General features: G+C 46.9%; 49 protein-coding genes (1 of these 49 running past the window's edge). 24 read left to right on the top strand and 25 right to left on the bottom strand.

Annotated features, from left to right (window positions below; all coding sequences use genetic code 11):
* Window positions 1-776, bottom strand: the 5' portion of a protein-coding gene (locus tag RIF36_RS13990) for a DNA/RNA non-specific endonuclease (protein ID WP_350122204.1). 259 nt of this gene lie to the left of the window's left edge; 776 of the gene's 1035 nt are visible here — the first part of the coding sequence; the start codon lies at window positions 774-776; its stop codon lies off the left edge, out of view.
* Between the two features lie 88 nt (window positions 777-864).
* On the opposite strand from RIF36_RS13990, the gene RIF36_RS13985 reads away from it, so the two are divergent.
* Window positions 865-2100, top strand: a complete 1236-nt coding sequence (locus RIF36_RS13985) for a BaiN/RdsA family NAD(P)/FAD-dependent oxidoreductase (RefSeq protein WP_350122202.1) — start codon at window positions 865-867, stop codon at window positions 2098-2100.
* A 108-nt stretch (window positions 2101-2208) separates the two neighbouring features.
* On the opposite strand, the gene RIF36_RS13980 is transcribed toward RIF36_RS13985, so the two are convergent.
* Both RIF36_RS13980 and treF read right to left on the bottom strand, forming a co-directional pair.
* Window positions 2209-3099, bottom strand: coding sequence for a 3-hydroxyacyl-CoA dehydrogenase family protein (locus tag RIF36_RS13980; protein ID WP_350122200.1), 891 nt, complete (start codon window positions 3097-3099; stop codon window positions 2209-2211).
* A 52-nt stretch (window positions 3100-3151) separates the two neighbouring features.
* Window positions 3152-4762, bottom strand: coding sequence for an alpha,alpha-trehalase TreF (gene treF / locus RIF36_RS13975; protein ID WP_350073893.1), 1611 nt, complete (start codon window positions 4760-4762; stop codon window positions 3152-3154).
* Between the two features lie 266 nt (window positions 4763-5028).
* On the opposite strand from treF, the gene RIF36_RS13970 reads away from it, so the two are divergent.
* A complete protein-coding gene (locus RIF36_RS13970) occupies window positions 5029-6159 on the top strand; it encodes a PQQ-dependent sugar dehydrogenase (protein ID WP_350122198.1) in 1131 nt (376 codons plus the stop codon).
* A 75-nt stretch (window positions 6160-6234) separates the two neighbouring features.
* Here RIF36_RS13970 and RIF36_RS13965 read toward each other — a convergent pair whose 3' ends face one another.
* A complete protein-coding gene (locus RIF36_RS13965) occupies window positions 6235-9132 on the bottom strand; it encodes a leucine--tRNA ligase (protein ID WP_350122196.1) in 2898 nt (965 codons plus the stop codon).
* Window positions 9133-9450: 318 nt separating this feature from the next.
* On the opposite strand from RIF36_RS13965, the gene RIF36_RS13960 reads away from it, so the two are divergent.
* On the top strand, window positions 9451-10251 hold the full coding sequence (locus RIF36_RS13960; protein WP_350093210.1) for a hypothetical protein: 801 nt from the start codon (window positions 9451-9453) through the stop codon (window positions 10249-10251).
* Between the two features lie 51 nt (window positions 10252-10302).
* Here the strand turns inward: RIF36_RS13960 and RIF36_RS13955 are convergent, their stop codons facing one another.
* Both RIF36_RS13955 and RIF36_RS13950 read right to left on the bottom strand, forming a co-directional pair.
* A complete protein-coding gene (locus RIF36_RS13955; RefSeq protein ID WP_350122194.1) occupies window positions 10303-11445 on the bottom strand; it encodes an amidohydrolase in 1143 nt (380 codons plus the stop codon).
* Entirely contained in the window at window positions 11442-11915 is a 474-nt protein-coding gene (locus RIF36_RS13950; protein WP_350088435.1) for a peroxiredoxin, read from the bottom strand. Before RIF36_RS13950 ends, RIF36_RS13955 begins: the two co-directional genes overlap by 4 nt.
* A gap of 73 nt (window positions 11916-11988) precedes the next feature.
* Here RIF36_RS13950 and RIF36_RS13945 point away from each other — a divergent pair, with 73 nt between their 5' ends.
* The 5 genes from RIF36_RS13945 (at window position 11989) to RIF36_RS13925 (ending at window position 17103) form a co-directional block, all read left to right on the top strand.
* A complete protein-coding gene (locus RIF36_RS13945; RefSeq protein WP_350088432.1) occupies window positions 11989-12531 on the top strand; it encodes a phosphoglycerate mutase family protein in 543 nt (180 codons plus the stop codon).
* Between the two features lie 68 nt (window positions 12532-12599).
* Window positions 12600-13505 carry a thymidylate synthase gene (gene thyA, locus RIF36_RS13940; protein WP_350122192.1) on the top strand — a complete coding sequence of 302 codons (906 nt, stop codon included), beginning with the start codon at window positions 12600-12602 and terminating at the stop codon, window positions 13503-13505.
* Window positions 13506-13560: 55 nt separating this feature from the next.
* Window positions 13561-14238, top strand: coding sequence for an L-serine ammonia-lyase, iron-sulfur-dependent subunit beta (gene sdaAB, locus RIF36_RS13935; RefSeq protein WP_350122190.1), 678 nt, complete (start codon window positions 13561-13563; stop codon window positions 14236-14238).
* A 15-nt stretch (window positions 14239-14253) separates the two neighbouring features.
* Complete coding sequence (locus RIF36_RS13930) at window positions 14254-15720, top strand: TolC family protein (protein ID WP_151996810.1); 1467 nt, start codon at window positions 14254-14256, stop codon at window positions 15718-15720.
* Between the two features lie 3 nt (window positions 15721-15723).
* Entirely contained in the window at window positions 15724-17103 is a 1380-nt protein-coding gene (locus tag RIF36_RS13925) for an efflux RND transporter periplasmic adaptor subunit (protein WP_350122188.1), read from the top strand.
* Between the two features lie 107 nt (window positions 17104-17210).
* Here RIF36_RS13925 and tyrS read toward each other — a convergent pair whose 3' ends face one another.
* Complete coding sequence (gene tyrS, locus RIF36_RS13920; RefSeq protein WP_350122186.1) at window positions 17211-18497, bottom strand: tyrosine--tRNA ligase; 1287 nt, start codon at window positions 18495-18497, stop codon at window positions 17211-17213.
* A gap of 149 nt (window positions 18498-18646) precedes the next feature.
* Between tyrS and RIF36_RS13915 the strand changes: the two genes are divergently transcribed.
* Window positions 18647-19687 (top strand): PA0069 family radical SAM protein, encoded by a 1041-nt coding sequence (locus tag RIF36_RS13915; protein ID WP_350122184.1) that lies wholly within the window; start codon window positions 18647-18649, stop codon window positions 19685-19687.
* A gap of 14 nt (window positions 19688-19701) precedes the next feature.
* Here the strand turns inward: RIF36_RS13915 and RIF36_RS13910 are convergent, their stop codons facing one another.
* The gene (locus tag RIF36_RS13910) at window positions 19702-20067 is read right to left on the bottom strand and encodes a methylglyoxal synthase (protein ID WP_350122182.1); all 366 of its coding nucleotides are present in this window, start codon (window positions 20065-20067) and stop codon (window positions 19702-19704) included.
* Between the two features lie 110 nt (window positions 20068-20177).
* Between RIF36_RS13910 and RIF36_RS13905 the strand changes: the two genes are divergently transcribed.
* The 4 genes from RIF36_RS13905 to RIF36_RS13890 are packed head-to-tail and all read left to right on the top strand — an operon-like array spanning window position 20178 to window position 24310.
* A complete protein-coding gene (locus RIF36_RS13905; RefSeq protein ID WP_317491948.1) occupies window positions 20178-20897 on the top strand; it encodes a C39 family peptidase in 720 nt (239 codons plus the stop codon).
* A complete protein-coding gene (locus RIF36_RS13900; RefSeq protein ID WP_151996805.1) occupies window positions 20894-22354 on the top strand; it encodes a RimK family ATP-grasp domain-containing protein in 1461 nt (486 codons plus the stop codon). Before RIF36_RS13905 ends, RIF36_RS13900 begins: the two co-directional genes overlap by 4 nt.
* A gap of 4 nt (window positions 22355-22358) precedes the next feature.
* Window positions 22359-23600 (top strand): carboxylate-amine ligase, encoded by a 1242-nt coding sequence (locus RIF36_RS13895; RefSeq protein WP_350122180.1) that lies wholly within the window; start codon window positions 22359-22361, stop codon window positions 23598-23600.
* Window positions 23597-24310, top strand: coding sequence for an N-formylglutamate amidohydrolase (locus RIF36_RS13890; protein ID WP_350122178.1), 714 nt, complete (start codon window positions 23597-23599; stop codon window positions 24308-24310). The genes RIF36_RS13895 and RIF36_RS13890 overlap by 4 nt, the downstream gene beginning before the upstream one ends.
* Window position 24311: 1 nt before the next feature.
* Here the strand turns inward: RIF36_RS13890 and RIF36_RS13885 are convergent, their stop codons facing one another.
* Window positions 24312-24968 carry an ankyrin repeat domain-containing protein gene (locus RIF36_RS13885; RefSeq protein WP_350122176.1) on the bottom strand — a complete coding sequence of 219 codons (657 nt, stop codon included), beginning with the start codon at window positions 24966-24968 and terminating at the stop codon, window positions 24312-24314.
* A 123-nt stretch (window positions 24969-25091) separates the two neighbouring features.
* On the opposite strand from RIF36_RS13885, the gene RIF36_RS13880 reads away from it, so the two are divergent.
* On the top strand, window positions 25092-25688 hold the full coding sequence (locus RIF36_RS13880; protein ID WP_350122174.1) for a YkgJ family cysteine cluster protein: 597 nt from the start codon (window positions 25092-25094) through the stop codon (window positions 25686-25688).
* Window positions 25689-25736: 48 nt separating this feature from the next.
* Here the strand turns inward: RIF36_RS13880 and RIF36_RS13875 are convergent, their stop codons facing one another.
* The gene (locus RIF36_RS13875; protein ID WP_350122172.1) at window positions 25737-25940 is read right to left on the bottom strand and encodes a hypothetical protein; all 204 of its coding nucleotides are present in this window, start codon (window positions 25938-25940) and stop codon (window positions 25737-25739) included.
* Window positions 25941-26014: 74 nt separating this feature from the next.
* Window positions 26015-26371: a hypothetical protein gene (locus RIF36_RS13870; protein ID WP_350122170.1), complete on the bottom strand. Its 357-nt coding sequence runs from the start codon at window positions 26369-26371 to the stop codon at window positions 26015-26017.
* Between the two features lie 130 nt (window positions 26372-26501).
* Here RIF36_RS13870 and RIF36_RS13865 point away from each other — a divergent pair, with 130 nt between their 5' ends.
* Together RIF36_RS13865 and RIF36_RS13860 are read left to right on the top strand one after the other, a co-directional pair.
* Window positions 26502-27539, top strand: a complete 1038-nt coding sequence (locus tag RIF36_RS13865) for a zinc-binding dehydrogenase (RefSeq protein WP_350122168.1) — start codon at window positions 26502-26504, stop codon at window positions 27537-27539.
* A complete protein-coding gene (locus RIF36_RS13860) occupies window positions 27539-28312 on the top strand; it encodes a type III pantothenate kinase (RefSeq protein WP_350122166.1) in 774 nt (257 codons plus the stop codon). The genes RIF36_RS13865 and RIF36_RS13860 overlap by 1 nt, the downstream gene beginning before the upstream one ends.
* Here RIF36_RS13860 and RIF36_RS13855 read toward each other — a convergent pair.
* The gene (locus tag RIF36_RS13855) at window positions 28309-29460 is read right to left on the bottom strand and encodes a tetratricopeptide repeat protein (protein ID WP_350122164.1); all 1152 of its coding nucleotides are present in this window, start codon (window positions 29458-29460) and stop codon (window positions 28309-28311) included. The two genes, RIF36_RS13860 and RIF36_RS13855, sit on opposite strands and share 4 nt — an antisense overlap.
* A 188-nt stretch (window positions 29461-29648) precedes the next feature.
* On the opposite strand from RIF36_RS13855, the gene RIF36_RS13850 reads away from it, so the two are divergent.
* Window positions 29649-30176 carry a hypothetical protein gene (locus tag RIF36_RS13850; protein ID WP_151996796.1) on the top strand — a complete coding sequence of 176 codons (528 nt, stop codon included), beginning with the start codon at window positions 29649-29651 and terminating at the stop codon, window positions 30174-30176.
* Between the two features lie 107 nt (window positions 30177-30283).
* On the opposite strand, the gene RIF36_RS13845 is transcribed toward RIF36_RS13850, so the two are convergent.
* Genes RIF36_RS13845 through RIF36_RS13825 form a run of 5 tightly spaced genes read right to left on the bottom strand, consistent with a single transcriptional unit; the run spans window position 30284 to window position 38405 of the window.
* Window positions 30284-32701, bottom strand: coding sequence for a M43 family zinc metalloprotease (locus RIF36_RS13845; protein ID WP_350122162.1), 2418 nt, complete (start codon window positions 32699-32701; stop codon window positions 30284-30286).
* A 6-nt stretch (window positions 32702-32707) separates the two neighbouring features.
* On the bottom strand, window positions 32708-33196 hold the full coding sequence (locus RIF36_RS13840) for a hypothetical protein (RefSeq protein ID WP_151996794.1): 489 nt from the start codon (window positions 33194-33196) through the stop codon (window positions 32708-32710).
* Between the two features lie 3 nt (window positions 33197-33199).
* Complete coding sequence (locus RIF36_RS13835) at window positions 33200-33997, bottom strand: hypothetical protein (RefSeq protein WP_350122160.1); 798 nt, start codon at window positions 33995-33997, stop codon at window positions 33200-33202.
* Between the two features lie 5 nt (window positions 33998-34002).
* Window positions 34003-35361: a RagB/SusD family nutrient uptake outer membrane protein gene (locus tag RIF36_RS13830; protein WP_350122158.1), complete on the bottom strand. Its 1359-nt coding sequence runs from the start codon at window positions 35359-35361 to the stop codon at window positions 34003-34005.
* 11 nt (window positions 35362-35372) lie between these two features.
* Window positions 35373-38405 carry a SusC/RagA family TonB-linked outer membrane protein gene (locus tag RIF36_RS13825; RefSeq protein WP_350122156.1) on the bottom strand — a complete coding sequence of 1011 codons (3033 nt, stop codon included), beginning with the start codon at window positions 38403-38405 and terminating at the stop codon, window positions 35373-35375.
* Between the two features lie 334 nt (window positions 38406-38739).
* Here RIF36_RS13825 and RIF36_RS13820 point away from each other — a divergent pair, with 334 nt between their 5' ends.
* The 4 genes from RIF36_RS13820 (at window position 38740) to RIF36_RS13805 (ending at window position 44285) form a co-directional block, all read left to right on the top strand.
* The gene (locus RIF36_RS13820; RefSeq protein WP_350122154.1) at window positions 38740-39186 is read left to right on the top strand and encodes a hypothetical protein; all 447 of its coding nucleotides are present in this window, start codon (window positions 38740-38742) and stop codon (window positions 39184-39186) included.
* Between the two features lie 86 nt (window positions 39187-39272).
* The gene (locus RIF36_RS13815) at window positions 39273-41678 is read left to right on the top strand and encodes a TonB-dependent receptor (protein WP_350122152.1); all 2406 of its coding nucleotides are present in this window, start codon (window positions 39273-39275) and stop codon (window positions 41676-41678) included.
* Between the two features lie 150 nt (window positions 41679-41828).
* Entirely contained in the window at window positions 41829-43532 is a 1704-nt protein-coding gene (locus RIF36_RS13810) for a glutamine--tRNA ligase/YqeY domain fusion protein (RefSeq protein WP_350122150.1), read from the top strand.
* A gap of 297 nt (window positions 43533-43829) precedes the next feature.
* Window positions 43830-44285 carry an Hsp20/alpha crystallin family protein gene (locus tag RIF36_RS13805; protein ID WP_350073834.1) on the top strand — a complete coding sequence of 152 codons (456 nt, stop codon included), beginning with the start codon at window positions 43830-43832 and terminating at the stop codon, window positions 44283-44285.
* A gap of 89 nt (window positions 44286-44374) precedes the next feature.
* On the opposite strand, the gene RIF36_RS13800 is transcribed toward RIF36_RS13805, so the two are convergent.
* From RIF36_RS13800 to mnmH, 8 genes are all read right to left on the bottom strand, one after another.
* A complete protein-coding gene (locus RIF36_RS13800) occupies window positions 44375-46753 on the bottom strand; it encodes a hypothetical protein (RefSeq protein WP_350122148.1) in 2379 nt (792 codons plus the stop codon).
* A 2-nt stretch (window positions 46754-46755) separates the two neighbouring features.
* Window positions 46756-47817, bottom strand: coding sequence for a DUF4249 domain-containing protein (locus RIF36_RS13795; RefSeq protein ID WP_350122146.1), 1062 nt, complete (start codon window positions 47815-47817; stop codon window positions 46756-46758).
* Window positions 47818-48879: a DUF4249 family protein gene (locus tag RIF36_RS13790; RefSeq protein WP_350122144.1), complete on the bottom strand. Its 1062-nt coding sequence runs from the start codon at window positions 48877-48879 to the stop codon at window positions 47818-47820.
* A 4-nt stretch (window positions 48880-48883) separates the two neighbouring features.
* Entirely contained in the window at window positions 48884-50026 is a 1143-nt protein-coding gene (locus tag RIF36_RS13785; RefSeq protein ID WP_350122142.1) for a DUF4249 domain-containing protein, read from the bottom strand.
* Window positions 49935-51029: a DUF4249 domain-containing protein gene (locus RIF36_RS13780; protein ID WP_350122140.1), complete on the bottom strand. Its 1095-nt coding sequence runs from the start codon at window positions 51027-51029 to the stop codon at window positions 49935-49937. Before RIF36_RS13780 ends, RIF36_RS13785 begins: the two co-directional genes overlap by 92 nt.
* 5 nt (window positions 51030-51034) lie before the next feature.
* Window positions 51035-53713, bottom strand: coding sequence for a TonB-dependent receptor (locus RIF36_RS13775; RefSeq protein WP_350122138.1), 2679 nt, complete (start codon window positions 53711-53713; stop codon window positions 51035-51037).
* 75 nt (window positions 53714-53788) lie between these two features.
* Window positions 53789-54823 (bottom strand): selenide, water dikinase SelD, encoded by a 1035-nt coding sequence (selD, locus tag RIF36_RS13770; RefSeq protein ID WP_350122136.1) that lies wholly within the window; start codon window positions 54821-54823, stop codon window positions 53789-53791.
* The gene (mnmH, locus tag RIF36_RS13765; RefSeq protein WP_350122134.1) at window positions 54816-55847 is read right to left on the bottom strand and encodes a tRNA 2-selenouridine(34) synthase MnmH; all 1032 of its coding nucleotides are present in this window, start codon (window positions 55845-55847) and stop codon (window positions 54816-54818) included. Before mnmH ends, selD begins: the two co-directional genes overlap by 8 nt.
* Window positions 55848-56054: 207 nt before the next feature.
* On the opposite strand from mnmH, the gene RIF36_RS13760 reads away from it, so the two are divergent.
* From RIF36_RS13760 to RIF36_RS13750, 3 genes are all read left to right on the top strand, one after another.
* On the top strand, window positions 56055-56282 hold the full coding sequence (locus RIF36_RS13760) for a hypothetical protein (protein WP_151996778.1): 228 nt from the start codon (window positions 56055-56057) through the stop codon (window positions 56280-56282).
* Between the two features lie 120 nt (window positions 56283-56402).
* Complete coding sequence (gene msrA, locus RIF36_RS13755) at window positions 56403-56942, top strand: peptide-methionine (S)-S-oxide reductase MsrA (RefSeq protein WP_350122132.1); 540 nt, start codon at window positions 56403-56405, stop codon at window positions 56940-56942.
* 127 nt (window positions 56943-57069) lie between these two features.
* Window positions 57070-57486, top strand: a complete 417-nt coding sequence (locus RIF36_RS13750; protein ID WP_350122130.1) for a hypothetical protein — start codon at window positions 57070-57072, stop codon at window positions 57484-57486.
* Window positions 57487-57671: the final 185 nt, after the last annotated feature.

The raw sequence follows: 57671 nt of genomic DNA, 5'->3' as shown, positions 1-57671 counted from the left end.
TCCACGATTGGGCCTACCACCACAAAAAGCTCTTTGTCTCTCATTCCCCAATCCCTGACCTTTTCCTCCAACTGTTTCCAAATTCCCCGATTGAACGAGGGATCCTGAGGACTCATGTTGCTCAGAAAGAAAGTGCCATCCATAGCCGACTGCGACCAGCTAAAATCGGCGGCTGGTGCCAGATGCCCCCTGTCATACCCAGACCCTTTATAGTCGGCTAAAGTTGCAGACTCAGTCCGAACATCATTATCTGATCTGAAATTGTCCTTTCTTTGGGCCGCATTCTTACTGATGTTTTCGGCTGTTAGCCGGTAGGCCACCCACTTAGGCTGCTCAATGTCCTCGTCGTAGGCCAGGGTGTAGCCCTCATGCTCCACGATAAGGTCGTCCTGGCTGTAAGCTGGCCAGGCAAAGTCGAAGGAGGTGGTGTAGTAGTAATGGTCGTAGTCTGTGGGTATTTCTACCTCTTCAGCAGGCTTGTCAGCTGATGACTTTCCAGTTTTAGGTTCCGTCTTAACAGGCTTTTGAGCTGACGACTTTTTGCCACTTTCTTTTTTTTCAACCTGATTCGAAGGTTTTTTAGAGGATTCTACAGTCTGTTCTTGCTTGCCCCCGGCCTGAAGAAAGTCTGGCAGGCCATCATTATTTTTCAGATACCATGCCAGTCCTATTACCAGGATCATCACAATTCCGAGTATGAGCCCCGAATTGCTTCCTGAGTCTTTAGACGATTTACGGGTACTTCTATTTTTTGCTGGTGCTTTTTTCTTAGCCATTGGTGCTTTTTGATCTCTAAAGACAAATCTAATTTATCTGTTTGAATGAATCCCGTATTTTCGTGCCTTCTTACAAGGAAATTTGCAAATGGCAGTCAGGTACGATCTGGTAGTAATAGGAGGAGGGGCAGCGGGGATTTTCGGTGCGGTGAACGCCTGTGTTCAAAACCCAGGCTTGAAGGTCGCAGTTGTGGAAAAGACCAGTAAGTGGCTCGGGAAGGTGAAAGTGTCGGGCGGCGGTCGCTGCAATGTGACACACGACTGCCAGTATGCCTCACAGCTTGTAAAGCACTATCCAAGAGGTGGTAACTTCCTTAAAAAGGTATTCGATCAGTTTGACGCCAGGGACACAGTGAAGTGGTTTGAAGAAAGGGGAGTACCATTGAAAGTGGAAGCAGACGGACGAATGTTTCCGGTGACCAATTCGTCGCAGACAGTTATTGATTGCCTGTTGAAGGAGGCTGAGAAGTACAATGTTGAGCTCATTCCTCATTTTGCTGTAAAAGAGCTGGAAAAGGCTCCTAACAGTTTTCTTGTGAAAAGTGAAACCATCGTTCTTGAGGCTGATAAAGTATTGGTCACCATAGGCGGGCAACCCAAAGAAGATGGGTTTAGCTGGGTCAAGGCACTTGGGCACACCATAGTTGCACCAGTACCATCGTTGTTCACCTTCAACGTGCCGGAAGGCGGACTTAAAGAATTGTCTGGCGTGTCAGTGCCATCGGCAGAAGTAAAAGTGGCTGGCCGTGGGCTGGCGGCAACAGGCCCGCTGCTGATCACGCACTGGGGCTTTAGTGGCCCGGCTGTATTGCGCCTTTCGGCATGGGGCGCCCGGGATTTGGCAGAAATTAGCTATAAGTCGGTGTTTCTGGTGAACTGGTTGGGCGATAAAAAGGAAGAAGCCTTGCGGGGTGAGATAGAATCACATGCAGCGCAAAGCCCCAAAAAGGTAGTTTTTGGAAATCCAATGTATGGCCTGCCTGGTCGCCTGTGGGAAAAAATAGTTGAAAGAGCAGGGGTTACGCCCGAAAGACGCTGGCTCGACCTATCCAAAAAAGACAAGAACAGACTATGCGAGATGCTGATTCGCTGCACATTCGATATGGATGGCAAAACAACTTTCAAAGAAGAATTTGTTACCTGTGGAGGTGTAAGCCTGAATGAAGTAAACCCCGCCACTATGGAGAGCAGAATTGTTCCCGGCCTCTATTTTGCAGGTGAAGTGCTTGATATTGACGGTATTACTGGCGGCTTTAATTTCCAGAATGCCTGGTCAGGGGCGTGGGTGGCTGCGAAGGCGATTAGCGGCAAGTCAGTTCAATGACTTATTTCGAACGATACTTTTTTAGGGTGGGGTTTTGCCACCACCCTTTTTTATCTCGCCCTTTCAGGGCTTGCCTGTTAATGGTTCGGGCGTCCGATTGCAGCGGCATCACTTCCTAAACCTTCCCGCCACCACCAATTTCTTCGACCCGGCAGTATACTGATAAAACCCTTCTCCGGCTTTGGCTCCCAGCTTGCCTGCAGTCACCATATTGACCAGCAAAGGGCAGGGGGCATACTTCTGATTACCGAAGCCATCGTACATTACTTTAAGGATGGAAAGACACACATCCAGTCCGATAAAGTCGGCCAACTGAAGCGGCCCCATCGGGTGCGCCATCCCCAGCTTCATTACCGTGTCTATTTCTTCTACGCCAGCCACACCTTCGTACAAAGAATAAATGGCCTCGTTGATCATGGGCATCAGAATGCGGTTAGCAACAAAGCCGGGGTAGTCATTTACCTCGGTCGGTATCTTGTCGAGGGTGCGGGACAGCTCCAGTACCTGCTTCGTCACTTCATCGCTGGTGGCATAGCCACGGATCACCTCTACCAGTTTCATTACAGGCACCGGGTTCATGAAATGCATACCTATCACTTTATCCGGTCTTGAAGTGACTGAAGCGATTTTGGTGATGGAAATAGAAGAGGTGTTGGAGGCAAGTATGCAGCCCGCTGGAGTCAGTTGATCCAGTTGACGGAAAATCTCCAGCTTGATGTCCATTTTCTCTGTTGCAGCTTCCACCACAAGGTCAGCTTGTGCGACGCCCTTGGCAGTTTCTGTGAAGGTCGTGATGTTGGAGAGGGCCGTTGCTTTGTCTGACTCACTGATAAGCTCTTTGCTTACCTGGCGGTCGAGGTTCTTTGCTATGGTGGCTTTCGCTTTCTCAAGCGCCGTCGCCGATACGTCGACAAGTGCCACTTTAAAGCCTTTCAATGCAAAAACATGGGCGATACCGTTGCCCATGGTGCCAGATCCAATCACTGCTATATTCTTCATTCGTTGTAGGGTTAATGCTTTGATGGCAAAGCTAAAAAGGATATTGGAAAGGCTACCTGTTGGTGTCGATTCTTTCGTCGTGCAGCAGGCGCAACACAACGCCGTTGCTCCATCCGAATCCATCCTGCGTGGGATATTCTCCGCCTCCGGCATCAAGACTCAGGTCAAGCACATTGTATTTCTCCATCATCTTGCCTGTTTTATCAAATACACGGGAGTTCAATGTAAGCCATCGCTCACTGATCTGATCTGCCAAAAGGTCGTTGCCATACCTGCGGAAACCGTATATAGCCATCCACTGCAAAGGAGCCCAGCCATTGGGGGCATCCCATTGCTGACCTGATATAATGTTGGTAGTGGTAATGCCGCCTGGTTTCAACAGGTTGCGTCTAACGGCTCCCTCAACCTTTTGAGCCTGGGCGTCGTCTGCCAGCCCGAAATAAAGGGGATACATCCCGGCGGGAGTGATGAAGTTTCTTTGCGCCGCAGACGGCCAGTGATAATCAACGAAGTAGTTTTTCTCGTCATTCCAAAAGTACTGTAGGATGAGCGACTTTCGGTCGCTGGCCAAATGATCAAACTCTGTAGCCCCCTCGTCATCACCTGAAAACTCTTTTAGTCGTGCAATGGTTGACTCCAGGTTATACATAAGGCTATTCAGGTCCACCGGAAGAATTTCTGTGGTAACGATAGTTTTGAAGTCACCGGCAATGGCAAACCACCGGGTGCTGAAATCCCAGCCGGACTCACAAGCGGCCCGCAGGTTGGTATAGAGCTCCATTTTCTGATTCTCGCTAAGCCCTTCGGCCAGCTCCACGTCTTCCCTGTACGATTCGGGTCTCGGCTCCGGTCTGTCATCAAAATAGCGATTCATTATGAGGCCGTTATCTACCATCACCACCCTGCGGTAGGCAGGGTTGCCCTGGTTCAGGGTCTCTTTGCCGTCCATCCAGAAAGCATACTCTTTCTCAAGTGCTGGCAGGTACTTCACTACGGCAGAGTCGCCTTTTGAGTCAGCCAGCAGGTTCACCATAGCTGCGAAAAAAGGTGGCTGAGAGCGGCTAAGAAAATAGGTACGGTTGCCATTCGGGATAAAACCGATGGAGTCGATGAGGTAGGCAAAGTTGTCCAGCATGTTCTCCATCAGGTCTTCACGGCCAGATACCTGCAAGCCGAGCATGGTGAAATAGCTGTCCCAATAGTAAATCTCACCGAAACGTCCGCCCGGCACCACATATTTGTAGGGCAGAGGAATTAATGAACTATAAGTTTTTTCATCTGGAGACCGGGTAAGATAATCCCACTTCTCGGTAAGTATTTCTGTAAAGCTCTTCGTCGTGTCGGGCACATAATCAGCACCCCTGGGCTTCGGGCCTCTGAAATTGGCGCTCACAAACTCCCCAAGACTAAAGCCAGGCTGATCTTTTTTCTCCATGTACTCAGCCACAATCTCACCGGCAGGTCGTAAAGGGTCGCTGTCCACAAATGTTTTTGAGTCAGAAAAAATCTGCGCCATTTGCACGTCGTGAAAAAGCATTCCCAAGTCTTCATTGGGGCTGTAGGAGGCATTGACGTCAACATTTGACGGCTGGTCGCTGGGCTGACAAGCAAAAAGAAGGGCTAAAAATAATAGCTGGGTGTACTTCCAAATGGAACGTTGCATAGGTTGGCTTTTGGTAAAAATAATGACGGTCATTTACTTCTCAAGGTGAAGTCTGTAGCTCATTTAAAATTGTCACAAAATGTAAAATTATCCAAAGCAGACCAATCTCAGCCAGAATTGTCCTATTTTTACAAAAGCTGACATTTCTTAGGAGTGCTGGCTCATGATCAGTCAAGAGATTTTTTTCATTGCCACCAGCCCTCCTGACTCCTGAAATGTAACAATTAAGTGCTTATCCCAGTTAAACTGCGAGACCTTTAATAAACATGAAGAAAAAAAATATCTACGCCCTTGCCTTCCTGGCATCACTACTAATTATCACTGGATTTAGCCGAAGGCTAAGCAACAGCGCTGAGACAAAAGACAAGGCACCTTTTGCCTTTGAAACAGAAGTATTTGCCAAAGGCTTCGAAAGTGCCTGGTCTATGGCCTGGCTGCCCAACGGCGATATGCTTGTGGCTGATAAGCCGGGCAAGCTTTGGAAGATTGCCAAGGGCAGCAAGGAAAAAACGGAGATCAAGGGCATCCCCACAGTGTCTACCAAGGGCCAGGGGGGGCTGTTCGATGTAGAGCTCCACCCTAACTATGCAAGTACGGGATGGATATACATCAGCTATGCAGGGCCTGGCGACGGCGGAGCCAACACCGTCATCATTAGAGGGAAGCTTTCAGGAAATGAACTAACAAGCCAGGAAACAATATTCAAGGCCGGCCCCTTGACTGAGAAAGGACAGCATTTTGGTGCACGTATGGCGTTTGACAAAGATGGTTATCTTTTCTTTTCAGTAGGAGAGAGAGGAGAGATGGAAAATGCCCAAACCCTGACGAATGATTGTGGTAAGATCCACAGAATTTTTGATGATGGCAGAGTGCCGGAAGACAATCCTTACGTGCGGATACCTGACGCCAGAACTACTATTTGGAGCTATGGACACAGAAACCCTCAGGGACTAAAGTTTCACCCAACCACAGGTGAACTGTTTGAGCACGAGCATGGCCCAAGGGGAGGCGACGAAGTAAACATCGTTCGCAAAGCTAAAAACTATGGCTGGCCAAGAATCACTTACGGTATCGACTATGATGGCAGCATCATTAGCAACGACAAGGCAAAAGACGGAATGGAGCAGCCCATTCACTACTGGGTGCCATCTATTGCTCCTTGTGGTATGGATTTCGTGACTAGCGACAAATACCCTGAATGGAAAGGCAACCTGTTTGTGGGTGCTTTGGCAGGGCAAACGCTGGCCAGACTTGAAGTAAAAGACGGCAAAGTGCTGAAAGAAGAGCGTCTCCTGAATGGTATGGGCCGCATCCGTGATGTAGCCCAGGGGCCTGATGGCTACCTTTATGTGTCAATGGAAGGGCCGGGACAGATTATCCGTTTGATGCCAAAATAAAGCAAAGAATTAGTAGCAGGAGAGTGGGAGAGTAAATTCAGTTTACTCTCCCATTCTTTTTTTACCTGGCTTTCTTTAAAGGACAATATTCACAATCCTCTTCGGCACCACAATTACTTTCTTCGGTGCCTTTCCCTCAGTCCATTTCTGCACATTTTCGTCGGCCAGCACCGCTTTTTCTACTTCAGCAGGTGAGGCATCGGCAGAGAAACTCATTTTGTGGCGCATTTTACCATTGATACTGATCGGGTATTCGAACGCATTTTCTTTGATGAACTCAGGATTGAATTCAGGGAACTTTGAATATGTAATGCTCTCTGTGTTACCCAACTTCTCCCAAAGTTCTTCGGCTATGTGCGGAGCATATGGCGCAATAATCTGCGTCAATGGCCCAAGGATTTCCTTCTTGTTGCACTTCAGGTCGGTGAGCTCATTCACGCAAATCATAAAGCTGCTCACACTGGTATTGAACGACAGCTTGTCGACATCATCCGCCATTTTCTTGATGGCCTTGTGAAGTACTTTCAGCTCATCCGCTGTTGGCATTTCAGTAGAGATGCTCAACTCGCCTTTGTCATCGTGGAATAGCCTCCAGGTCTTGCGAAGGAATTTGAAAACGCCGTCGATGCCGTGGGTGTTCCAGGGTTTGAATTGCTCCAGCGGCCCAAGGAACATCTCGTACAGGCGCAGGGTGTCAGCGCCGTACTTCTCGATCATGTCGTCGGGATTTACGACGTTGTACTTCGATTTGGACATTTTTTCGACTTCTGACTTTGTATAGAAGTTTTTGTCTTCGGTCTCTAGTTTGAAAAACTGACCCTCCTGCCAGTATCCGCCGGGAGCATGAAAGATTGCCTTCTTATATTCAATTGATGAAGAGGCAAATTCAGTGACATTGAGTACGTTGTTTTGCACAAAACGTATGTCAGCGTGGACAAGCAGGTAATTTTCTAATGGACCTGAAAGATTAGCTACTTCTTCTTTTGAATAAATGTTTAAACTGACAAACTCGAACTCAGGTGCCTCAGTCTGGATTTCCCCTTTTGAAGTGTAGAAACTAGTTTTCTTTGATTTTGACCTAATTATGAACTCAGATACCCCCTGTATCATTCCCTGGTTCACCAACTTAGTAGCATATTCGTCCACTGTTACCAGTCCCAGGTCGTAAAGGAACTTCGTCCAGAACCTTGAGTACAGCAAATGCCCGGTGGCATGCTCGGAGCCACCAATGTACAGGTCGACCGACTGCCAGTATTGCTGAGCTTCTTTGCTGCAAAACTCCTTGTCGTTGTGCGGATCCATATAGCGGAAGAAATACCAGCTTGATCCTGCCCAGCCAGGCATGGTAGTCAGCTCGTATGGGTAACCTTCCTTATTTTTAAAGTCTTTCGCCCTGCCAAGAGGTGGTTCGCCATCTTCGGTAGGAAGGAATTTATCGACATCAGGAAGCTCCAACGGCAATTCGTTATCTTCCAGCAGGTAGGGGATTCCATCCTTGAAATACACAGGTAAAGGCTCTCCCCAGTAGCGCTGACGACCGAAAATGGCATCACGCATCCGGAAGTTGACCTTGCGTACACCAATACCCTTTTCTTCGACGTATTGACCGGCTTTCTCAATCGCTTCCAGTGGAGACAAACCATCCAACATCCCTGAATTGACCATTTTACCCTGTTTGGTAGGGTCGGCTTCGGTATCTGTGATTTTTTGCTCGTCGATGATTTGGGTAATCGGCAAGCCGAAATGCTTTGCAAAGTTGAAGTCACGCTGGTCGCCGCTGGGAACGGCCATTACAGCGCCAGTGCCATAGCCGGCCAGTACGTAGTCGGCAATGTAGATAGGCACTTTTTCGCCCGAGAAAGGATTGATCACATAAGAACCCGTGAAAACGCCTGAAACAGTCTTTACATCGCTCATCCGGTCTCTTTCCGAACGATTTTTCGCCACTTCTACATATTGCTCAATTTCTGCTTTTTGAGCAGCAGTGGTAAGCTCCTTCACAATATCCGCCTCTGGTGCCAACACCATGAAAGTGACACCATAAATGGTGTCTATTCTGGTAGTAAACACCCGTATGTTCTTCTCTGAGTTTTCAATCTTGAAGTCAACCTCGGCACCAATGGACTTGCCAATCCAGTTGCGCTGCATTTCCTTGATGGGCTCCGGCCAGTCGATTCTGTCCAGGCCTTCCAGCAAACGCTCGGCATAGGCCGTGATGCGCATACTCCACTGTGGCATCTTCTTTTTGATCACAGGATGACCTCCTCTTTCGGAAAAGCCGTCTTTCACTTCATCGTTGGAAAGCACGGTGCCAAGTGCCTGGCACCAGTTCACGGTAGTTTCGCTAATGTATGTCAGCCGGTATTTGAGCAATGTCCTCTGCTGGTCGGCTTTCGACATGGCTTTCCAGTCTGTAGCCGTAAATAGCGCTGTATCATCATCGCAAACAGCGTTTACCTTGCCATTGCCTTCAGTTTCAAATTTAGCAATCAGCCCAGCAATGGGTTCCGCTTTGTCGGCGTCTCTGTTGTACCAGCTATTGAACAACTGCTTGAAAATCCATTGTGTCCACTTGTAGAACGATGGATCACTGGTGCGCACTTCTCTTTCCCAGTCATAGGAGAAACCGATATTTTCCAGTTGCTCCTTGTATCGTTTGATATTGGTGTCGGTAGTAATGGCAGGGTGCTGACCGGTCTGAATGGCATACTGCTCAGCGGGCAAGCCGAAAGAATCAAAACCCATGGGATGCAGTACATTGAAACCCAGCATCCTTTTGTAGCGGCTCACAATGTCGGAAGCTATATACCCCAGCGGGTGACCCACATGCAATCCGGCGCCAGAAGGATAGGGGAACATGTCGAGCGCATAGAATTTAGGTTTGGACGTGTCAGAGCCGGTTTTGAATACCTGCTTCTCTTTCCAGTTTTTCTGCCATTTCTGCTCAATCTCTCTGAAGTTGTACTCAGCCATTATCAGGGGTTTTTCAATTAGCTGGCAAAATTAATGATTACCGTTAGAAATGAGTGGATTTTGTGAAAGGAAAGGTGAGTTTAATTTGGGGAGTGGGATTCACGCAAAGTCGCAACGACCGCAAAGGAGGATACTATGCCTTTGCGACCTGATTTATCAGGCTGCGCCTTTGCATGATTTTCAACAAATAGCAATGGTTTCAAGAGTTGAAAAGAACTAGAATTGTAATCGGCGAAAAAAATCAAACAGATTTTTCAGCGAAGATGGAAACCTCTTTCACCAAGTCTCGTCCTTGCTTCAGAATTTAACTTATAGTCAATGAAACTGATCCTTTTTTTAAGCTTGCTTTCACTTTCGGCAGTCTTTGGTACGGTGACCCATGCACAAACCATTACTTACAAGGCAGATACGACAGTCAAAGCCGACACCATCCCTGCCACCCAACCTGAAGAGAAATCTGACAGCAACAGAACCATTAAGTATTACGAAACACTCCCGTCGGATCGTGACAATCATAATGAGCCGGAAAGGCACTATTATGTAAAGTCTCGTTCTCGCTCCAGAAGTGATATCAAAACACTTTCCGGGAGCTTGAATCATAGCGGTGGCTTCGGTGCTCTTTCTTTTCGTGCGACGGAATTCCGGGGACAGCCCATGGTGCTCGGCGGCGTAAGGGGTGGCTGGATTGTCAACCGGTCGCTGGGGATCGGATTTGAAGGTCATGGCATTGTGCCTACGGCAAAATTTGACGATATCGATCCCCAAAATACTGTAGTAGCTGTCGGCGGCTATGGTGGTTTTTTCCTTGAGCCGATTTTCTTTAGTAATCAGGTCGTGCACATTACTTTCCCAGTTTCGGCTGGTGCTGGCTGGCTAGGCTATGTGCTCGACTGGGAAGACTATGGTGGCACCAATAGAGGCCCTAACATCTCTCAGGACAATGATGTTTTCTGGTATGTAGAACCAGGTGTTGACCTGGAAGTAAACATCGCCAGGAATTTCAGGCTTGATCTTGGGGTTTCCAAGCGCTTCACTCAAGACCTTGATCTTGCCGAAACGACGGAGAAAGACTTCAATGGCATCAACTACTTCCTGACACTGAAGGTCGGAGGATTTTAAAAGTCAACAACTCGAAATGAAGAAGAAGGTGAGCGGACTGCTTACCTTTTTTTATGCCCACAATTCTTTGCCAAGTTCCAAAAACAACCCCGTACCAACTGGAATCAGCTCGTCGGGAAAGTCGTATGTATCGTGATGGAGCTCGGGAGAAGCCAGGCCTGCTCCAAGTCCAAAGAAACCAGTAGAGGTCACCTCACTAAAACGACCAAAGTCCTCCGACCAGGGGAAGGGTGTTTCTGCCACTTCAAAAGCCAGGCCTTGCGACACGGCGGCCCATTGAATTGCTTCAAATGTGTCAGGGTCGTTGATCACCGCTTTGAAGGGGTCGCTTTCTTCCATACTCAGACGCACCCCAGCTACATCACATTTGGCTTTAGCAAAGCTGACCAGCTCCGACCTAACACTCGCCAATTCTTCATTACTGTCTGACCGTAATGTAAAGGCAATCAAACCTTTGCCGGGGTTTACCCCAAAAGCCCTGCCACCCAAATCCATCATTACTGTGGTGATCTTTGTACGGTTTTGGTTTTGCCAGTGCTGGTCATGTAACTCCTGCGCTTTTAGCTGAATGGCTGCCATAACAGGTGCTGGGTTGTTTCCTTTTTCTGGCTGACCAGCATGGGATGTTTTGCCTTCCAGAGAAAATATCAACCCCTCGGAAGCCGGACAAGCAACGTCTTTTTTACAGATTACTGTGCCTGTTTCAAAACCAGGCACATTGTGCAGGGCAAAGAGTCGTTTGGGTAAAAAGTTTTCAAGCTTTGGGTCATTCAACATCGATTCGGCCCCATAGCCGGTTTCTTCCGCTGGCTGAAAAATGAGTGTTAACTTTCCCCGACGTACAGGGTTTTCCTTACAATGCAGCCCCACACCGGCTACTATAGCCATGTGCCCGTCGTGCCCGCATTTATGGCTAATACCCCCATTTTCAGACTTGTGGCCAAATGAATTTCTTTCGGCGATAGGCAATGCATCCAATTCACATCGAAACCCAATAGACGGGCCGGGGAGGCCGCTGTCGTACACGACTACCAGACCATTTCCACCTATGCCAGCATGAACAGCGGTCGGGTTGGTTGGCTTCAAAAAGGAGATGACCCGGCTGGCAGTTTCGACCTCTTCTCCTGACAGCTCCGGATGCCGATGCAATTCTTTTCGAAAGGATGTAAGCAGTTCTATTTCCTGTTCTTTCATTTTAACGATTTCACTATTCGAAGGGCTTCGTCCACATGCCTGGTTGCCTGCGTTTGAGAATGAAATACATGACGAATAACTCCCTTCTTGTCCACAACAAAAGTAACCCGACCAGTCATAAGTCCGAAAAGTGCCCTGGGCACTCCGAAAAGCCTTTCTACTTTCTTGCCTTTGTCGCTGAGTAAAATAAAGCCAAGCTGGTAGGACTTTGCAAAGGCGTTGTGTCGATTGGCTCCATCAGTGCTGATGCCTATTACCTCCGCATCGTGCTCCTTGAAAACTTCGTATTGGTCACGAAAGCTGCATGCTTCGGCTGTGCAGCCGGAGGTGTAGTCTTTGGGGTAAAAGTAGATGACGAGATTTTTGCTCCCAACAAGACTGTCGATATCGATAAGTTTGCCGCTTTGGTCAGGTAATTCAAAAGACGGTATTTTATCTCCTACCTTTAGCATCTCCTTGCTTTGTGGCATATTTTTTTATTTGGTTGTAATAATTCAAAATGTTTAACTACTAATGCAAAGAAACGGTTTAGCCCGAATCTTAATGAAGGAAATGAGAAGGTTTTTGGTTCTTTTTTTGGCAATCGGCTTTGTGTTTGCTGGTTGCCAGGCTCCGGTAGAGAAGGTAGCAGCCATTGAACCGACCACTATTGTGTTGGTAAGGCATGCCGAAAAAGCTGACGATGGCACGAAAGATCCATCTTTAGATAGCCTGGGTATAAGGAGAGCCATTGCTTTGATGCAGACGCTGTCCGATGTTCAGTTAACAGGCGTTTACAGCACACCTTACAAAAGAACAAATGAAACAGTCGATGCCATTGCCAGGGAAAACAACCTGGCAGTGACCGAGTATGATCCGGGGAACAAAGAGTTTCTGGCTGTGGAGGTGAACAAAAACAGAGGAGGCAGCCTGCTGGTTTCAGGGCACTCAAACACCGTTCCAGCTATGGTAAATCAGTTGGTTGGAAGTGACAGATTTGAAAACCTGGAAGATTGGCAGTACGACTTTCTTTATATCGTTAATATAGGTCAGGATACAACCTTTCAGGTACTTCACTATGGAGCACCTTCTGTAAGTCCCAAATAGATAAAAAACGTTAGCTCAATTACCTGTGGCTTAGTAGCTTTGAAGGATCAAAGAGACAAGAAAAAAATATGAAGCAATACCATGACCTTATGCGGTTGATCCGTGAAAAAGGAACCAAAAAGACAGACAGAACCGGCACTGGCACGATCAGTATTTTCGGCCATCAGATGCGGTTTGACTTGTCGGAGGGGTTTCCTCTGGTAACAACCAAAAAGGTGCATCTGAGGTCTATCATATATGAGCTGTTGTGGTTTTTGCAGGGCGATACAAATATTGAATACCTGGTGAAGAATGGCGTGGGAATCTGGAACGAATGGCCATTCCAAAGCTATCTGAAGCAAACGGGGCAAGAGGAAGCTTATCCAAAATACAGCGAGGAGTGGAAAGAAAAGCTAAAGGAGTTTGTTGAAACGATAAAAACGGACGCTGCATTCGCCAGGAAATATGGGGAGCTGGGGCCGGTATATGGCAAGCAGTGGAGGGACTTTGAAGGTGTGGATCAGATCACGGATGTGATTAACGACATCAAGAGCAAGCCCGACTCCAGAAGACTGATGGTGTCGGCCTGGAACCCGAAAGAGATTCCGGTGATGGCAAAATCTGGTTTGCCGCCATGCCATACTATTTTTCAGTTTTATGTGGCCGACGGCAAGTTAAGCTGCCAGCTCTACCAGCGCAGTGCCGATGTGTTTTTGGGTGTGCCGTTCAATATTGCGTCGTATGCGCTGCTTACCATGATGGTGGCACAGGTATGCGGGCTTGGTTATGGTGATTTTGTGCATACCCTTGGGGACGCTCATCTTTACTCCAACCATTTGGAACAGGCTGAGCTTCAGCTTTCACGGGAGCCGTTGCCATTGCCGACAATGGAATTGAACAAAAACGTGAAATCGATTTTTGATTTCGAATACGAAGACTTTAAACTGTTGAACTACGAGCCCTATCCAGGGATAAAGGCACCAGTTGCAGTATGATTTCGATCAGAAAATTGGGCGAGTTATAAAATTTTACTGAATCGAACATAAACAAATGGTAGAAAGAAGCAGTGTGTTTGACATGATAGGTCCTGTAATGATAGGCCCCTCCAGTTCGCACACAGCTGGCGTTGTACGCATAGGCCGTACGGCCAGAAAAATTTTAGGGAGGCAGCCGGAGGAAGTAACCATCACTTTCTTCAATTCGTTTGCCCGTACTTACGAAGGCCATGGCAGCGACCGGGCCATTGTGGCGGGGTTGCTCGACTATAAAACAGACGATAAGAGAATTAAGGAGGCATTTGAACATGCGGCCAAAGAGGGACTGAAATACAATTTCAGGTCGGTGGGTAACGCCCTGACACGACACCCAAATACAGTTAAACTTGACCTGAAAGCGGGAGAAAAAACGGTTCAGGTGATTGGAGAAAGCAGGGGAGGTGGTTTGATCAAAATCACCGAGGTGAACGGATTTTCATCCGGCTTCACAGCCAACCTTCACACGATCATAATCACAGCGTCTGACACAAAAGGAAGCATCGCTTATATAGCGAATATTCTTTCTCACGACGACTGCAATATTGCGACGATGACGGTTTCCCGAAAAGGAAAAAACGATTTGGCTTGCCTCATTATTGAGATGGACTCAGGTCTGAAAGCTATTTCTCTTGAATACCTGAGAAACCTCGACTGGGTAAAAGAAGTCATATACATACCAGATATTGATAAATAAATAAAAAGGTCAACAATGAGAAGATTACTTTTTTTAGGACTAATTATTACCTCTCATTTCCTTTATGGTCAATCGAATACACCTGCCATCGACGGAGGAAAGATGGTGTTGGATTTGCGACAGACGGTGGACATAGCCCTGGAGCGAAACCTGAATATTAAGAGGAGCGAATTGACGTTGAGAGGAGCGGAGGTGAATCTGACGCAGTCGAAAATGAACAGGCTTCCCAATGCCAACGTGGGCGTAGGAGCTGGCCGAAACTGGGGTAGATCAGTCGACCCTACAACCAATCAGTTCATCACGCTGCCGCTCTATTTTGCCGGTGTACAGGGTAGTAGTAACATGACGCTTTTTAATGGCATGCAGTTGCACAACACCGTGAGACGCAATGAGCTGACCAAAAACGCCAACGAATTTGACCTTGAAAAGTCGAAAAATGACGTGATCGTTACCGTGGTCACTTCCTACCTGAACGTCATTCTTAACCAGGAACTGGTGGAGACTGCCAGGCTTCAGGCGGAGTCCACACGGAATCAGTTGGAAAGAACCGTGAAGCTGGTTGATGCCGGGTCGCTACCAATCACGAATCAACTTGATCTGGAATCGCAGCTGGCGAGCAATGAGTTGGACCTTATCAATGCTGAAAACGACCTTGCTTTGTCGCAGCTTAGCCTGAAGCAGGCCTTGTTGCTGCCCAGCACGACGGAAGTTGAGCTGATTGTTCCTGAGGTGGACGTCCCCAATGAATTGAATCTTGACGATGATGTGGAAGGCATTTATAGAACGGCGTTAGAAGCTATGCCTGAGATAAAAAGTGCGGATCTGAACGTTCAGTCTGCTGAGGTGGGTTTGAGAGTAGCACAAGGCGGCATCATGCCTACTTTAAGTTTGGGTGCAAGTTTCAACACCAATTACTCCGAAATTGCCGACAGAGAGCGGGAAATATATGATGGGACAACTTTCGCTGAGTTTCCGATAGGCTTTCTTGAAAATGACAGGTCACAGCTTGTATACACTCGTCAACAAGTGCCCAATGTTGTCAGCACCGAGCCGGACTTTCCGGTTTTCGACCAATTCTCCGAATACCTGAGCAAGCAGATCAACCTGAATCTATCAGTTCCTATTTTCAATAGGTTTACAACTCGTTCCAATGTGCAGCGAGCCATTATCACTCAGAAAACTGCGGAGATATCAGCCCTTGAAACCAGAAACACTCTGAGGCAAAATATTGAAACAGCTTATAACAATGCAAATGCTGCTTTGAAGTCTTACAATGCTTCAGAAAGGCAGGTAAGCGCATTGGAACAGTCATTTAAAAACACTGAAAATCGCTACTCATTAGGTGCTGTCAACTTTGTTGAGTACCAGGTAGCCAGCAACAACCTGTTCAGGGCACGCTCTGGTTTGGTGAGAGCTAAATACACCTATTTGTTTCGTTTAAAAATTTTAGAATTCTATCAGGGAAAAGAATTAACCTTCTAAATCATGGCTAAGAAAAAGAAATCAAATAAGTTAATATACATTCTTCTCGGGGTTGTTGCTGTACTGATCGTGGTAGTGCTGGTTGGCAAATCGCAGGGCTGGATTGGTAAAAAGCAGTCGATGGAGGTGGAATTTAGTAATGCCGCCAGGAAAACAATCGTCGAAAAAGTCAGTGCTTCTGGGGCGATTCAGCCTGAGGTAGAGGTGAAGATGACCCCAGACGTTGCTGGTGAGATCATTGAACTGAACGTTGAGGAAGGTGACTCAGTGATGATTGGAGACCGCCTGATAAAGATACGTCCCGACAACTGGCAGTCAGCTGTAGACAGAACATTGGCCAACCTTAATCAGCAAAAAGCCAATGAGGCAGATGCAAGGGCGAGGCTGGAAAGGGCCAGGGCTAATTTTGACAGAGCGAAGCTGGAGTATACCCGCCAAAAGAAGCTGTACGAGGAAAAAGTAATTTCTGATGCAGACTGGGAGCTGGCCGACTCTAACTACAAGGTGGCGCAAACCGACCTCTCTTCCGCCGAAGAGAATGTAAATGCAGCCGAGTACATCGTGAAGAGCTCTCAGGCGTCAGTAAATGAGGCGAAAGAGAACCTTCGCCTGACAACGGTGTTGTCGCCTATGAATGGAACGGTATCTAAGCTCAGTGTGGAAAAAGGAGAGCGTGTGGTTGGTACCCAGCAGATGGCCGGCACAGAGATGCTTCGCATTGCCGACCTGAACAAAATGGAAGTAAGGGTGAATGTGAATGAAAATGACATCATAAGAATTGCCGTGGGTGACACCGCCCTTATTCAGGTAGACAGCTACACCTACCTTGAAAAGGAGTTTAAAGGTATTGTGACGCAGATTGCCAACACGGCCAACGATAAAGCATCTGCCGATGCAGTGACTGAATTTGAGGTGCGTATCAGAGTACTAAACAGCTCCTACAACGACTTGATCAATGAAAAGGGCATTAAGAACCCGCTTAGGCCGGGTATGACTGCCAGCGTTGACATTATCACGGAGAGAAAAGACAATGTGTTGTCTGTTCCGCTGGCGGCTGTTACTACCAGAAGCAGTAAAGATGAGAAAGCTGGCGAAGGCAAAGAGGGAGAGAGCGCTGAAGCGAGCACTCCAGCTCCTGGTGAGAAAGACGAAGTGCTACAGGTGGTATTCCTCAACGACAATGGCGTAGCCAAAATGGTGGAGGTTAAAACCGGCATTAGCGACTTTGAAAATATTGAAGTGCTGAGTGGTGTGAAAGAGGGAGACGAGATTATTTCAGGCCCCTTTCTTGCTGTTTCTAAAAGGCTGAAAGATGGAGAGGCAGTGCAAAAAATGGGAGGCGAGGACAAAGCAGTTGCCAGCAAAGAAGAAGAAGAAAAATAGTAAATAGCAATTAGGCTAAAAACAGAAAACCGTGGTGAGAGCCACGGTTTTTTTAGTCAAAAAGGAGGAAGTAAACGCCATGCAAGAAATTTGGCAATTACCGTTCCTTATGAGCCAACTTTGATCAAATAGTAATTCTTCTTTCCCTTCTGGCAAAGCAGGTATTTGCCCTGAAGCAGCCTGTAAGCTGGCTTTTCGTTGGGGTCAGTTGCCTTTAGTTTGTTGATGCTCACACCACCCTGCTGGATCATTTTGCGTGCCTCGCCTTTCGATGTAAAGATTTCGCTGCCGGTTTCCGTTGAGAGCAAATCCGTTATGGTAGCGGCGGTGTCCAGGGTTGTCCGGCTGATCTCTACCATCGGCACACCTTCAAACACTTGCAGCAAGGTTTTCTCATCTATTTCCTCCAACTCGGCCGTTACATCTTTGCCAAAAAGAATGCTTGAAGCCTTTACAGCCATATTGTAGTCAGCTTCTGAGTGCACCCTTATGGTTACGTCTTTGGCAATGGCCTGCTGCATAATTCTCAAATGCGGCGCTTCGGCATGCTCTTTCTCTAGTGTTTCTATTTCGCCCTTGCCAAGCAGCGTAAATACCCTGATCAGTCGGTGACTGTCGTCATCAGAGCAATTGAGCCAGAACTGGTAAAATTTGTAGGGGCTGGTCATCTCAGGATCGAGCCATACGTTGCCGCCTTCACTTTTGCCGAACTTGGTGCCGTCTGCCTTGGTCACCAGGGGGGTAGTCAGCGCATAAGCTTCTCCACTGGCTTTCCTGCGGATAAACTCTGTGCCGGTGGTGATATTACCCCACTGATCGCTGCCACCCATTTGCAGCTTTACCTGATGCTCGGTATACAAATGATAGAAGTCGTAGCCTTGCAGCAGCTGGTAGGAAAACTCAGTAAAGGAAAGGCCTGTTTCCAAACGGTTTTTCACCGAATCCTTGGCCATCATATAATTCACCGTGATGTGTTTGCCGGCATCTCTCAAAAATTCAAGGAAACCGAACTTTTTGAACCAGTCGTAATTGTTGACCATCACAGCCGCATTCTTCCCACTGTCAAAAGCTAGAAACTTTTCCAATTGTACTTTAATACCATCCTGGTTTTTGCGCAGCGTCCCTTCGTCCAGCAGATTTCGCTCTTCCGACTTACCCGACGGGTCGCCTATCATACCAGTGGCACCGCCTACGAGGGCATAAGGTTTGTGCCCGGCCCGTTGGAGGTGGACAAGCAGCATGATTGTAGCCAGATTGCCTATGTGGAGTGATGCTGCAGTTGGGTCAAAGCCGATATAAGCCGAAGTCATTTCTTTTTTCAGCTGGTCTTCTGTTCCGGGCATCATATCGTTCAACATGCCTCTCCACTTAAGCTCTTCTATAAAGTCGATCATACTGCTTTTTTGATTTCAGGGCTCAAAAATAAAGGACTCAGCTTAACCATTCTAACGCAAAGTAGTTTTTTCTTCAGTTGTAAAATATTTAGTAGTAGATGCCACTTTAACTTAAAATACTAATTATATTGGGCTAATAAAATTAGCAAATGAAAGGGAGAGGAACAGGTTTACAGCCGAACAACAGGTTTGCCAGCCAGGAGAGAGGTAATTACCACGAAGAGGGGATTGATGAACAGTTGCTTCAGGAAAGAGTGCCAACAGAATACATAGTTGAGCACCCTAAGACTGTGATGAGTAAAAACGACAGTCCTGATATTCCTTTCACCTATTCCATTAACCCGTACCAGGGGTGTGAGCATGGTTGTATCTACTGCTACGCCCGTAATTCACATGAATACTGGGGGTACAACATGGGTTTGGACTTCGAGCGGAAAATTGTAGTGAAGCCCGACGCTCCGAGGTTGCTGGAAAAATCTTTCCTGAGCCCTTCATGGAAGCCACAGGTAATAATGCTTTCAGGCAACACCGATTGCTATCAACCAGCCGAAAAGAAATACGGTATTACGAGAGAACTGCTGAAGGTCTTCCAAAAATATGGCAACCCGCTGGGAATTATTACCAAAAACGCACTGATCGAAAGGGATTTGGACGTGCTGTCGGATCTTGCTTCGGAGAACCTCGTCCATGTGATTTTCACCATAACCTCCCTAGATGAGGAATTGAGAAGAGTATTGGAGCCTAGAACTTCACATCCCTTGAAGAAACTAAAGGTGATGGAGAAGTTGACTCAGAGGGGGATTCCCTGCGGAGTGATGATGGGGCCAATCATACCAGGTCTCAACAATACTGAGATTCCAAGGATATTAAAACTCTCGTCAGAATATGGGGCGCTGACATCCACTTTTACCCTGGTCAGGCTCAATGGTCAGCTCGGAACTCTATTCAGAGAATGGCTGGAAACACATTTTCCTGACAGGGCCGCCAAGGTGTGGAATCAAATCTGTTCGATTCATGACGGTCAGGTGAATGACAGCGAGTTTGGCCGCAGAATGAGGGGAGAAGGGCCGCTGGCTGAAAGCATTCATGCGATGTTTTCAAAAATGCAGGACAAGTATTTCAAGGACAAAAAAATGCCGGACTACGACTTTACTCGCTTCCGGCGCAAAGGAGTACTTAATCTTTTCTGATCCGCAAAGGGCAATCAGGTCTTCTTGATTGCCTTTAGAAAAAGGTTAGCGGCTGCTGGGTTGGTGGCCAGGGGGATGTTGTGAACATCACAAATTCTCATCAGCATCTGAACATCGGGTTCGTGGGGATGCTTGTCGAGCGGGTCTCTGAAAAAGATGACCATATCGAGGTTTTTTTCTGCCGCCATCGCTGCAATCTGCGCATCACCACCAAGTGGGCCTGATAACATTTTGTGAACCTGCAGACCGGCATTTTCAATGTGCCCGCCTGTGGTGCCCGTGGCAATCAGCTCAATACCTCCAAGTAACTCCTTGTTACCAAGCAGAAAAGCGACCATCTCTGGTTTTTTACCGTCGTGTGCTATCAGTGCTAATTTCATAACTTCTTTGTGTTGGGGGCAAAGTTACCCTTTCAATAAAATAATTAGCGTTTGTTCACATTAAAATCTGACTTGTTTAAGTAATCTTTGATGTGTGAACCCAGGAACGTATGCACTCAAAAATCTCCTACTTCAAAATACTAAATCAGCCCGATGACGAAACCTGCGGCCCAACCAGTCTGCATGCGGTTTACAACTATTATCATGACTTTATAAATCTGCAGCAGGTAATTGACGAGGTTACATTTTTGGAAGAGGGTGGTACCTTGGGGAACCTATTAGGTATTCATGCGCTGAAAAGGGGATACAAGGCAAAAATGCACTCATATAACCTCAATGTTTTTGACCCTGTTTGGTCCACGCTGACGCACGATGAGCTGATTGAGAAACTAAAAGCCCAGCTTAAGTATAAAAGAGGTAAGAAATTCGAAAATGCGACTCACTCATATATCGAGTTTCTGACCAGGGGCGGTGAAATTGCTTTTGAGGACTTAACGGTTGACTTAATCAGGAAGTACCTCGACAGAAGAAGGCCCATTCTCACAGGCTTAAGTGCTACCTACCTGTACGATTGCAAAAGAGAATACGCCAACGACGAGGGTCGCTCGGTTTACGACGACCTGAAAGGATACCCCATGGGGCATTTCGTAGTGCTTACTGCCATCGACGAAAACGGAATTGTTTCCGTGTCCGATCCATATCAGGAAAATCCTCTTTCGGGAGAGAACGAATATAAAGTCGATGTGCATAGGCTTATCAACTCCATTTTGTTGGGTATTGTGACCTATGATGCTAACTTGTTGATTTTAGAACCGACAGATAAAGAATGAGAAAAATTGTTGTTATCAACAACCCTAAAGACTGGCAGCTGAACATTGAAGGAGTGGAGGTGGTGGCAGTTAGATCTTACCTTACCAACCCTCAATACGCTGACATAAAGAACGTTAGAATTTTTAATCTGGCCAGGAACTACTGGTACCAGTCGGCGGGCTACTACGTCTCGCTGCTGGCTGAGGCAAGGGGGCAGAAAGTGATCCCCAGTGTAACAACGATTCAGGATTTGAAATCAAGCACCATCGTTAGGGTGATCACCGACGAAATTGATGAGCTGATCCAAAAGAGCCTTTCTAAGATCAAATCCAATCAGTTTGCGCTAAGTATTTACTTTGGAAAAAACCTCAGTCCTCAATACGACACACTGAGTAAGGCACTGTACAACCTGTTCCAGGCACCGATTCTCAGGGCTCAATTCCAATTTCAGAAAAAATGGGTGCTACAGGGCATAAGCCCCATTTCGGTAAAAGAAATACCAGAAAGTCACAAGCCATTTCTCGAGGAGTCTGCCAACGAGTACTTTAAGAAAAAGCGCTACGACGGCAAACGCATTTCCAAAACGATTTACGACCTCGCTATTTTGGTCAACCCCAACGAAAAGGCACCACCTTCTGACAAAAAGGCTATCCAAAAATTTATCGATATAGGGGAGGAGTTGGGTTTTTATGCTGACCTAATTACCAAAGAGGATTATAGCAGAGTGTCTGAATACGATGCGTTGTTTATCAGGGAGACTACCGCCGTCAATCACCACACTTATCGCTTCGCCAGGCGAGCATTTGCAGATGGAATTCCGGTGATAGACGACCCCATTTCGATTATGCGATGCACCAACAAGGTGTTTTTAGCAGAAACATTGGGTAAGGCTAAAATTTCTACACCTAAGACAGTCATCGTCCACAAAGACAACCGGAATGATCTCGAGGCTATGCTGGGCTTTCCTATTGTGCTCAAGCAGCCAGACAGCGCCTTTTCTGTGGGAGTCATGAAGGCAGTTGACCGAAAAAGCCTGGACCAGATTCTCGACAAAATGCTCAGTGATTCGGACCTGGTTATCGCACAAGAGTTTCTGCCCACCGACTATGACTGGCGTATCGGCATTTTGGATAACAAGCCACTTTATGCTTGCAAGTACTACATGGCCAAAGATCATTGGCAGATTTATAATTGGACGAAATCGAAGACTGATGATCAGTTTGGCAATGCTGAGACAATGCCGGTAGAAAAGGTGCCGGAAATCGTGTTGGAAACCTCGCTGAAGGCCGCTAACCTGATTGGTAGTGGGTTGTATGGAGTAGATATCAAGCAGAAAGGCAACAGCGTCTATATTATTGAAGTAAATGACAACCCCAGCCTCGATCATGGCATAGAAGACTATTGCCTGAAGGATGAGCTTTACAGGAAGGTGCTTGGCTCCCTGTTACGCAGAATAGAGCAAAAGAAAACCCTCTAAGTCTATGGCAGAGCAGAAGCGAAACTTGCACTTGTTCGAAGGGTTTGGTGTGGAAATGGAGTATATGATCGTTTCCAGAAAGGAGTTGGATGTCCGGCCAATAGCTGACAAGCTTTTCAAGGAAGTGACCGGGGAGTTTGTTGCAGACGTATATCGGGGGCCCATTGCCTGGTCCAACGAATTGGTGTCTCACGTAATTGAGATAAAGACTAACGGGCCGGCAGCCACACTCAACGGCCTGGACAAGCCATTTCACGAAAACATCCAGGAAATCAACAGGCTTTTGGCACCTTTCGATGCCATGCTGCTACCCGGCGGTGCACACCCCTGGATGAATCCATTCAAGGAAACGGTTATCTGGCCGCACGAGAACAACGATATCTACGAGCTCTACAACCGCATCTTCGACTGCCGTGGCCACGGATGGAGCAACTTGCAAAGCACCCATATCAACCTGCCTTTTCAAGGTGATGATGAGTTTGCCAGGCTACATGCAGCCATAAGGATTTTGCTGCCCATTATTCCGGCATTGACAGCGTCTTCTCCCATATTGGACGGACGACTGACTGGTTTCACCGATGCGAGACTAGAGACCTACCGGCACAATCAGGAGAAAGTACCATCTATTGCTGGCAAAGTGGTGCCGGAGCAATTGTTTACTCAGGCAGAATACGACAAGCAAATCTTTCAGCGAATCAGAGGAGATATCAACAGCTACGACACCGACGGCATTTTGGATCAACATTTTCTGAATTCAAGAGGGGCTATCGCCAGGTTCGACCGTGGCGCCATTGAAATCCGGATTATAGACATTCAGGAATGCCCTGCAGCCGACATAGCTGTGCTGCAAGTCATTGTGGACCTGCTAAAGGAACTGGTGAACGAAACCCTTTGTAGCTTCGAAGAGCAAAAGACCTGGCATGAAGACGATTTGGCTGCCATTTTTTTGGGTGTTGTGAAAGAGGGGAGCAACTATACCATTGCCAATGGAGAATACCTGAAGCTTTTTGGGATGGAGCAAAAGGCCGTCACTGCTGCAAAATGTTGGGAGCATTTAGTCAACATTGCCGACAAAGACCAATCGAACGCTATCGTAAGAGCTATCATAGCAGAAGGAAACCTGTCGGAACGAATGATTAAGTACCTGGGAGCCAGCTTCGACCATGAGGCATTACAAAGCCTTTACAAAGAGCTGGCGACCTGTCTCGAAAACAACACAATGTTTTTGCCTTTCCCCAACAGATGAATAAAGTAAAATTCATACTGACCTGCGAGCACGGGGGGAACGAAATTCCCGAGGAGTATGAGTACTTGTTCAACAAAGCCCCGGAGGTGCTGAAGACCCACAGAGGCCTTGATATTGGTGCTTTGGCATTGTTTGACCAGATGAAAGCGATAAAGGCAAATAGTTCTCATTTCTCTACCACCTCAAGGCTGCTTGTGGAGCTTAACAGATCACGCAATCATAAGTCCTTGTTTTCTGAATACACCAAGCCGCTACAGAAAATAGTCAGGCGGCATATAGTGACCAAGTACTATACACCCTACCGAAACACCGTTTATGCTCAGATATACAAATGGGTAAGCAAGGGCAATAGGGTGGTGCATATTTCGGTGCACACCTTCACCCCAATATTCGAAGGCAAGGAAAGAAAGATTGACATCGGGCTGCTTTTTGACCCGAAAAAGAAACCTGAGAAAGAGCTTTGCGGTCAATGGAAGAGCGAAATGAAATCGCTCAGTGATAAATTTATAGTGAAGTTTAACGAGCCCTACCTGGGCAAATCCGATGGCTTTACCACATTTTTAAGGAAGGAATTTGACAGCTCTTCCTATACTGGGATCGAGCTGGAGGTCAATCAGAAGTTCTACATCGACGGTGGTCATCAATGGCCGGAGGATATGCTGAACCTGATTTTGAATAGCTACAAAGCAATGGTAAAGAAGGTTGGGTAAACTAGGCCAGAGCCTGAAGATAGGCAGCCAACTCTTCGTAATTTTTTTCTAAAGCATAATCTACAGGCAATTTTCCGCTTTCATCTGCGGCGTTGTGTCTGGCTCCCGCCGCAATCAACAATTTAACTATGTCAAGGCTTCCGTTGTGGCAGGCCGAATGGATAGGGCAAATACCTTTTTGCTGAGGCAGGTTGACGTTGGCCCCGGCCGCTATCAACAAGTTTACAATGGGCACATTTGAAATGGCGCAGGCGGAGTGAATTGGCGCCACCCGAAAGTCGTTGTTGGCAGCTATGTTCACATCAGCGCCAGTTTCTATCAGATACGCAGCCAGGTTTACGTGCCCAAAGAAGCAGGCAAGCCCAAGCGGCGTAAATCCATCAGCGGAAAAGGAGTTTAGTGCTACTGGTGTTTTGTCAAGATGTTCTTTTACGGTCTCTAATTCTCCAATGCAGCAGGCTTCATGAATTGTGACATTGCCGAGATACGACCTTATTGTTCTTACGGCTTCCAGGTTTCTGTAGTAGGCTGCAAACGTGATCAACGATACGCCCATGGAAGTGACGAGGTGGGCTTTTTCCGGGCTTTCCTTTAGCGCAACAGCTAACTGTTCATTAGCTCCGGAAGAAACAAGGTTTTGAATTTGATCGAGCGGCATGGCCTGAAGTTTGAGAGGTAATTGAACAGCGTTGGGTATCTAATTTTTTGCTTACACTTTATTTTTTGCATTGCGCACAACCGATTGATTCAATGCGTAGCTTTACGTCTCTATAGCTATTATTTGTCAATATATAAGAAAGTTGCCGCTGTTGAAAGGGTTTTCGACGGCCTGCAAAAAGAGATTAGCACCTTCCAGGCACAATCATCGTTAAAATGCCTTACTGGCTGCGGAAAGTGCTGTACCAAGTCAGACCTTTCAGCCACAATTCTTGAATTTCTCCCGTTGGCTTATCACCTCTACAAAACCGACAAAGCTGAGGAGATGCTCGCCAAAATGGATGAAAAAAGCGAATCGACAATTTGTCATTTGTTTAACCCGTTGGTAGTTGGTGCTGGGTCAGGCTTTTGCGGTAATTATAAGTACAGAGGCCTCATTTGCCGACTGTTTGGCTATGCCGCTTCCCGGGATAAAAATGGGCAAAAGACCCTGGTCACCTGCCAATTGATCAAAGCTGATCAGCAAGTGCAATATCAAGCAACGGTGGGAGCGATTAGCGACGGAACCATGGCTGTGCCAATGATGTCTGACTATCAGTCACAGCTGATGGGGATTGACTGGGAACTGGGCAGCAAGTTTTATCCTGTCAACACTGCCATTAGAAAGGCTGTTGAAATGGTTTTATTCTACTATCAGTTTAGGGGAAGGAGAGCAAGCTAGTGAGGCTGGTAGTATATAAGTAAAAAGGCCCGTAAAGGGCCTTTCTTATTACTGGATAGAGTCAGTCTGAACAATTTCGGTTGAATCCGATGCCAGCGTGCTATCGGCCGGTGAAATTTCCTCTACCATTACTGCAGAGGTTTCAAGGGTTGTAGAGTCTGCTGCAACTTCAGCGGTTTCCGTTTTGGTTGATTGACAAGAACTAATTGCAATGAAACTGGTCATAGCCAGCAACATAAGCGTCTTTTTCATATTAGGTTTTGATTTAGGACGCAAATGTATGAGTAAGTTATTTCACTTATAGCAATGTGGGAGATAATTATTTTTTAATCGATGTCGTCGTCGAATCCCTGATTGTAAGAAGGGTCGCTGGAAGAGTCATCTGCATCGTCAGCATCGTCGGCCCCTGCAACTTCATCCACGTCATCATCTCCTCCTGCATCGAACCCATCATCGTCGTCGTCGTCATTGGCAGCAGCCTTACTTTTCATCGATTCCAGGGGCACCTTAATTAGGTAGTTGGCTTCCTCAGTTTCTAGAGGTACAGCAAAATAAGTTTCATTTTGTGCGTTTGTGAGCCTGATCACATTGCCGGTAAACCCAGAAGGGTAGGCTTCTTGAAGCAGGTCCTTCATCGCCTGATCCAGCTTCTCATAACTTTTGATTACTCTCTTTTTGTCCATTTGAAATAAACAGTACGGGCTTTTGAATTTTGATGTAATTATAAATCGTTTACACCACTATTTGTCAAGCATTTTCGATAATTTTTTCGACAAGTAGCTTAAAATTTAAATTTAGGCATATTTTGCAGCCATGAACGAACAACGAGAGGCAGGTGGAAGGGCCTGGCAAATGGCCAAAGCCGGAAGCATGGACAGGCTGCTAAAGGTGGAAACGACGATAGCTGAGCCGGATGATAGCAGTGTGTTGGTTGCCGTTAAAGCGATAGGCCTAAATTTTGCTGACATTTTCGCCATGTTGGGTATTTATAGTGCCACCCCTAAAGGTACTTTCATACCCGGACTTGAGTTTTCAGGCGAAATACTTCGAGTGGGTAAAAATGTCACCAAATTCAAAACAGGCGACAGGGTAATGGGAGTGACACGCTTCGGTGCTTACACTACACACATTATACAATCTCCTGACTACCTCAGCCCAATTCCAAAAGGCTGGTCGTTCGAAGAAGGGGCAGCATACCTGGTGCAAGCTCTAACAGCCTACTATTCCTTGTTTTCTTTGGGTGGTATACAAAAAGGCTATAAGATTTTGATTCACAGTGCAGCCGGGGGCGTTGGCATACTGGCTAACCGTATCGCAAAAAAAATGGATGCGTACACTGTCGGAACGATTGGGTCAGCAGCAAAGAGGGAACTTCTCATGAAGGAAGGTTACGATGAGGTGCTGGTAAGAGACGAATCATTCGAAACTAAACTGGAAGCGACGGCGAAAGAGCGTCCGTTCAATATGGTGCTGGAGTGCATTGGAGGGAAGGTGTTGGATATGAGCTACAAAGCGATGGCAGCGCAGGGTAGGATGATCATTTATGGGTCAGCGCATTTCGCTGAAACGGGGAGCAAGCTAAATCCAATAAAGCTTGCTTTGAAGTTTTTGCGCAGGCCAAAAATAGACCCTCTCAAGCTTATCAGCGACAACAAGTCGGTAATGGGCTTCAATTTGATCTGGCTGTATGAGAAAAAGGAAATCTTGCAGTATTCTCTGGCTGAGCTCGAAAAATTGGAGATTGGTCCTCCAATGGTTGGTCATACCTTTGATTTCGATGATATGAAAGAAGCCATTGCCCTCTTTCAAAGTGGAAAAACAACAGGCAAGGTGGTCATAACCATAGCATAATGGAACTGGTAGTAGACATAGGTAATTCAGATGTGGTTTTTGGCTTGTTTACGGAGGAAGAACCCCGGCTTGTTTTCAGAACCCCATCACAACGTGATCTTCCAGCCTCTGAATATGAAAAGAGAATAAGGGCCTGGTTTCTCGAAAACGGACTTAGCTATTCCGACATTAGCGGAATAATAATTAGCAGTGTTGTTCCCAATCTCACACCGGTGATGGAGGAAGTGGTGGAAAGGTTGTTTTCTGTGCAGCCGCTGCTTGCCGGTCCGGCCATTTACAAGGGCCTTAGCCTGAAAATAAAGAACCCCTATGAGATAGGTTCTGACCTGGTAGCCAATGCTACCGCCGCCTTTACCTATCACCAGTCAGCGGCTATTGTCGTCGACTTTGGTACCGCCTTGTCATTCACTGTCGTTTCAGCAAAAGGAGAAATACTTGGGGTGAACATTGCACCAGGGATCAAGACCGCTATGAAGTCTCTTTTTCAGGAAACGGCACAGCTCCCGATTATTCCACTTGAGTACCCGACCACGTTTATTGGCAGGGACACCGTTCAGGCTATTCAGGCAGGCATCCTGGTAGGCTATGTGGGGTTGGTCAAAGAGGTAATCAATAAAATCAAAGAGCAGGAGCCTGCTGAATCATTTAAGGTGATTGCCACTGGTGGGTTATCATTGGTGCTGGAGCCACTGAAAGAGGTGTTTGACCAGACTGATCCTCACCTTACGCTAAAGGGGCTGCACCTGATGTATCAAAATCAAAAGGCCAGTTAGTTGCCACAGATTGATTCTATCGGCTTTATTGCTTCTTTCACGCCCAACCGGCTAGCTTTCAATAAGTCCTTGCAAGCCTCGTCCGTCTCGCCAGTTTTGCTCAGAGCAATTCCACGGTTGAAATAGGCGGTTCCGTAGTTGATGTCGATGGCGAGGTAGAGGTTATAGAACGAAATAGCGTCCTCATACTTGTCTTCCAGAAAAAGTGTGTTGGCCAGATGCAAATAGGCCTTTTCGGAGAACCCGGACAGGGATACTACCTGCAACAACTCATCTTCAGCTTTTTCCAGCAGTCCCACTTTTCCATAGCAAATAGCCCTGTTCATCAGCCAGTCAGGATTTGAAGGAACAAGCTCCAAAGCCCTTGAATAGTAATTTATCGCTTCGTCATATTGCTCTCTGTTGTGAGCATCAAACGCCATTTGCGCCAGCAGCGCCGGCACCATAATTCCCGTGATGATGTTCTCGTTTTCTTTCAGGTATTTCCTGGCCCTGACAGCGTCAAGTGTAAATAAGTTGATGAGCGCCGTTTGGTTGTCAGGATTCTTTACCAAAGCAGCTTCGTAGTCGGCAGTGGCCTGGGATTCCCTGCCCAGCTTCTGAAGCGTCAACCCACGGTTGACCAGGTAGTCGGACGCCCCGCCGGAAATACTCACAGCGCTGTCAAGGTCTTCTATTGCTTCTTGCTCCCGCTTGAGAGCTGCCAAAGCAAGACCTCGATAAAGGTAGTACTCCGCATTGAGTTGATTGTCAGTAGTGATGTTGACGTCGCCTGACGGAGAGTAGCGATAGAAGATTGCCTTTGTTTCTTCTGACGAACCATTGCTTGCAATCAAGCCGTTGAGTTGTTCAATGCAGTCTTCGTGAAGGTTGAGTTTGTAGAGACAAACAGCCCTGCGGAACAGGGCACCTTCAAAACCAGGTTGAAGATTGATGGCTTTTTCGTAAGCATAAAGTGCCCTGGCAAAATCATCTGTCGCTTCGTAGCTGCTCCCCTGGGAAAAATACACATCGGCTACTTGCGGATTATAGTGGAGAGAGGAATCAAAAGCAGACGTTGATTCAATAAAATAACCAGTTCGTTGAAGTTGCAGACCACTTTGATAGAATTTATTAGCAATTTCTAACGACTGTTTTCTATTTTGCACAGGATTGGTTTGAGCAGACGCTGATGTTAGCCGCAGAAAGGCGAGAATACATAGGGCGATATAATTGGTGCTACTCATAAACGACTCCTAAAATAATTTTTAAATTTAATAAATAGAGGCGTTTGCCGGGGTGTTTGTTATACCTCTAAAGTAGACAACGAAATCGTGAAGAAATTAAATTCAACTATATGAAAAGAAGACTACTATTAATGGGACTCGCTGGCCTGGTGTTGCTGGCGTCTTGCGGAAAGGACGACGAGCCAAGGGTTCCTGATCCGATTGAGGGCAAATGGTTGCTGTCAGAGTTTCAACTGACGAATGCACCAGTAGAGTTCACTTCCTGGGAGGGAGCAGTTCTTCCGTTGGGACAATTGGTTAGCTGGGAGAATTATCAGATTGAGTTTTTGGCTGATGCCACCTTTAAAAGACGAATATTTCTACCCGGTGCAGATTCAACAGACGACGGTGTATGGGTGAAGGATGGAGAAACTTTGACAATTACATCAAATGACTCTGGTGCCATTGAGGAAGAGTATAACATAGAAAGCGTTGATGAAGTAGAATTGATTTGGAGCGAAGCGGTTTCACTAAGACTGATCAAAGATGCTGTGGCTGACACGTTGACTCAGGCTTATGTTGACACGTTGACTGACGAAGAATTTGATGCGCTGTTTGTTCCAGTGAATATTACGCTTAACTACGTTTTTGCTAAATAAGAAATAGCTTTCTGGCGGATCGGATTAGGCTTGATGATGCCAAATTTTCGCCAGCTGAATGCATTTAGGATATAATGAGGGCGTGTTTCCAGCATGCCCTCATTTCTTTATCTCACAATCAGCTTCTTCCTGTGGAGCTCGGTTCCCGCTCTAACCTCCATAATAACCCCACCTCTCACTCCTGGAAGTTCCATCTTTTCCTGGAACGCCGTGCCTGACTTGAGCCATTGGCGAGAGACAATTTTTTGTCCCAGCACATTATATACAGTAGCACTCACTTGTCCAACGTATGTATTCGAGAAAGCGAGTGTAACAGCCCCATCCACAGCAGGGTTAGGGTAAATCGTCAATTCGGTGAGCTCTTCTTGGGGAACTGATGTAACGTCACGCACATATATCGTAATTTCTGCTTCGGAAACACACAGATCTCCTCCACTAGCCAATACTTTGTAAGTCGCCGTCTTCTTGGGATTGCCTACAACCGTTGGGCCGAGCGTTGTGGCCAGACTTCCCTCTGTAGACTCCCACTGGAAAATGGAGGCTCCGGTAGCACTTAGGGTAACGGACTCTCCGGGGTTCACAATGAGCTTATTTGTTTTCAGCTGCACTGAGGCATCCATCCCCACTTTTGGCACCATTTGGTGACTGAGTGTTAGTCCCCAGGAGGTGCTGAACGGGCTCCATTTGCCGTCGCTGTCTTTTTCCCAGGCAGTGGGTATCGCCACTTCCCCATCATTTGAGCTCTTCAGGGCCAGTGTGTCTCCTTGGCCGTAGTCGAGTTCTATCCCAACATGAAAGCCAACGCCGAAGAGTGGTACCCTTCGCCCAAACACAATATCGGTAGGTTTGTTCTGGGCAATGTTATCTGCGATTTCTCTAATCAGAATCTCCCGCTGTTCCAAAATGGCCCCGGGGCTACTCTGCGGTCCTCTGGCATTCCAAACCACAATACGAGCTGTGGCTTCGGCATCTGCAAAGACAGCTTTCCCAAAATGGATGGATACTCCGCTAAGGTTTTCATAGCCAGCTTTGTTCTCAAAAAACTCCGAGATTGCCGAGGTTCTGATACTGTTGTGTCCGGAAAGATAGCCCTTTGGATTGGAAAGTGGATTGTCCTTATAAATGGTTGGAAGTGGCTGCACGGTCGGTGTTGATATGCCAAAATTATCAAGCGTATTGCATACTCCCTCGCTGGAAACAATGATGTAGTTTTCCCTTGTTAGCGTATCGGCAATGCCATATTCGTTAGAAACGACGAGTTTTACGGAATAGCTACCCTCGGCGGTGTATTTAATAAAGGGATTTTTCTCGCTGGACAAGGTAGGAGTGCCTCCTTCAAAAATCCACGACCACTTTGTTGGGAAATTGGACGAGAGGTCCGTAAAACGGATGCTACCATCACGGAGTGAAAGCTGCTTGTCTGATGTGAAGTCAGGAACGGGCGCTTCTGCTACCAGCTCGCCGCAAACCTGGGAGTTGATCAACGACTTTCGCCTTGGGCTCAGTTCCATCACAGCCAAAATCCTGGTCTTCTGCCCTTTGGTGAAGATGTTCATACAGGCATCGTCAGAGTAGTCCATATAGTTCTGCACCATGTCGACTGAACCACATGAAGTTTTGCCTGCCGGGCACCCTCTGGTGGGTTCAGCAGCTTCGGGGGTGTCGGTCACAAAATCGTCCGAACCGCATGGCCCGTCGCCCCAAATATGCCTTAACCCCAGCCAATGTCCTACTTCATGTGTTAATGTCCTGCCTTTGTTGTATGGAGGCGACATCACCGAAAATGTGCCTTTTTCTGAAGACCCAAAGCTGGAGTACCTCACCACCACCCCGTCAGTCGAAGCCGATCCACCACTTGTTGGAAGGCCTGTCAGCTCTGAGTCGCTGGGGAACTGCGCATATCCCAGCAGTAGCTCACTTTCACCTTCAAAGTCAACCGTCCAGATATTAACATAGTCGTTGGGGTTCCAGATGGTATTTGGCTTGAGAAAACCCTCGATGTCGGTGCGAGTCCATGCGGCTTTGTTGCCATTGTATCTATGAATCCCCGCCTCAGCCAGTTCAGCACCGTTGGGGCCAAGCGATGCGAGGCAGAATTCAATTTCAATATCGGCACCTACCGGATTGTCATTGAAACCATTGGTGCCCGTCGCTCTTCTGAAATCTTCGTTCAGCACTTCAAGCTGGGAGGCCACTTGCGCTGCACTAATGTTCCGACCCTGCCCAACTTGCTCTCCATTGTGCACGACATGCACCACCACGGGAAGTGTGATAATACCTGCAAAGCCCCTGCCACTGGCTTGTTGCAATTCTATTTCCCTGGTTTTCTGCTGAATCCTGGTCTCAAAGTCAAGCCTGTTGCGCATATCAGCATATTTCAGCTGATTCAGGCTGTCCTGCTCCATCGTTTCGCAGGTTCGCATAGGAGGGTTGGGCTCAGTTTGCTGCTGAACCTGATACACATTGTCGGAAAACCCGGTAAGCAACAAGGCAATGCAAGCAACGATAGATATTGAAAACCTCATTTTGTTCTAGTCTTGGGTATTTACTGCCTGTAGTACGAAACGATAGCTGCCGCCATCAAAGAAAATTTCCATTGAGAGCCGGTCGTCTTTGAGGCTTTTTACAATAAAAGGAAGCCTGGCGTCTATCGACAGAATAGGTAAAATCATCTCCAGGGTGGCATTGGCATTGGAAAAAGCCCATATATCTGTTACTACAATATCGCCTTCGGTGTCATCACACTTCGTTGCACCATTCAGTACTTCAAATTTCTTTTCATCATTGGCGTAAAAGACATACCTGTCGTCAAAAACGCAGTCATTGTCCTGCACAGGAATATTTTGTGTAGGTGCACCATCCTCAAGAATGGAAATACCCGTTAACCTCCATGTTTTGGACACCTTGCCTGTAAGGAGTTGCGAGTAGGTGAATGGTTCGGGCTCAAATTGTTCCCGGCAAGAAGAGAACGCAAGCAGAAGCAAGCAGGAGATATATGCAGATAGTCGAATTTTTTTCATCGCCTATTGTCGTTTAAATGTTACCGTTTGAGGCTCAATGTCCTCTACATCCACAAACTCTATGGTAAGGGTGATCTCGCCAGTCAACGGATTGACAATACCTGACCCACGTATTGTTGCCTGGTCGTCTACCAGCGTTTGTTCCTCCTGTTCCGGTATGGTGAGCGTATTGTCGAAGTTGTCGTTAAAAATGAGGTTTCTTTCTGTGCTGGAATTGAAAATAGGCAAATTGATGTCCCAGTTGGAAAGAAAATACTCATTGCAATCGGCACTGGTTATGCGAATGTCTTCAATAGGCACGGTATTCGAAGGGCCGTATCCTGTGTAATAGCCGCCGAGAATACAGTCATCAAAAATCGTAAATGTGGATGTTCTGCCTATTTCGCTGTCGCCTTGTCCGATGGCTAAATCTACAGGAGAAACTCCCTCCAGGGTGAACACGATGTCCTGCGACTCCAGGATATTGTTGGCATTGTTAATCAAGCGTATGGTGATATAACCAAAGCTTTCGTTGGCCGGAATTTCCACAATGCCCTGTTCGCTTAACACTTCGTAGTCTATTCCCTCCCTGGCATCACCGGCAATGGAGTAGCTCATCTGTATTTTTTCACTTCTTTGTGGGCCTACCAGGTGTACCGAGAGTTCTATTTCCTCGCTATAGCTTTCCAGCTCTGAGGCAGTTTCCTCTGTGAAGCGAACATGATACGGGCCCTTGAAAATTAACCTCTCAGGCTCACAACCAGCCAAACAGCACAAAAAAGCGGCAGCGATCACCCATCTATATGTTTTCAATTTGCTCATAGGTATCAGTAGCCTGGGTTTTGTGCGCCCTGAAGCGCTGGGTTATACTGAATTTCTCTTAGTGGAATGGGCCACAATTCAAATTTGTCCTGCCAATTGGTGTTGAATGTTGTCATTACCACTTTTGCTCTGCCGGTTCTTACAAGGTCATACCAACGGTGACCTTCGTAGGCCAACTCATACAATCTTTCTCTCTCAATTACCTGAAGCACCTGTTCTTTAGAATTAGCCACCGCCGGCGCTCCATTGGCCCGGCTTCTCAACACATTAACATCTTCCAGCGCACTACCGCTCCCGAAGAGCTTGTTTTGCTGCGCCCTGGCCTCGGCCCTTATCAGGTACATTTCGCCCAGGCGGAAAACAATGATATTGTTGTTGTCTTCATCAGCCGTACCGTATTTGGCAACAGACCAGCCGTTGTCGACGCCACCCAATTCGGAAAGGTCAAATGAAATATTGCGGAACCGGTCACCTGCCTCATCATTGTTCAGGGCCACCACCGTTTGATTACTTGGTATGATTTCCCTTCTTCCCCGGAAGAGGTCGTTGAGTCCATAGTTGGCATCGGTGCCCGGATCGTCGTTTACCGTGTAGCCAACTTCAAGTATTGCCTCATCGGTAAAGTCGCTCAGAACAATGTCGCTATAGTCGTCGACAAGCGCATAGTTCTCGCTGTCGATGACCTGCGAAGTTAGCGCCTCAGCCTCGGCCCAGTTTTGCCGATACAAAGCAAGCCTGGCCCTTGCTGCCAGCACAGCGCTCTGGCTGACAAAGCCTGCATTCACCGGATCTTCAGGAAGGGCGTTGCCGGAGGCAGCTGTATAGTCTGCATCAATAAATGCCAGTAAATCCTCAACGCTTGACCTGGGCACGTTTCTGTTGGATTCCAGGTCCGAGGTGGTTGTGATAGGCATTGCTCCAAAAGTATACACGCCAACGAAGTAGGCGTAACCTCTCAGAAAACGTGCGGTGGCTGTGACTTCGTTTCGCTCGGCTTCAGTAACTCCCGGCACGCCCGGCAATTTTTCGAGAATGAAATTAGCCACGTATATGGTGCGGTAAATACTTCCCCACAGCGCAGCGGCTGAAGCATTGGTTGACGTAATCTGCTTGTTTGAGAACTCCCGGTACTGATTGAATGTGCCAATATGAATCAGCATGTCGGCAGTCATGTCTCCTGCAATGACCTTTGGCGCTGCAATGCCTCTGAAGGCACCATATAGACCGATCTCGACAGACGGCACATCTTTGGCCTCATTCAGCGCCAGGTCGTCTATCAAAAGAGCAACTGGCTCAGGGTCGAGGAAGTTGGTACACCCAAAACCTGTAACTAAGAACAATATGATCAATGCTGCTTTCTTCATTTTCTTTGCTCCTAAAATTTCACGTTAATTCCCAGCATCATTGTTTTTACCTGCGGCAAAGTAAAAAAGTCAATTCCTTGTGCTGTGGTAGAGCCATCAAGTGTACTTACCTCAGGATCGTTGCCCGTATAGTTTGTCCATGTAAACACGTTGGTGGCCGAGCCGTAGATTCTTATGCTTTGTGCCTTGATTTTCTCTACATACCTTACAGGAAGGTTATAACCGAGCGAAATATTTTTTACCCTGAGAAAGGAACCGTCTTCAAGAAACCTGTTGCTGTGCCAGTTATTCTGTGTGTTTCCTAGTTCGTACCGGGGAACGTCGGTGATGTCGCCGGGCTTTTGCCACCTGTCAAGGGCCTTTCGAACCTGATTGTTATTGATGTCTTCGCCCGAGTTCAGCAAGGCAGTGTTGCTAAAGTTGAGCAGCTTGTTTCCATAACTAAATTGTATGAAGACACTCAAATCGAATCCCCGGTAGGAGAGGTTGTTGGTTATTCCACCAACGAAGTGGGGCTGCGCTGTGCCAATCACTTTGCCGTCGTCGGGGCTGATTTGTCCATCTCCGTTGATGTCCTCATAAATGGCATCGCCGGTGGCAGGGTCAACGCCAAGAAAGTTGAGACCCCAAAAGGTGCCGAGGGGATACCCTGGCTTTACAATATTGGTATTTCCAGCCCCATTGGCAGTGTAGCCACGAAACAGGGGTAAGGTGTCGGCCAGCGATTTTACCAGGTTGTCGTTCTTGGCAATATTGAGGTTGGTCGACCAGCGAAAGTCGCCATCAAAGTTGATGCTGTTAACTGATAGCTCTACACCAAGGTTCGACACTTCTCCAATGTTTCCCTGAATGCTTCCAAAGCCTGTAGTAAGTGGTATTGGCTGGCTGAACAGGAGTTTGCTGGTCAGGTTGCTGTAGCCATCCACGCTTGTTTGCAGGCGGCCGCTGAAAAGGGAGAGGTCAATGCCAACATTGGCTTCACGGGTCACTTCCCACTGAAGGTCGGGGTTTTCCAGGTTGGCTGGAGCTGTGCCGGTCACTCCGTTGTACGTGGTGGAGGCGAAAGTACCCAGAAAGGCAAAGTCGCCTATTCTTTCGTTGCCGGTAAAGCCATAGCTACCACGCACTTTCAGGTCATCAACAATGGTGTTTTTAGGAAAAAAGGTTTCGTTGGTGATCCGGTAACCAGCCGACACCGAAGGGAAGAGACCAAATCGGTTGTTGGTGCCGAACCTGGAGGAGCCATCGTATCGAGTGGTGACGCTGGCAAAATATTTCTCTTTATAGTCGTAGCGAGCTTCTGCAAAGTAGGAGTTGAGTCCACTGTTGACCTTGTTTGAGCTTCCGGCATCCACTATGCCAGCAGAGGTGATGTAGGTAAAATCATCGCTCGGAAAAAGCCGACCCTGAACAAAGTTGGAAGTCTCCGTCCGCTGAAGAAACTCCGTGCCGGCCGTTGCATTGACAACGTGGTCGCCAAAAGTCTGATTGTAAGAAACAGTGTTGGTGTTGATGTAGGTAACGTAGGTGCCTGTGGAGTTGACGCCATAGCCCAGACCTCCCACCGATGCCAGAAAGCCACCGATAGCTGTGCTGGAGGGCTCAAATTGATCTTCGGCCACATCGTTATAATCTACACTGAATTTAGCCCTGGCCCTGAAGTGCTCATTGAACTGATACTCGCTGAATACACCAACAAGCACCTTGAGGGTATTCGTCTGAAACCTTGGCAGCACCGCCTGCCCTACAGGGTTGAAGTTGGGGAAGCCTGCATAGTTGGAATTTCCTGGCCCGATGATATTCCCTTTTTCGTCAAACGGAAAGTAGTAAGGAAGGCTCTTTACTGCGCCTGAATAAACACCATCAAGGAAGTTGTCACCTTTGATTCTGTCGTTCCTGGTCTTTGATATGGTGAGGTTGTTGCCAAACTTGAGTTTGTCTGTCACTTTGTGGTCGATGTTGAGCGTGCCGGCAAACCTTAAAAACTGGTTGTTCAAAATGACGCCTTCTTCTCCCCGGTAGTTAAAACTTGAGTAGAAGCTAGTCTGCTCATCGCCACCACTGATACTCATTTGGTACTGCTCCATGATCGCCTGGCGGGTCACCTGGTCAATCCAGTCGGTATTCACGGCATCCGTCACACCTTTAATAATCCCAGACTCGTCTGGATCTTGCCCCGCATTGGTGATGGCCTCCCGCTGAAGGGTCACCAGCTCTTCTGATGAAAGTAAGTCCAGCTTGTTGGTGAGGTCGATAACACCCCTTTGCACGTCAAAGGTCACCGAGGTTTTGGCACCTTTGCTTCCCCTTTTTGTGGTAATTAACACGACGCCGTTAGCTGCTCTGCTTCCATAAATGGCTTTGGCTGATGCATCTTTTAAGACTTGAAATGACTCTATGTCGTTAGGGTTGAGAGTAGAAAGTGCATTGTCGTTTTGCCCTCCAAAGCTTCTCAGGGCCAGTGCTCCGTCTTCTACAGGCACGCCATCTATTATAAACAACGGCCTGTTGGAGGCGGAAATGGAGGTGTTGCCTCTCACCCTCACTGTGATGCCGCCACCGGGCGTTCCCGATGATTGTGTCACCTGCACCCCGGCTGCCTTTCCCTGAAGGGCCTGATCTAAACTCACTACAGGAAGGTTTTTGATGTCATCGGCCGAAACAGACGCTATGGCGCCAATAATATCTCTTTTCTTTACATAGGAATAGCCTGTAACAATGACCTCGTTGAGCTGACGGGCGTCTTCTTCCAGCTTTACGTCAATTGTGGCTTCCACAGTCACGGGCATTTCCTTTGTCAGGTAGCCGATGTACGAAAACACAAGTACATCATTAGTGCCACCCACTTCAAGCCGGTAATTGCCTTCAATGTCGGTGATGGTTCCCGTGGTGGTTCCTTTGATATAGATATTCACCCCAGGAAGTGAGAAATTATCAATGTCGGTTACCTGGCCGGTAATGACTCTTGATTGGGCTTGTGAGCTGGTTGGGGCAACTAAAAGCAGTGTCAGACCAGAGAAAACCAAAAGTAGTAGATGCTTCATTCAATGCTTAACAGGTGTAAAACCAGGACCAAAGTACAAACCCCTCGAAATTAAATAAGTTTTAGAGTTTCCTCTATAATGGCATAAAACATTCTTGGATATTCAAACCCTCATTCAATAAACTCAATTTTACCTTTGATAATCAAGCAAAGCACTTGAAATAATGTGTATTTGATTTGATAGTAAACCCAATTACATTGCCTGCATCACCGTTGGCGCTCTAGCCGAACGGGAATTCGCACACTGTATATTGAAAAGGCTACTGTCTATATTTCTTCTGCTTTGTATTTCAGCTCCCTTTTGGCTGAACTACTCAATTTTCTATTGGAGCAGGATGAATATTCAGGCCGATGTGATCGGGAGAATTTTTGAGGGGCTGGGCGAGTCAGAACAAACGGTGCTTAGGTTATCCAAACAAGAAGCTGAAAAGGAGCTTGTTTGGGAGCACAGCAAAGAGTTTCGCTACAAAGGGCAATTCTATGATATCATCTCCGTGCAGGAATTGCCTGACTCGGTTTACTACACTTGCTATTGGGATAAAGAAGAAACTTTTATTACCGACGTCTTTGAGGGAATACTGTTTGAAGAATTGACGCACGATTTTCAGGATGATGCTACTGCCAGTCATCTTGTGGAAGTGATAAAGACGCCCTACAAACTGGATCAATTTAGCTGGTCAGCACTCGATAGGCTGCCTCAACCCGGAAAACACCAGCAAACCCAGCAAATTTATAATCCAAAAAATTTAAGCCCTCCGAGCCCACCACCCAAATCAGTTTGATTTCTGCATCTTAATCAAAGCCTGGCCTCTTCTGATGAATTGGTGCCAGCGCTTATTTGTGTTTCGACTAAACTGACTATCATAAGATGAGAAGATTGATACTGTCATGCTTGCTCACAAGCCTGGTGCTGGTGAGTTATGCGCAAATAATAACAATAAAAGACAAAGAAAATAATGAACCTTTGGAGCTGGTCACGCTCTACAGCGAAGTGCCAAGAGCCACTGCCATGACCAACTCGTCAGGAATGGTCGACATTTCTGATTTTGAAGGAGCTGATAAAATAGAAGTCAGGCTGGTGGGCTATAATCGCATTCTTAGCTCCTATGCAACGCTGGCTACAGGTGATCCGGTTTTGCTGATGCAGCAGTCCAATATTTCGCTGGACCAGGTCGTGGTTTCTGCCAGCAAATGGAGCCAGTCGACAAGAGACGTACCAGTGCACATTGCGACTATCACGCCCAAGGATGCTGCCCTTCTCAACCCTCAAACCGCAGCTGATTTGCTTGGGTCTTCCGGTCAGGTTTTTATTCAAAAAAGCCAGCAGGGTGGAGGCAGTCCAATGATTCGGGGCTTTGCCACCAACCGCCTTTTGCTCACAGTGGACGGCGTACGCATGAATACCGCCATTTTCAGAGGAGGAAACTTGCAAAACGTTATTTCGCTGGATCCCTTTGCTACAGAAAACACGGAGGTATTCTTTGGACCCGGGTCGGTGATATATGGAAGTGACGCCATTGGTGGTGTGATGAGTTTCACAACGCTCACCCCGCACCTTAGCCTTACTGACGAAACGCTGACTAAGGGAAGTGCTGCCACCAGGTTTTCGTCTGCCAATAGTGAGAAAACTGCCCATTTGGATTTCAATGTTGGCTGGAAAAAATGGTCGTCGGTGACCAGCTTTTCTTACAACGACTATGGCGATCTTCGAATGGGAACCAAGGGCCCCGACGGCTATCTCAGGCCTTTTTATGTGCAGCGAATCGATAGTGTCGACCGGGTGGTAACCAACGACAATCCGCTCGTGCAACGGCCTAGTGGCTACCAGCAAACCAACATGATGCAGAAGGTGCGTTTTGTGCCAAATAAACGATGGGACATCGTTTATGTATTTCACTATTCGGAAACTTCTGACTACGCTCGTTACGACAGGCACATCCGTTATAGAAATGGCTTGCCAAGGTACGGGGAATGGTCGTACGGACCGCAGAAGTGGATGATGAACAACCTGACTTCTTCCTACAGCAGCAAAACGGGGGTGTTCGACCAGGTCACGCTGAGGCTGGCACATCAGTTGTTCGAAGAAAGCCGGATTGACAGACCCATTAATGGCTCAACCCGAGCCATCCGCATTGAAAAAGTAAATGCCTATTCTGCCAATCTCGACTTCTCCAAGTCACTTGTTGCAGGGCAGAAGCTTTACTATGGGTTGGAGATGATTTACGACAAAGTGGACTCCGAAGGCATTGATGAGGATAATTCGACAGGAGAAAAGGTGGTAGGCCCTGCCAGGTACCCACAGTCCGATTGGTCGTCGTATGCAGCTTATGCTACTTACCAGAATAGATTGAGTAACCTGCTCTTAGTGCAGGCGGGTGCCCGCTTCAATAGCTTTGGTCTGAATGCCACCTTCGATAATTCATTTTACCCATTTCCGTTTTCCACCGCTGATTTGAACAATGGTGCCTTGACCGGCAGTGCAGGCGTGGTGCTGACGCCGGGGGAGAAGCTGTCAATCAGTGCCAACCTTTCCACCGGTTTCCGTTCTCCGAATGTGGACGATGTGGGAAAGGTGTTCGACTCAGAGCCTGGTGCGGTGGTAGTGCCTAATCCTGACCTTGAAGCCGAATACGCTTACAATGCTGAGATTGGTGTTGCTAAAGTAGTTGGAGATTTCCTCAAGTTGGATGCCACCGCCTTCTTCACAGTGCTTTCGAATGCCCTCGTGCGCAGGGACTTTACGCTAAATGGTCTTGATAGCATTGTGTACGACGGCGAGCTGAGCCAGGTGCAGGCTATTCAGAATGCTGCCAGGGCAACGGTTTATGGTTTTCAGGCGGGTCTTGAAGTCAAATTGCCTGATGGATTCACACTGTCGTCCCGCTACAATGTTCAAGTGGGGGAAGAGGAGCTAGATGACGGATCGAAAAGCCCTTCCAGGCATGCTGCACCAGCTTTTGGCGCTAGTCATTTTATGTATGGTGTGAAAAACCTGAAGCTGGATTTTTACGCTCAATACAGTGGGGGTGTTGGCTTTGCCGACATGCCTGAGGAGGAAAAAGGAAAGACGGAGATTTATGCGGCAGATAAGGAAGGAAACCCTTATTCACCATCGTGGTATACACTTAACTTTAAAGTGAGCCAGAAAATATCCGATGATATTATCATTTCCGGTGGTGTCGAAAACCTGACCGACCAACGCTATAAGCCCTATTCTTCAGGAATGGCTGGTGCTGGGAGAAATTTCATTATTTCGCTCAGGACAAGTTTTTAAGTTATCAACTGGTTAGCCTGAAGCTGTCTTGCGTTGTCAATCATCAGACGCTTCAGGCTTTTCTTTTTCTGCCGCATCTTAGTCAGCGCAAATTACCTTGGTTGCGGAATATTGCTTTAATTTGCACCTTTTAAAACACAGGTTGGGCTCATGGCTGAAAACACGGAAGAAAAGAAAGAATCGATCAACTTTATTCATCAAATCATTGAGGAAGATAACAAAACGGGAAAGTTTGCCGGTAAAGTGCATACCCGTTTTCCTCCGGAGCCCAATGGTTACCTGCATATTGGCCATGCCAAGTCTATTTGCCTTAATTTTGGCACTGCCAAAAAATACAATGGGCTTTGTAACCTGAGGTTTGACGATACGAATCCTACCAAGGAGAGCGACGAGTATGTAAACTCCATCATGGAGGACGTAAAATGGCTAGGCTTCGATTGGGAAGAAAGGCGCTATCATGCTTCCGACTACTTTGATCAACTTTACGAATACGCACAGCAGCTAATAAAGAAAGGCAAAGCCTATGTGGATAGCCTTTCCTCTGAGGATTTTGCTAAAAACTACAAAGGCACGCCGACAAAAGCTGGCAAGAACAGTCCATTCAGAGACAGATCGGTGGAAGAAAACCTGGACTTGTTCGACAGAATGCGCAAGGGTGAGTTTGCCGATGGTGCGCATGTAGTGAGGGCAAAAATAGACATGGCGCACCCGAACATGCACATGCGTGACCCGTCGATGTATCGCATCAAACATGCCCACCACCACCGCACGGGCGACAAATGGCATATCTACCCCATGTACGACTTTGCACATGGCCTTTCGGATAGCATTGAGGGCATCACACATTCCTTGTGTACACTTGAGTTTGAGGTGCACAGACCGCTGTACGATTGGTTCATTGACGAGCTGGGTGTTTACCATCCACAGCAAATAGAATTTGCCAGGCTTAACCTCAATTATACAGTGATGAGCAAGCGCAAGCTGCTTGAACTGGTGGAGGAGGGGTATGTAGACGGGTGGAATGATCCCCGGCTTCCAACGATATCGGGCTTGAGAAGAAGAGGATATACGCCTTCATCTATTCGCACCTTTGCTGACAGGATTGGTGTGGCCAAAAGGGATAATATCATTGACGTAGGCCTGCTCGAATGGAGTGTACGGGAAGACCTCAACAAAATCGCTCCAAGAAAAATGGGTGTTTTACGGCCTTTGAAGGTGATTATCACTAATTACCCAGAGGACAAAGAAGAATTAATGGATGCCACCAACAATCCCGAGGATCCGGATGGTGGAACGAGGAAAGTGCCGTTTTCAAGAGAGATATACATTGAACAGTCGGACTTTATGGAAGACCCACCGAAGAAGTTTTTCAGGATGGGGCCAGGTCGGGAAGTGAGGCTGAAATATGCGTATATCATCGAGTGTGTTGATTTCAAGAAAGACCCTGCCACCGGAGAAATTCTGGAGGTGTACTGTACTTACGATCCACTAACCAAAAGTGGTGAAGACCAAACAGGTAAAAAAGTGAAAAGCACCCTCAGCTGGGTGTCGGCTAAGCATGCCTACAGAACAGAAGTTCGTTTGTACGACCGTTTGTTCAATGTAGAAGACCCTTCCGATGTAGAGGAAGGAGAGGACTGGAAAAAGAACATCAACCCGGGTTCGCTTGAGATCATTGAAGCTGCTGCGCTGGAGCCATCGCTCGCAGAGGCTGAAGCAGGTGTTGGTTACCAATTCGAGAGACAAGGATACTTTACCGTTGACACCAAATACTCAACACCTGATAAACTGGCGTTCAATCGAACCGTAACGCTCAAAGACGATTGGGCCAAGATTCAGCAGGCAGGCAACTAGGCGTACAAACGAAACGATTATAACGAGCCCTTTTCGAAAGACAAGGGCTTTTTTGTTGAGTATGTTTCTTTTGGGGTGGAAAAGCTGAATTTTTCTATTAAACCAGCAGCCCCTGTTGATAGCTCTGAGTAAGTACTGTCATCGTCAATAAAGACATTTTGTCATCATTTTATTCAAAACTACCTCCAATTAAGACATAATGTCTGTTTTTTTTGATGTTTTCTGGCTTTTCTCTGGGCTGGCATTTCTCTTGTATAGTTGAAATCAAAGATGTTCAACTAAAAACTTAAAAGAGATATGAAACTGATTAGAAGAAACAACAACTTGTTCCCAGAATTTCCAAGCGTATTTGACAGCTTCCTTGGGAGGGATTTGTTTGACTTTGAAAATGGACTGGTGAACTCACCTGGTGCAAGCGTGCCTGCGGTGAATGTGAAGGAGACTGAAGAAGGTTTTGATGTCGAAGTGGCGGCGCCTGGCTTCAACAAGAAAGACTTTCACGTTGAAGTCAATAACAATCTGTTGACGATTTCATCTGAAAAAGAGATGAAAAATGAGGAAAAGGACGAAAAGGGCCGCTACACAAGAAGGGAGTTCGGCTACAGCTCATTCAAAAGAAGCTTTACACTCCCTGAAAATGTGGTAAACACAGAAAAAATTGAGGCCACTTACGAAAATGGCATACTTCATGTTAGTATACCTAAGCGTGAGGAGGCCAAACCAAGGCCCGTAAGGCAAATTGCGATTGCTTAAATATTATTGACATAATTGAATGGAAAGCAGGCTGTCATTGGTGGCCTGCTTTTTTTATTGGCAAGGCCTAAGGATGTCACGCTTCGGTACTATTCAATTTGTAACGGCCATTTTTCCACCATACCCCTTCCGTTGGGTGTCACAACTTCTAACATAAGCCAATAGTCGCCAGGCACGCTGGTTAGCCTGATGGGTAGCTGCACCACTCCCTTGTCGTCAGGGTTAATATTGGTAACCCAAAAACCTACCGGAGAAAGATAAGGGCTGTTGGCTTCCCCTTTTGGCCCGATGGCGATCGGGTTCGAAGCATTAACTCCCATGTACTTGAACTTGTGAAGCCCTTTGATTTCCTTTTGGTTCAGGTAGTCGACATTGGTTACTATGTGTACAAGCCCCAGATACACTTCGTGTCCGAGGGTAAAAAGGCCGTGGTACAATTCATACTTGGTGACCAGGGCTGGATTAATACTTAATACTTCAGCTTGATTGAAAATAGGCACGCCATCGACAATGACCAGAGCAGGAACGTCCATTAATCCGGTAACAACTGCATTTGAAGGCAGCTGAATGGTGTTGTGCACCATCCGTATCAGCGGTTTCCCTTTCTTGAACCGTAAATAGGCGCTGGGCAAAATTTCTTTGAAGACATCCTTCATTTCGTTGAAGGGCACATATACGAGCGGATCAATCACTTCCGTTGGTTCGAGGAAAAAGCCGGCAATTTTGCTAATGAAGTTGTTTTCCTGGAAAACTTTAACGACATCGGATGTGCCCGTGTACACGCTGTCGATAATGCTTCTCTCCAGGGCTTCGTTTAGCAAAGCCGTTTTGTTTCGTGAAACCATCTTGGGAGGACTTGCAGCTGACATTTTGAATTGAGGAAACACGGGCCGGTCAATCACAATATCCACATCATGGTCGTAGTACCTCTGGAGAGCCAGAAACAGCTCGTTTTCACCCTCGAATGTGAGGTTTTCAAACTTGAAGAACCCGTCTTTTGTGGTTTTGGCAAACCGGAATAATGAAAAGTCACTCGTGTTGGCCAGGGCCAGGGGACAGTATTGTAAAGGCTCTCCGGTTTCTTTAAACGTTATTCTGCCCGTTATTCTAAAACCTTTCTGGAATGGATCAGGCGCCAGCTGTATAGAGTCTGACACCAGAACCGGAGGTTTGACGGTGATCCTGCTGCGGTTGGTCTGAACCCACGCCTCTTTTTGGCTGGCAGCCAAGTCATCAAACGCCAGCGGAACGTCGTCCGAAAATATCCCAGCTCTTTTTAACTGATAGGTGGCATAGGTTTGTCCTGAAGTTCTCAGGTTGTTGCCGTTTAGTGTAGGAAGCCTTTCATCGACCAGTTTGACAGAAAGGTAGGTCTCCGAAAAATCGATACTATCCACGTTGACCATAAACAGTAGGTTAGGGGTGCTTCCAGATGGAAGTTTGCCCCGCTGATTGATCCATTTTAGTCTCTCCTCAATTGGATCCTCAACAAAAACAAACCTCTCGATCAGCAATTTCTTTGCCTCGTCCCGAACAATGATTGAATAAGCCGCCGTTCTCTCTGAAGCACTGGCCGGTACCAGCATTGTCATTATGGGCTGGTTAATACTCACGATTCTTTTGAAAGCAAGCAAGTCGCCCTGCCTTATTTCCAGTTCGACTTTCTTGGATAGGTCGAAGGTGCTGTAGATTTTTAACTCCAGGTTTTTGGCACTGTCGGTTGCCACTTCGAGGGTGATACCTGGCGTTTCCACTGGTTGTATTGTCGTGGAAGCAACGACCGTTGCATTGTCCCACAATTGCAACCCAATGGGCTTGGTGGTAGTAGGGTTGACTATGAAATCTCCCATCAAGTCACCATCGGTAGAAACGGTTTCCTTGGATTCGTTCTCCCTTTCAACTGTAAGCTTGTAGGCTATGCCTGGCTCTGGGTTTGTCACCCTGAAAAAGACCTGGTTAGGGAGATGAGAGTATATCCTTCCGTTGTCAGGAGAAATAACCAAACCGGGCTCCTCTTTGGTAGCCAATTGGGCTATTGAGTTTTCTTCAATGGCCGACGAGGGTATTTGATAAGTGCTGATGGGGATAGAGGCTTCTACCCATTCGGTATTGTTAAGAAGGGAAGGAGTAAATACATGGAGGTAGTGTATCGCTTGTTCATCGAATAGGAGAGGCAGCCGAAATTCTCCGCTGGCTACGCCATTCACCCACAAGAACCTGGCCGACCCTATTGTTTCTCCCCTGGCGTTCAATAGTTCTGAATAGATGACGTCATTTCTTTTTACCACCTTGAAGGTTTTGTTGCTCAATGCAACAGCCTGAAAAATCAATCTTTCTTCTTCGAAATAGAAAGGCTTGTCCGTAGTCAGGTGAATGAATTCGGGGACAAGCTTTTCTGGTGAATCGTCTTGGCCACTGGCTTTAGCCAGACCAAGAACGCATAACGGAAGTAACAGTAGGTATTTCATAGTTATTCAAAGTAATAGGGCCTCGGACTCGCTCCTTCTTCGGCATAGCAGCTAAAGCAAAAGGATTCTATATTGTTGATCCTCGCTCCTGCATAGCAAATGTCGAGGTAGGTAAGGAACTCGTTTTTTATGTTGCTCTTATAAATAGTAATTGGAATCTCTGACAGTCGTCCTACCTCAAATAACCCGTACACATTTATGTCTTCTTTCCCTTCCACGTACAGGTTGCCCTTGATAATTGCCGGTGGCGGATCGAAGATGCTGCCGTTCAGGTTTCTTTGCTGATCAATAGACTGATAGAAAAGAAAAGCATTCCGTGTAATGGCAATCTGACGAACAAGCATGGTAAGCCGGAAGCTGAATCTCTTATCAAGAGGTAGAAACGTAATGAGGTGATCTTTAATCGATTTACCTTCCGATTCCGTGGCATTGGTGATGTTCAGGAACTCGTCCGAGCCAGAGATAATATAGCAGTTGAGGCAATCACACCTTGGGTCTCTAAAGGGAGCTTCATTGATATGGGCGGTTTCGAAGTCGTATCTCAGAAAGGTGTTTGGAGACTGAAAAGTACCCGTATTGACTTTGAAATTAATTCCATTTCTTTTTATCGTCACGCCATTGTCGTTCACAAACTCAAAGGTGTGTGACTCCCAGTAGCCTCCTTCAAGTGCTACTGCGTCAGGCACCTCCTCCCAGTCTGACACAATTCTTGTCTCCTCATCAGTATCGATCACCAAACGATATTTGTCTCCCCTGGCAATCTGCAGAAACGCTAGTGGGGTGTACAGTCCCTCGCCCCTCGACTCAAATACTATTTCTATATCGTCGTTGTCTGATTGCAGAACGACCCTGGCATCGTCGAATGGCTCCGACTTCCCGTCTAGGTTGATCTTTGAAAGTACCACCTTCTGAAACCTTGCGTCGTCCAACAGGAGGGCCTCTACCACAAAGTTTTGCGTTGACCTTGGTATGTCGAGCTCAAACTGCTCTACGCATGCTGGCAAGAAGGCTGGCAGCAAAACGGCCAAATAAGGGGCGAGCCAATATCGTTTAACTGATCTCATTTAGAACCAGACTGGCCTGTTAAAAGTTGATCCCGCCTTTCTTTTGCAGTCAAAGCATTCTGGTTTTGACCGATCGGGGTTGCCAAAGCCATTTCTCTCCGTGCACACCTCTGTAAAAGTGTCTATTCTGAAGTCAGCATCGCCTTTCCTGACCGTCACCGAAGTTTCGGTCACTGCGTTCAGATCGAATACCCCATAAATCCTTCGGGCAGGGTTTTTCAAGTCTTTAAAGCTAGTTTCGAAGACGGCCGGAGGAGGATCAAAAATTGTTCCTTCAAGCTTTTTTTGTTGTTCTATTAGCCGATAGTATTCGTAGCTTTTTTCTGTTAAGGCGAATTGGATAATCCTAACTGTTTTCACCAGCGAATACTCTACATTGGATGGAATAAACAACACCTTAAAATCTTTCAACTGGCCGTCGCTGCCGCCCAGGATATCACCAGTCTTTATAAAGTCTTTACTCTTACCAAGAATAAAGCAACTATTGCAATCAGGGCAAAGAGTGCTTCTGAAAGGTGCTTCCATCTGGTAGCCATATTGGTAGTCATACCTCATATAGGTATTTTCGTTTACCGATGGCGCTGTTGTAATGAAATAATTAAAACCGTTAGTTTGGATGTCAAACCCCAAATCATTGACAGCTATCTGAGGTATAGCGTCAAAATAGCCATTTTCAATTCCGAGGGGCAAAGGAGCTGCTTGCCAATTCGATTCGATGGAAACAGAATCACCCATATCAATAAGTAGCCTGTACCTACTTCCTTCAACAATTGTTAGGGTTCCGCTGGGGTGATATTTACCTGCTCCCAATTCTGAAAACTCTGATTTTCTGCCGGTCTCGTGTTCCAGTAGAACCCTGGCCCCACTAATCATGCGAGCACTGTCGTTAGGGTAATGTAACTTAAGTACTATTTCCTGAAATTCTGGTGAATTCGAAATCATTCCCTCCACAACAATTGTCTGATTTGTAGCGCTAGCCAGGTCGATTGAAAAAGGCTCAATGCAACTGGTCAGACTGACAGCTGCAATGACGAAACAGTATGTGGCTATTTTTTTGATCATTTTATTAGAACCAGGCTGGCCTTTCATTTGTAGCACCTTCTTTCACACGGCAGTCGGCGCACTGCGGATTGGTGTATAAGTTATACGGAGTACATATTTCATCAAATGTGCGCACTGCAAAAGGCGCACTATTGCCATTGGTACTTACCGAAGCTTCATCAACGCTGTTAACTTCAAAGAAGCCGTAGATGGCTCGTTCAGGGTTCCTTACGTCTTTTAGGTTGGTTTTCACTATAGCCGGAGGCGGATCGAATATGGTGCCTTTCAGGTTTTTTTGTTGCTCAATGGTAGCGTAATACTCGTACGTGTCTTCGTTAATGGAGTGTTGAAATATCCGGAGGGTTTTTTTGATGGAATACTCGTAGGAGGAGTTGATGAATGCAATCTGATAGTTTGAAAGTCTCTTTCTGCTGCCATTCTCCACAAATGCGGTTTTTATGAAGTCCTTTGCATTGCTGACAATGTAACAGCCAGTGCAATCCCAACAAAGGGAGCTCCGCATTGGCGACTCCATAATGTAGGCCGACTGGTAGGAATAACGGACAAAAGTGCTCGTAGCATTGGTATACTCAGAGGTGACGTAGTAGGAAAAGCCGTAATAGGGTATTAAGTAGCCATTGTCATTAAGAGATTGCTCAATGGTGGGCGACACGTATGCCGTCTCTATTTTGAGCGGTGGCGGAACACTTTGCCAGTTTGATACTATTTGCACGGAATCTCCCAGATCAACTAGCAGCCGGTACTTCTCTCCATTAGTGACTTCAATGGGAGTGGTGGGATAATAGGTGCCTGCAGAGGCTTCGGAAAAAGAAAACTTTATGCCGTTCGAATTTTCAACCTTCACTATTGCTCCTTCTAATTCAATAAACCCGAGAGGGTCGTTTGGTGTTTGACGAAGCTTTACTGATTGCAACTCGGGATGGTTGGAGAGAATTGCCTCAACAATTATCTGGTTGGAAACACGCTCAATGTCAAGAGAAAACGGTTCAATACACCCGGCAAGCAGCACGAGCGTGAATAAAGGGCCATATGATAGTTTCCTGATAATCATAAGATCAAAAGTAGTCGGGCCTGACTTTGGTGGCGCCTTCCCTTGCCCGGCAGTCGAAACAGTCAGCTCCAGGGTTTGAAACCAAACAATTTTCATAAAATGAGGGTATCAGAAAGTCAATGTCAGATTTCGTTATCATGGCAGAGGCTTCGCTGTATTTTCCCACCTCAAAAAAGCCGTAAACTGTTTCGGTGGGCATGAGGTTGTTGCTGACATTTCCCCTCAGGACTGCCGGTGGCGGATCAAAAATGCTGCCCCGTGCTTCATTGAGTTGATTGATGGATTTGTAGTACTCGTAGGCAGCTTTTGTAATGGTAAGCTGCTGGACCAACACGCTGAATCTGATCCCAAACCGTTCGTCGAACTCAATAAACTCAATTGACTTGCCGGAAAGAACTTTCCCCTTGCTATTCAACACTTCTGCCAGTTCAATAAAGTTCTCTGTTTCTTCCTGTATGTAGCAGTATTGACACTCGCTGCAGAGGTCTGATGCCATGGGTGCATCATAGGCGTAGGTGTCTTCGTAAGTCCAGCGCAAGTAGGTGTTTTCCGAAGCAACTGGCTTTGTTGCTACAAAAATTTCAATTCCTTTCGAAGTCGTCTCAATCCCTCTGTTGTTAACGACGGATCGGTATTTCGCCTCAATGAAAGCGGTATCAATCTCCGATGGCTCAGGAACTTTTTCCCAGGTTGAAACGGCTCTGATCGAATCTCCGATAGCAATCTCCAGTTGGAATTCGTCCCCGGCCGCCACCTCAATGCTGCCAGAAAGGGGGACGTATGATCCGTCGTAGGTGACGACCAGCGGCCAGGAGTCTCCGGCTTTATTTGAAATGCTGACTATAGCATTGTAGATGAGCTCCCGAGGCCCATCCTGGTGTTGGAAATACAACCTGGTTCGTTGATAGTCGGGATGATCCAGCAACATACTTTCTACAATAAGGATATTGTCTTGTTTGGGTACGTCAACTTCATATGGTTCAACACAGCTAGCGCACGCCAATAGCAGCACGAAAGCGCAGGACAGATTCGAGGTAATTCTTTTGCGAAATCCTCCCGGTGCTATTTGTAATCGCTGTATTGGGTTGCTGAACCGCATCTGCTCTACAAAAATTTAAGATTGAAGGTGACTGAAGGGAATGGTATCCCGAGCACGGCAAGCTTGTAGGGAGTTACAGGCGGGTCGGAGTTCCGTTGGCTAAAAAAGACTGAATAGGCATTTTTGCGGCCGTAGACATTGTATAGCGAAAAAGTCCATGAGGTTTCCACCTTGGCTTTTCGCTTGTTGGTGCCGTCAACCGAAAATGCTATATCGAGCCGGTGATAGTCTGGCACCCTGAACTGGTTTCGCTCTGAAAATTGAGCGACTACAATCCCATTGAATACATATTTATCAATTGGGTAGGAGGTAGGGCGCCCTGTGCTATAGGTGAAATTGCCCGAAAACCTCCAGAGTCGTGACAGCTTATAAGTGGAGACAATATTCAGCGTATGAGGTTTGTCAAAGTCGGCAGCATATTCTTTGCCCCTGTTGATCTTTTGTTCCTCCAGCTCTCCGTTTATCGTTCTCAGACTTCGGGAGTAGGTATAGCTAACCCATCCGGTAAGTAATCCAGCATCCTTTTGAACGAGAAATTCGGCGCCATAAGACCGGCCAAAACCCTGAAGCAATTCTGTTTCAATATTGTCTTTTAGGAAAAGGTCAGCATTGTTCTTGTACTCGGTCACATTCTGCACTTCCTTATAAAATAGCTCAACCGACGTTTGCAGCTTATTCTTTGTGAAGTTCCTGAAATAGCCAATGCCGTACTGGTCGCCGATAACAGGCTTGAAATGAGTGCCGCTGGTGGTCCAGATATCGAAAGGGGTGACGGCCGCCGTGTTAGAAACAATATTAATGTACTGCCTCATCCGGTTGTACCCAATCTTGATCGACTGCTCTTCGGCTATTTTGATGCTTGCAGAGCCCCGTGGCTCAAAACCTGCGTAGGTATTGATTACATCACCTTTGGCATAGCTGGTGGAGTCTATAATGGCGTCGTCATCCCTGGCCAGCGCCGGATCATAGGAATAAATTTTCAATGGCCCTTTTTGATCAAAGGTTGTATACCGGCTGCCTGCCGATAAGGTAAGCCATGAAGCAGGCTTCCACTCGAGAGATCCGTATACAGCCTTTTCTATTCCGTTCATGTCCTGAAGGCTGCGGGCTGCTTCCAGTGAAGAGATGGTAGTTGGCTCCAATTCGCCCCGCTCAATATTGTACTTACCGGCCAACACCCCCACTTCTGCCTGAAAGCCGTTTCCTGGATCGTAAGTGAGGTCTGCTTTTACATCTTTATAATGAATACCGCTTTGCATGATGTACTCACGCAATGTTTCGGTGTTCTCCACTTCAAAATCATAGTCGCTGGAGGCACCATTTACTTTGAGATAAATGTTTTGAGGAAAGGAGTGTGTCCATGAAACTGAGTAGATTTTGTTCTGATAGCTGTAAATAGCGTCCTGAGCAAATGAAAATCTATCGCCGCTCATATAGCCGGAGAGCCTCACCTTGTCTTTGTCGGTAACAAATGCGTCGATGGTGCCCTGAAAATCGATATACCTGGCTCCGCTTTCCCGAAGTTCAATACTTCTTGTTCGCTTCAAAATCCAGTCGGCACTGGCCACCCGAACGCCGAGGGCAAGCGACGCTTTGTTTTTTATCAGTGGCCCTTCTGCAAAGGCTTTGCTGGTGATAGGCCCTAGTCCCACATTGCCGTTCCACCGTTTCTTGTCGCCTTCTTTGAGTCGGATGTCCAGCACTGAGCTTATCCGGCCACCGTATTTGGATGGAACTCCGCCCCGGTAGAGTGTAAGGTTATCCACCATTTCCGAGTTAATGAGGGAGAAGAAGCCCAACATGTGTGACGGATAAAAGACTGGCGCACCATCCATCAGGATCAGGTTTTGGTCAAAGTTTCCTCCTCTCACATTAAACCCAGACGAGCCCTCGCCAACAGAGCTTACACCGGGAAGAAAAGTCAGGCTTTTTATTACGTCAGCCTCTCCGAGGAATGAAGGTAACCGCCTGATAGAAGCCACATCTATTGAATTGATGCCCATTTTTGCATCTGTTACGTTGTTTTCAAACGCTCTTTCCCGGATGGTAATTTCCTCAAGCTCGTAAGTGGTGTCAAATAGTTCGGTGCTTAGCTGCCCATCGCCAACAATTGCTACGGGCTTTCTTTCCTCGATGTATCCTACCGTTGTAATGAGCAGGTCGTACAAGCCAACAGGCACTTGAAAGGAGTACTCGCCTTTTTCGTTGGTGCTGGTCGATCTATTAGTGCCTACAAGCATCACATTCGCACCTACCAGCGGGTCACCACTATTTGCGTCAAGGATACGCCCCCGAATAGTGGCATTCCTTTGGGTTCCGAAAGATTTTAGGTCGCCTATGATGGTGACTCCCTCCGGAATTTTTAATTGAGAACCATAGTCTTCCGAGCTGGAAGCGAACCTTCTGGCAGTTGAGTCGGGCAGTAATACAACCAGTTTTTTTCGATAGGTGATGTAGGAAAGGTTAAGGGGGGAGAGGAACGCACCTAACGCCTGATCCCTTGGAAGAGAAGTGTCAGGGATAGTTACCTTGGAAGCGTCAACCCACTCATCCCGATAGTATATGTCGATGCCAAATGCCTTTTCCAGTTGTCCTATTTTTGTTTTCCATTCAGAAACATCCTGAGCGTTTCCATCATAGTTAAACAACACCAACAGGAGGAGGAAGCAGTAGTTTTTTTTCATAGGCATTGGTAGGTATCGTAAGCTACAACAGGTTTTCTAATAGAAACCACTATAGCCTTTCAGGTTGGAATTGGTTTATTTTACCTGAATTACATATTCTTCTTCCGGCGACAGGTAACCAAATGGCTGTAACTGTATTCCCTCAATTTTCAAAAAAGCTTCGAAATTTGAAACCTCATTTTCATCAACGGCAATAAGTAATCCGCCGCTCGTTTGTGGGTCAGCAAGAATTGATCGCTGATAGTCGGAAATTTCGCTGATTTTGTGGCCGTAGCTTTCCCAGTTTCTAACGGTGCCTCCTGGAATACTTTTCTGATTGAGATAATCGTCAAGGAAATCAAATTTTGGCACCTTGCCGAAGTCGATGGTGGCAGATACGCCGCTGCTTTCGCATACCTCAGCCAAATGCCCCAGCAGTCCGAAGCCGGTTACGTCTGTCACTGCCGACACGTAGGGGAGGGTTCCGAGCTTCGCTCCCAGCTTATTCAATGTGAGCATGCTCTTTTTAGCCACAGCCAGGTGCTCCTCAGTCACAATGCCCCTTTTTTGGGCCGTGGTGATGATGCCAATGCCCAGGGGCTTGGTCAGGTACAGGTACGATCCTGCCGTGGCCGTTGAGTTTTTCTTAATATTGGTTACCGGTATGGTACCTGTTACAGCCAGTCCAAAAATGGGTTCTGGTGCGTCAATACTGTGGCCGCCAGCCAAAGGAATGCCTGCCTCTTCGCAAGCCTTGCGGCTTCCGTTCAGCACCTGATTGGCCACCTCAGGTGCCAGTTTGTCGATGGGCCAGCCCAGTATGGCAATGGCCATGATGGGAGTGCCTCCCATAGCGTAGACATCGCTGATAGCGTTTACAGAAGCAATGCCCCCAAAGTCGAATGGGTCGTCCACGATGGGCATAAAGAAGTCGGTGGTACTGATGATGGCGGTGCCATTTCCTAAATCATACACAGCGGCATCGTCGTTGGTATGGTTGCCCACCAGCAGGGAAGGAAAGAATGTTTTGTCAGTTGATTTGCTCAGGATGGTTTCCAGCACCTTGGGTGATATTTTGCAACCACACCCTGCGCCGTGGCTGTATTGGGTAAGCTTTATTGGTTCAGACATATTGAGTTTTCGTTTTTTCTATAACTAGTTCAGCCCATTTGGCAAAGTCTTCATGATCGGCTTCTATTTCCAGCAACAAGTCATTTTTGTGTCGAATCAAGGCGTTTTTGTAAGCTCTGTCGTAGTAGACGAGCAGCACGTCAGCTACACCTGCAAAGTCGCCCGATCTAAGCAGTTCCAGTGCACTTTTGGCGTGCTGTCCACCCAGTTTCTTTTCGAGTACGGTGATTTTTTCGTCCAGAACCGTCTGCGGGAAGCTGGCATATTCGGATACCAGGCGTTTGATCCTGATATTTCTGTCCATATTAAAATGCACACGGGAGCTTTTGCCCATTTGCCGCCAGAAGGCTTCAGGGATCATCACTTTGCCAATGCCTATTGATTCGTCTTCAAGCCAGACGGGTTGCGAAAAATCAAAGTCTTTGATGACCCAGAAAAGTTCGTTTTGGAAGTGCTCGGAGGAAGGTTGCGCCTCTTGCCCAAGCTCGCCAAAAACCGATCCCTTGTGACGGGCCAGACCTTCCAAATCAACCACCTGCTGACCAATGGTCGCCAGGGCTTTGATTAAATCCGTTTTGCCGGAGCCAGTAGGGCCTGTGATGACCATGAGCTCCATCTTATCAACGAATTTGTCCAACACGTGATTCCTGAACCGTTTGTAGCCGCCTTTGAGTGTAACCACCGGCAAGCCATACGTTTGCAGCAGCCAGGCCACGCTGCCCGACCTCATGCCTCCCCGCCAGCAATGCACCAAAATATGGTCTTTGAAGGTGAGCTGCTCTGCAAATTCAACCATTGGCCGCATTTTGGGGCCCACTATTTCCAGCCCACGTTTCACGGCGATGTCCTTACCTTGCTGCTTGTAGAGCGTGCCAATTTCAGCCCGTTCATCATCCTCAAAGAGTGGCAGGTTCACCGCCCCTGGGATTCTACCGTAAGCGTACTCCGATGGAGACCTCACGTCTACAACCGGGTTTTGCCTGCTAAGCTCCAGAAACTCTTCAATATCAACGCTTTTGACCATTTTTTCTTGGACGCTACTGTTGGCTGTTCCTATTCAATCCAAAAATTAGCGATTATTAACCTACTTTCATGAAACTTATCCGTTAAATAACAGTAGGTAAATAAAGGGGCATTCCACACGACGGTATTTGTCGGTTGGGGTGGCTGTTGATGCAACGTTTTTTTGGCTATATTGTCTATTGATTATTGATAACGAAAATTCTAAGTAATGAGTATTACTAATCTTCTCTGGTTCCTCGTCCCCGTTCTTGTGTTACAAATCGTGATGTTCTTTGTGATTCGGCAGAGGAAAAAGAAGATGAAGAAAAACGATGTCCTCGCCAAATATGGCATATCGAATCGCAGCGACCTGTTCCGCATGCTGCAAAACCCCCACTTAACGGATGAGGACAGAAACAAGCTGCAAAACATTTACGAGAGCAGGGTATTGGGTTAATGTCGGCTGCCTAACCAATCTCCGGGAATAACTGGCGCTATGGAAACTATTGGGCTTGGTTTATGTTATTTGGAAGCGCAGTTGTACAAGTAGCAAACCATATCAAAAAAGGAGATCACATTGGAAAAGGCAACGTTCGGTTCTGGGTGCTTTTGGTGCACCGAAGCAATCTTTCAAAATATTAAAGGCGTTATAAAAGTAGAGTCGGGCTACTCCGGCGGCAAGGAGAAGAATCCAAGCTACAGAGAGGTGTGTGGCGGAAGAACAGGCCATGCCGAGGTGGTGCAAGTGACCTTTGACCCAAAATTAGTTTCATTCGACGAGATGTTGGAAATTTTTTGGAATACGCATGATCCCACCACTCTCAATCGTCAGGGCAATGATGTGGGGCCTCAATACAGGTCAGTCGTATACTACCACAGCCAGGAGCAAATGGAACTCGCCGTCAGGTACAAAGAACAATTAGACAAGAGCGGTGTTTTCGCTTCGCCAATAGTTACGGAAATAAGTCCGTACAGTGAATTCTATCTGGCGGAGGACTATCATCAGCACTATTTTGAGCTCAATGGATCCCAACCTTATTGTTCATTTGTTATTCGCCCGAAAGTAGAGAAACTCAAAAAGAAGTATGGGGACAAACTTAAGTTGAGCCAGGTCTGAGCCACCGGCAGGGACACTTGATTTTAGGGCTTAAAATTCATCAAACAGTTGATTTTATTGCACGAGGTAATACCTTGCGGCTTCGTAGCTTTCGCTTGGGTGTTAGCGTGTAAAAAAGAGACTATCTATGAATTTTAAGCCCTTCGTTCTTATCATCATTTTGCTCGGGTTTTCTTGTAGCCCCGGAAAGCCGGGCAAGGAATATCAGCAAGCTTTTGAGGCTCATGAGGAATTGCTGGCCACCGAAGCCGAAACAAGGTCTATTTTTGATTCGATGGAGCAAATTCTGGCCAGAGATACGACGCTGGCTGTTTTTTCGGAGGAATTGAAAGCACTTAGTGCAAAACTGGAAGCCTGGGAGGAGAAGGTGGTGGCCGTTGGAGAAGCAGCAGACCATAAAGATCATTACCACCCGCACAATCATATCAAAATTGAAACGCTCACAGAAAATGAACTTTCCGAGCTGCAAAAGAACCTAAAAGCAGAGTTGGATGCAATAACCAGTGAAGTTTCGACACTGGTTGAGAAGATGATGGATAGGTAGGCAGGGCAAACGCATTTAAAACTATTTAGCTTTGAAATTCTTCTTTTTTACCCTGACCCTAAAGGGAAAGGAGAATTTCAAAGCTGTTTCACCCTTAAGGGCAGGGGTAGAAAAACAGCTTTGATAATAATATGTCCAATTTGTTTTAAATGCGTTTGCCCTAGATAGGTAGGCAGCTATTTGAC

This window comes from Imperialibacter sp. (genome assembly GCF_040222815.1).
Lineage (GTDB): Bacteria > Bacteroidota > Bacteroidia > Cytophagales > Cyclobacteriaceae > Imperialibacter.
The sequence above is the reverse complement of the archived record's forward strand: the minus strand, read 5'-3'. Positions and strand labels throughout refer to the sequence as shown.

Excerpts from the sequence above, each read along its gene's own strand:
- RIF36_RS13985 (WP_350122202.1), top strand. The coding sequence starts at position 865 with ATGGCAGTCAGGTACGATCTGGTAGTAATAGGAGGAGGGGCAGCGGGG.
- RIF36_RS13980 (WP_350122200.1), bottom strand. The coding sequence starts at position 3,099 with ATGAAGAATATAGCAGTGATTGGATCTGGCACCATGGGCAACGGTATC.
- treF (WP_350073893.1), bottom strand. The coding sequence starts at position 4,762 with ATGCAACGTTCCATTTGGAAGTACACCCAGCTATTATTTTTAGCCCTT.
- RIF36_RS13970 (WP_350122198.1), top strand. The coding sequence starts at position 5,029 with ATGAAGAAAAAAAATATCTACGCCCTTGCCTTCCTGGCATCACTACTA.
- RIF36_RS13965 (WP_350122196.1), bottom strand. The coding sequence starts at position 9,132 with ATGGCTGAGTACAACTTCAGAGAGATTGAGCAGAAATGGCAGAAAAAC.
- RIF36_RS13960 (WP_350093210.1), top strand. The coding sequence starts at position 9,451 with ATGAAACTGATCCTTTTTTTAAGCTTGCTTTCACTTTCGGCAGTCTTT.
- RIF36_RS13955 (WP_350122194.1), bottom strand. The coding sequence starts at position 11,445 with ATGAAAGAACAGGAAATAGAACTGCTTACATCCTTTCGAAAAGAATTG.
- RIF36_RS13950 (WP_350088435.1), bottom strand. The coding sequence starts at position 11,915 with ATGCCACAAAGCAAGGAGATGCTAAAGGTAGGAGATAAAATACCGTCT.
- RIF36_RS13945 (WP_350088432.1), top strand. The coding sequence starts at position 11,989 with ATGAAGGAAATGAGAAGGTTTTTGGTTCTTTTTTTGGCAATCGGCTTT.
- thyA (WP_350122192.1), top strand. The coding sequence starts at position 12,600 with ATGAAGCAATACCATGACCTTATGCGGTTGATCCGTGAAAAAGGAACC.
- sdaAB (WP_350122190.1), top strand. The coding sequence starts at position 13,561 with ATGGTAGAAAGAAGCAGTGTGTTTGACATGATAGGTCCTGTAATGATA.
- RIF36_RS13930 (WP_151996810.1), top strand. The coding sequence starts at position 14,254 with ATGAGAAGATTACTTTTTTTAGGACTAATTATTACCTCTCATTTCCTT.
- RIF36_RS13925 (WP_350122188.1), top strand. The coding sequence starts at position 15,724 with ATGGCTAAGAAAAAGAAATCAAATAAGTTAATATACATTCTTCTCGGG.
- tyrS (WP_350122186.1), bottom strand. The coding sequence starts at position 18,497 with ATGATCGACTTTATAGAAGAGCTTAAGTGGAGAGGCATGTTGAACGAT.
- RIF36_RS13915 (WP_350122184.1), top strand. The coding sequence starts at position 18,647 with ATGAAAGGGAGAGGAACAGGTTTACAGCCGAACAACAGGTTTGCCAGC.
- RIF36_RS13910 (WP_350122182.1), bottom strand. The coding sequence starts at position 20,067 with ATGAAATTAGCACTGATAGCACACGACGGTAAAAAACCAGAGATGGTC.
- RIF36_RS13905 (WP_317491948.1), top strand. The coding sequence starts at position 20,178 with ATGCACTCAAAAATCTCCTACTTCAAAATACTAAATCAGCCCGATGAC.
- RIF36_RS13900 (WP_151996805.1), top strand. The coding sequence starts at position 20,894 with ATGAGAAAAATTGTTGTTATCAACAACCCTAAAGACTGGCAGCTGAAC.
- RIF36_RS13895 (WP_350122180.1), top strand. The coding sequence starts at position 22,359 with ATGGCAGAGCAGAAGCGAAACTTGCACTTGTTCGAAGGGTTTGGTGTG.
- RIF36_RS13890 (WP_350122178.1), top strand. The coding sequence starts at position 23,597 with ATGAATAAAGTAAAATTCATACTGACCTGCGAGCACGGGGGGAACGAA.
- RIF36_RS13885 (WP_350122176.1), bottom strand. The coding sequence starts at position 24,968 with ATGCCGCTCGATCAAATTCAAAACCTTGTTTCTTCCGGAGCTAATGAA.
- RIF36_RS13875 (WP_350122172.1), bottom strand. The coding sequence starts at position 25,940 with ATGAAAAAGACGCTTATGTTGCTGGCTATGACCAGTTTCATTGCAATT.
- RIF36_RS13870 (WP_350122170.1), bottom strand. The coding sequence starts at position 26,371 with ATGGACAAAAAGAGAGTAATCAAAAGTTATGAGAAGCTGGATCAGGCG.
- RIF36_RS13865 (WP_350122168.1), top strand. The coding sequence starts at position 26,502 with ATGAACGAACAACGAGAGGCAGGTGGAAGGGCCTGGCAAATGGCCAAA.
- RIF36_RS13860 (WP_350122166.1), top strand. The coding sequence starts at position 27,539 with ATGGAACTGGTAGTAGACATAGGTAATTCAGATGTGGTTTTTGGCTTG.
- RIF36_RS13850 (WP_151996796.1), top strand. The coding sequence starts at position 29,649 with ATGAAAAGAAGACTACTATTAATGGGACTCGCTGGCCTGGTGTTGCTG.
- RIF36_RS13845 (WP_350122162.1), bottom strand. The coding sequence starts at position 32,701 with ATGAGGTTTTCAATATCTATCGTTGCTTGCATTGCCTTGTTGCTTACC.
- RIF36_RS13840 (WP_151996794.1), bottom strand. The coding sequence starts at position 33,196 with ATGAAAAAAATTCGACTATCTGCATATATCTCCTGCTTGCTTCTGCTT.
- RIF36_RS13835 (WP_350122160.1), bottom strand. The coding sequence starts at position 33,997 with ATGAGCAAATTGAAAACATATAGATGGGTGATCGCTGCCGCTTTTTTG.
- RIF36_RS13830 (WP_350122158.1), bottom strand. The coding sequence starts at position 35,361 with ATGAAGAAAGCAGCATTGATCATATTGTTCTTAGTTACAGGTTTTGGG.
- RIF36_RS13825 (WP_350122156.1), bottom strand. The coding sequence starts at position 38,405 with ATGAAGCATCTACTACTTTTGGTTTTCTCTGGTCTGACACTGCTTTTA.
- RIF36_RS13820 (WP_350122154.1), top strand. The coding sequence starts at position 38,740 with ATGAATATTCAGGCCGATGTGATCGGGAGAATTTTTGAGGGGCTGGGC.
- RIF36_RS13815 (WP_350122152.1), top strand. The coding sequence starts at position 39,273 with ATGAGAAGATTGATACTGTCATGCTTGCTCACAAGCCTGGTGCTGGTG.
- RIF36_RS13810 (WP_350122150.1), top strand. The coding sequence starts at position 41,829 with ATGGCTGAAAACACGGAAGAAAAGAAAGAATCGATCAACTTTATTCAT.
- RIF36_RS13805 (WP_350073834.1), top strand. The coding sequence starts at position 43,830 with ATGAAACTGATTAGAAGAAACAACAACTTGTTCCCAGAATTTCCAAGC.
- RIF36_RS13800 (WP_350122148.1), bottom strand. The coding sequence starts at position 46,753 with ATGAAATACCTACTGTTACTTCCGTTATGCGTTCTTGGTCTGGCTAAA.
- RIF36_RS13795 (WP_350122146.1), bottom strand. The coding sequence starts at position 47,817 with ATGAGATCAGTTAAACGATATTGGCTCGCCCCTTATTTGGCCGTTTTG.
- RIF36_RS13790 (WP_350122144.1), bottom strand. The coding sequence starts at position 48,879 with ATGATCAAAAAAATAGCCACATACTGTTTCGTCATTGCAGCTGTCAGT.
- RIF36_RS13785 (WP_350122142.1), bottom strand. The coding sequence starts at position 50,026 with ATGAAAATTGTTTGGTTTCAAACCCTGGAGCTGACTGTTTCGACTGCC.
- RIF36_RS13780 (WP_350122140.1), bottom strand. The coding sequence starts at position 51,029 with ATGCGGTTCAGCAACCCAATACAGCGATTACAAATAGCACCGGGAGGA.
- RIF36_RS13775 (WP_350122138.1), bottom strand. The coding sequence starts at position 53,713 with ATGAAAAAAAACTACTGCTTCCTCCTCCTGTTGGTGTTGTTTAACTAT.
- selD (WP_350122136.1), bottom strand. The coding sequence starts at position 54,823 with ATGTCTGAACCAATAAAGCTTACCCAATACAGCCACGGCGCAGGGTGT.
- mnmH (WP_350122134.1), bottom strand. The coding sequence starts at position 55,847 with ATGGTCAAAAGCGTTGATATTGAAGAGTTTCTGGAGCTTAGCAGGCAA.
- RIF36_RS13760 (WP_151996778.1), top strand. The coding sequence starts at position 56,055 with ATGAGTATTACTAATCTTCTCTGGTTCCTCGTCCCCGTTCTTGTGTTA.
- RIF36_RS13750 (WP_350122130.1), top strand. The coding sequence starts at position 57,070 with ATGAATTTTAAGCCCTTCGTTCTTATCATCATTTTGCTCGGGTTTTCT.